Origin of the sequence: Nonomuraea sp. NPDC059194, from assembly GCF_042754765.1 — a bacterium.
Taxonomy (GTDB): domain Bacteria; phylum Actinomycetota; class Actinomycetes; order Streptosporangiales; family Streptosporangiaceae; genus Nonomuraea.
Genome location: NZ_JBHZBH010000055.1, coordinates 1 through 42,257 on the forward strand (window position 1 = coordinate 1; position 42,257 = coordinate 42,257).

The 42,257-nt window shown below is 69.2% G+C and carries 43 protein-coding genes, 3 tRNA genes, 1 pseudogene and 1 riboswitch; of the genes and pseudogenes, 25 read left to right on the forward strand and 22 right to left on the reverse strand.

What is annotated here, in order from left to right; all coding sequences use genetic code 11:
- Nucleotides 1-286: 286 nt before the first annotated feature.
- From ACFXJ8_RS39595 to ACFXJ8_RS39605, 3 genes are all read right to left on the reverse strand, one after another.
- A complete protein-coding gene (locus ACFXJ8_RS39595) occupies nucleotides 287-760 on the reverse strand; it encodes an anthrone oxygenase family protein (protein ID WP_379650032.1) in 474 nt (157 codons plus the stop codon).
- 180 nt (nucleotides 761-940) lie between these two features.
- Nucleotides 941-2,491 carry a D-alanyl-D-alanine carboxypeptidase/D-alanyl-D-alanine-endopeptidase gene (dacB, locus tag ACFXJ8_RS39600; protein ID WP_379650033.1) on the reverse strand — a complete coding sequence of 517 codons (1,551 nt, stop codon included), beginning with the start codon at nucleotides 2,489-2,491 and terminating at the stop codon, nucleotides 941-943.
- Nucleotides 2,492-2,717: 226 nt separating this feature from the next.
- The gene (locus tag ACFXJ8_RS39605) at nucleotides 2,718-3,269 is read right to left on the reverse strand and encodes an FHA domain-containing protein (protein ID WP_379650035.1); all 552 of its coding nucleotides are present in this window, start codon (nucleotides 3,267-3,269) and stop codon (nucleotides 2,718-2,720) included.
- 80 nt (nucleotides 3,270-3,349) lie between these two features.
- Between ACFXJ8_RS39605 and ACFXJ8_RS39610 the strand changes: the two genes are divergently transcribed.
- Genes ACFXJ8_RS39610 through ACFXJ8_RS39620 form a run of 3 tightly spaced genes read left to right on the forward strand, consistent with a single transcriptional unit; the run spans nucleotide 3,350 to nucleotide 7,085 of the window.
- On the forward strand, nucleotides 3,350-3,862 hold the full coding sequence (locus ACFXJ8_RS39610; RefSeq protein WP_379650037.1) for a PadR family transcriptional regulator: 513 nt from the start codon (nucleotides 3,350-3,352) through the stop codon (nucleotides 3,860-3,862).
- Entirely contained in the window at nucleotides 3,859-4,554 is a 696-nt protein-coding gene (locus ACFXJ8_RS39615) for an ABC transporter ATP-binding protein (RefSeq protein ID WP_379650039.1), read from the forward strand. The genes ACFXJ8_RS39610 and ACFXJ8_RS39615 overlap by 4 nt, the downstream gene beginning before the upstream one ends.
- Nucleotides 4,551-7,085, forward strand: a complete 2,535-nt coding sequence (locus tag ACFXJ8_RS39620) for an ABC transporter permease (protein ID WP_379650040.1) — start codon at nucleotides 4,551-4,553, stop codon at nucleotides 7,083-7,085. Before ACFXJ8_RS39615 ends, ACFXJ8_RS39620 begins: the two co-directional genes overlap by 4 nt.
- A gap of 42 nt (nucleotides 7,086-7,127) precedes the next feature.
- Here ACFXJ8_RS39620 and ACFXJ8_RS39625 read toward each other — a convergent pair whose 3' ends face one another.
- From ACFXJ8_RS39625 to ACFXJ8_RS39635, 3 genes are read right to left on the reverse strand one after another with little or no spacing between them, the layout of a single operon-like run.
- The gene (locus ACFXJ8_RS39625) at nucleotides 7,128-7,883 is read right to left on the reverse strand and encodes a class I SAM-dependent methyltransferase (RefSeq protein ID WP_379650042.1); all 756 of its coding nucleotides are present in this window, start codon (nucleotides 7,881-7,883) and stop codon (nucleotides 7,128-7,130) included.
- Complete coding sequence (locus ACFXJ8_RS39630; RefSeq protein ID WP_379650044.1) at nucleotides 7,831-9,201, reverse strand: MFS transporter; 1,371 nt, start codon at nucleotides 9,199-9,201, stop codon at nucleotides 7,831-7,833. The genes ACFXJ8_RS39625 and ACFXJ8_RS39630 overlap by 53 nt, the downstream gene beginning before the upstream one ends.
- Nucleotides 9,202-9,243: 42 nt before the next feature.
- Nucleotides 9,244-10,101 (reverse strand): hypothetical protein, encoded by an 858-nt coding sequence (locus ACFXJ8_RS39635; RefSeq protein ID WP_379650046.1) that lies wholly within the window; start codon nucleotides 10,099-10,101, stop codon nucleotides 9,244-9,246.
- Between the two features lie 228 nt (nucleotides 10,102-10,329).
- Between ACFXJ8_RS39635 and serA the strand changes: the two genes are divergently transcribed.
- Nucleotides 10,330-11,919 (forward strand): phosphoglycerate dehydrogenase, encoded by a 1,590-nt coding sequence (gene serA / locus ACFXJ8_RS39640; protein ID WP_379650048.1) that lies wholly within the window; start codon nucleotides 10,330-10,332, stop codon nucleotides 11,917-11,919.
- 648 nt (nucleotides 11,920-12,567) lie between these two features.
- Here the strand turns inward: serA and ACFXJ8_RS39645 are convergent.
- A complete protein-coding gene (locus ACFXJ8_RS39645; protein ID WP_379650050.1) occupies nucleotides 12,568-13,134 on the reverse strand; it encodes a C40 family peptidase in 567 nt (188 codons plus the stop codon).
- 97 nt (nucleotides 13,135-13,231) lie between these two features.
- Nucleotides 13,232-13,375, reverse strand: a riboswitch (cyclic di-AMP (ydaO/yuaA leader).
- 100 nt (nucleotides 13,376-13,475) lie between these two features.
- Here ACFXJ8_RS39645 and ACFXJ8_RS39650 point away from each other — a divergent pair.
- From ACFXJ8_RS39650 to ACFXJ8_RS39660, 3 genes are all read left to right on the forward strand, one after another.
- Complete coding sequence (locus ACFXJ8_RS39650; RefSeq protein WP_379650052.1) at nucleotides 13,476-14,528, forward strand: 3-isopropylmalate dehydrogenase; 1,053 nt, start codon at nucleotides 13,476-13,478, stop codon at nucleotides 14,526-14,528.
- Nucleotides 14,529-14,737: 209 nt separating this feature from the next.
- Nucleotides 14,738-15,835 carry a branched-chain amino acid aminotransferase gene (locus ACFXJ8_RS39655; RefSeq protein WP_379650054.1) on the forward strand — a complete coding sequence of 366 codons (1,098 nt, stop codon included), beginning with the start codon at nucleotides 14,738-14,740 and terminating at the stop codon, nucleotides 15,833-15,835.
- 103 nt (nucleotides 15,836-15,938) lie between these two features.
- A complete protein-coding gene (locus ACFXJ8_RS39660; protein WP_379650055.1) occupies nucleotides 15,939-16,517 on the forward strand; it encodes a dienelactone hydrolase family protein in 579 nt (192 codons plus the stop codon).
- Nucleotides 16,518-16,520: 3 nt separating this feature from the next.
- Here the strand turns inward: ACFXJ8_RS39660 and ACFXJ8_RS39665 are convergent, their stop codons facing one another.
- From ACFXJ8_RS39665 to ACFXJ8_RS39675, 3 genes are all read right to left on the reverse strand, one after another.
- Entirely contained in the window at nucleotides 16,521-17,468 is a 948-nt protein-coding gene (locus ACFXJ8_RS39665) for a hypothetical protein (RefSeq protein WP_379650057.1), read from the reverse strand.
- 211 nt (nucleotides 17,469-17,679) lie between these two features.
- The gene (locus tag ACFXJ8_RS39670; RefSeq protein ID WP_379650059.1) at nucleotides 17,680-18,249 is read right to left on the reverse strand and encodes a Uma2 family endonuclease; all 570 of its coding nucleotides are present in this window, start codon (nucleotides 18,247-18,249) and stop codon (nucleotides 17,680-17,682) included.
- Between the two features lie 76 nt (nucleotides 18,250-18,325).
- Complete coding sequence (locus ACFXJ8_RS39675) at nucleotides 18,326-18,976, reverse strand: O-methyltransferase (RefSeq protein WP_379650061.1); 651 nt, start codon at nucleotides 18,974-18,976, stop codon at nucleotides 18,326-18,328.
- Between the two features lie 68 nt (nucleotides 18,977-19,044).
- Here ACFXJ8_RS39675 and ACFXJ8_RS39680 point away from each other — a divergent pair, with 68 nt between their 5' ends.
- Both ACFXJ8_RS39680 and cimA read left to right on the forward strand, forming a co-directional pair.
- On the forward strand, nucleotides 19,045-19,695 hold the full coding sequence (locus ACFXJ8_RS39680) for a DsbA family protein (RefSeq protein WP_379650063.1): 651 nt from the start codon (nucleotides 19,045-19,047) through the stop codon (nucleotides 19,693-19,695).
- 175 nt (nucleotides 19,696-19,870) lie between these two features.
- Nucleotides 19,871-21,445, forward strand: coding sequence for a citramalate synthase (gene cimA, locus ACFXJ8_RS39685; protein WP_379650065.1), 1,575 nt, complete (start codon nucleotides 19,871-19,873; stop codon nucleotides 21,443-21,445).
- A 37-nt stretch (nucleotides 21,446-21,482) separates the two neighbouring features.
- On the opposite strand, the gene ACFXJ8_RS39690 is transcribed toward cimA, so the two are convergent.
- Entirely contained in the window at nucleotides 21,483-23,111 is a 1,629-nt protein-coding gene (locus ACFXJ8_RS39690; protein WP_379650066.1) for a heparinase II/III family protein, read from the reverse strand.
- Between the two features lie 96 nt (nucleotides 23,112-23,207).
- Here ACFXJ8_RS39690 and ACFXJ8_RS39695 point away from each other — a divergent pair, with 96 nt between their 5' ends.
- Nucleotides 23,208-23,795, forward strand: coding sequence for an HD domain-containing protein (locus tag ACFXJ8_RS39695; RefSeq protein ID WP_379650068.1), 588 nt, complete (start codon nucleotides 23,208-23,210; stop codon nucleotides 23,793-23,795).
- Between the two features lie 35 nt (nucleotides 23,796-23,830).
- Here ACFXJ8_RS39695 and ACFXJ8_RS39700 read toward each other — a convergent pair whose 3' ends face one another.
- Complete coding sequence (locus tag ACFXJ8_RS39700; protein WP_379650070.1) at nucleotides 23,831-24,187, reverse strand: antibiotic biosynthesis monooxygenase family protein; 357 nt, start codon at nucleotides 24,185-24,187, stop codon at nucleotides 23,831-23,833.
- A 141-nt stretch (nucleotides 24,188-24,328) separates the two neighbouring features.
- On the opposite strand from ACFXJ8_RS39700, the gene ACFXJ8_RS39705 reads away from it, so the two are divergent.
- Nucleotides 24,329-24,532, forward strand: coding sequence for a cold-shock protein (locus ACFXJ8_RS39705; protein ID WP_183656327.1), 204 nt, complete (start codon nucleotides 24,329-24,331; stop codon nucleotides 24,530-24,532).
- Nucleotides 24,533-24,570: 38 nt separating this feature from the next.
- Here ACFXJ8_RS39705 and ACFXJ8_RS39710 read toward each other — a convergent pair whose 3' ends face one another.
- The 6 genes from ACFXJ8_RS39710 to ACFXJ8_RS39735 are packed head-to-tail and all read right to left on the reverse strand — an operon-like array spanning nucleotide 24,571 to nucleotide 27,064.
- A complete protein-coding gene (locus tag ACFXJ8_RS39710) occupies nucleotides 24,571-25,152 on the reverse strand; it encodes a hypothetical protein (protein ID WP_379650106.1) in 582 nt (193 codons plus the stop codon).
- Entirely contained in the window at nucleotides 25,149-25,784 is a 636-nt protein-coding gene (locus ACFXJ8_RS39715) for a DUF6286 domain-containing protein (RefSeq protein ID WP_379650072.1), read from the reverse strand. Before ACFXJ8_RS39715 ends, ACFXJ8_RS39710 begins: the two co-directional genes overlap by 4 nt.
- A complete protein-coding gene (locus tag ACFXJ8_RS39720; RefSeq protein WP_379650074.1) occupies nucleotides 25,781-26,140 on the reverse strand; it encodes an Asp23/Gls24 family envelope stress response protein in 360 nt (119 codons plus the stop codon). The genes ACFXJ8_RS39715 and ACFXJ8_RS39720 overlap by 4 nt, the downstream gene beginning before the upstream one ends.
- Nucleotides 26,137-26,325: a hypothetical protein gene (locus tag ACFXJ8_RS39725; RefSeq protein WP_379650076.1), complete on the reverse strand. Its 189-nt coding sequence runs from the start codon at nucleotides 26,323-26,325 to the stop codon at nucleotides 26,137-26,139. The genes ACFXJ8_RS39720 and ACFXJ8_RS39725 overlap by 4 nt, the downstream gene beginning before the upstream one ends.
- Complete coding sequence (locus ACFXJ8_RS39730; protein WP_379650077.1) at nucleotides 26,322-26,600, reverse strand: hypothetical protein; 279 nt, start codon at nucleotides 26,598-26,600, stop codon at nucleotides 26,322-26,324. Before ACFXJ8_RS39730 ends, ACFXJ8_RS39725 begins: the two co-directional genes overlap by 4 nt.
- Nucleotides 26,597-27,064 (reverse strand): Asp23/Gls24 family envelope stress response protein, encoded by a 468-nt coding sequence (locus ACFXJ8_RS39735; RefSeq protein ID WP_379650104.1) that lies wholly within the window; start codon nucleotides 27,062-27,064, stop codon nucleotides 26,597-26,599. The genes ACFXJ8_RS39730 and ACFXJ8_RS39735 overlap by 4 nt, the downstream gene beginning before the upstream one ends.
- 145 nt (nucleotides 27,065-27,209) lie before the next feature.
- On the opposite strand from ACFXJ8_RS39735, the gene ACFXJ8_RS39740 reads away from it, so the two are divergent.
- A complete protein-coding gene (locus ACFXJ8_RS39740) occupies nucleotides 27,210-27,974 on the forward strand; it encodes a fumarylacetoacetate hydrolase family protein (RefSeq protein ID WP_379650079.1) in 765 nt (254 codons plus the stop codon).
- Nucleotides 27,967-29,343 carry a glutamate--tRNA ligase gene (gene gltX, locus ACFXJ8_RS39745; RefSeq protein WP_379650081.1) on the forward strand — a complete coding sequence of 459 codons (1,377 nt, stop codon included), beginning with the start codon at nucleotides 27,967-27,969 and terminating at the stop codon, nucleotides 29,341-29,343. Before ACFXJ8_RS39740 ends, gltX begins: the two co-directional genes overlap by 8 nt.
- Here the strand turns inward: gltX and ACFXJ8_RS39750 are convergent.
- Nucleotides 29,237-30,499, reverse strand: coding sequence for an MATE family efflux transporter (locus tag ACFXJ8_RS39750; RefSeq protein ID WP_379650083.1), 1,263 nt, complete (start codon nucleotides 30,497-30,499; stop codon nucleotides 29,237-29,239). The two genes, gltX and ACFXJ8_RS39750, sit on opposite strands and share 107 nt — an antisense overlap.
- Before the next feature lie 57 nt (nucleotides 30,500-30,556).
- On the opposite strand from ACFXJ8_RS39750, the gene ACFXJ8_RS39755 reads away from it, so the two are divergent.
- Complete coding sequence (locus tag ACFXJ8_RS39755) at nucleotides 30,557-31,099, forward strand: PadR family transcriptional regulator (RefSeq protein ID WP_379650085.1); 543 nt, start codon at nucleotides 30,557-30,559, stop codon at nucleotides 31,097-31,099.
- Here the strand turns inward: ACFXJ8_RS39755 and ACFXJ8_RS39760 are convergent.
- Nucleotides 31,096-33,066, reverse strand: coding sequence for a M3 family metallopeptidase (locus ACFXJ8_RS39760; RefSeq protein ID WP_379650086.1), 1,971 nt, complete (start codon nucleotides 33,064-33,066; stop codon nucleotides 31,096-31,098). The two genes, ACFXJ8_RS39755 and ACFXJ8_RS39760, sit on opposite strands and share 4 nt — an antisense overlap.
- Nucleotides 33,067-33,224: 158 nt before the next feature.
- Here ACFXJ8_RS39760 and ACFXJ8_RS39765 point away from each other — a divergent pair.
- The 5 genes from ACFXJ8_RS39765 (at nucleotide 33,225) to ACFXJ8_RS39785 (ending at nucleotide 35,546) form a co-directional block, all read left to right on the forward strand.
- Nucleotides 33,225-33,296, forward strand: a tRNA-Gln gene (locus tag ACFXJ8_RS39765).
- 150 nt (nucleotides 33,297-33,446) lie between these two features.
- Nucleotides 33,447-33,522 (forward strand) — tRNA-Glu (locus tag ACFXJ8_RS39770).
- A gap of 17 nt (nucleotides 33,523-33,539) precedes the next feature.
- Nucleotides 33,540-33,612 (forward strand) — tRNA-Glu (locus tag ACFXJ8_RS39775).
- Between the two features lie 195 nt (nucleotides 33,613-33,807).
- Nucleotides 33,808-34,923 (forward strand): sensor histidine kinase, encoded by a 1,116-nt coding sequence (locus tag ACFXJ8_RS39780; protein WP_379650088.1) that lies wholly within the window; start codon nucleotides 33,808-33,810, stop codon nucleotides 34,921-34,923.
- Nucleotides 34,914-35,546, forward strand: a complete 633-nt coding sequence (locus ACFXJ8_RS39785; protein WP_379650090.1) for a response regulator transcription factor — start codon at nucleotides 34,914-34,916, stop codon at nucleotides 35,544-35,546. Before ACFXJ8_RS39780 ends, ACFXJ8_RS39785 begins: the two co-directional genes overlap by 10 nt.
- Here ACFXJ8_RS39785 and ACFXJ8_RS39790 read toward each other — a convergent pair.
- The gene (locus tag ACFXJ8_RS39790; RefSeq protein WP_379650091.1) at nucleotides 35,536-37,104 is read right to left on the reverse strand and encodes a serine hydrolase domain-containing protein; all 1,569 of its coding nucleotides are present in this window, start codon (nucleotides 37,102-37,104) and stop codon (nucleotides 35,536-35,538) included. The genes ACFXJ8_RS39785 and ACFXJ8_RS39790 overlap by 11 nt on opposite strands.
- 139 nt (nucleotides 37,105-37,243) lie before the next feature.
- On the opposite strand from ACFXJ8_RS39790, the gene ACFXJ8_RS39795 reads away from it, so the two are divergent.
- The 6 genes and pseudogenes from ACFXJ8_RS39795 to ACFXJ8_RS39820 all read left to right on the forward strand — a co-directional run bounded on the left by ACFXJ8_RS39795 (nucleotide 37,244) and on the right by ACFXJ8_RS39820 (nucleotide 40,338).
- On the forward strand, nucleotides 37,244-37,624 hold the full coding sequence (locus ACFXJ8_RS39795) for a hypothetical protein (RefSeq protein WP_379650093.1): 381 nt from the start codon (nucleotides 37,244-37,246) through the stop codon (nucleotides 37,622-37,624).
- Nucleotides 37,625-37,678: 54 nt separating this feature from the next.
- Nucleotides 37,679-37,801 carry a hypothetical protein gene (locus ACFXJ8_RS39800; protein ID WP_379650094.1) on the forward strand — a complete coding sequence of 41 codons (123 nt, stop codon included), beginning with the start codon at nucleotides 37,679-37,681 and terminating at the stop codon, nucleotides 37,799-37,801.
- Nucleotides 37,802-37,859: 58 nt separating this feature from the next.
- Nucleotides 37,860-38,036: pseudogene (locus ACFXJ8_RS39805) on the forward strand (DUF4158 domain-containing protein); the annotation flags it as partial.
- Nucleotides 38,037-38,295: 259 nt separating this feature from the next.
- Nucleotides 38,296-38,601 carry a PadR family transcriptional regulator gene (locus ACFXJ8_RS39810; RefSeq protein WP_379650096.1) on the forward strand — a complete coding sequence of 102 codons (306 nt, stop codon included), beginning with the start codon at nucleotides 38,296-38,298 and terminating at the stop codon, nucleotides 38,599-38,601.
- On the forward strand, nucleotides 38,598-39,476 hold the full coding sequence (locus tag ACFXJ8_RS39815) for a hypothetical protein (protein WP_379650098.1): 879 nt from the start codon (nucleotides 38,598-38,600) through the stop codon (nucleotides 39,474-39,476). Before ACFXJ8_RS39810 ends, ACFXJ8_RS39815 begins: the two co-directional genes overlap by 4 nt.
- A gap of 31 nt (nucleotides 39,477-39,507) precedes the next feature.
- Nucleotides 39,508-40,338: a hypothetical protein gene (locus tag ACFXJ8_RS39820; RefSeq protein WP_379650100.1), complete on the forward strand. Its 831-nt coding sequence runs from the start codon at nucleotides 39,508-39,510 to the stop codon at nucleotides 40,336-40,338.
- Between the two features lie 288 nt (nucleotides 40,339-40,626).
- On the opposite strand, the gene ACFXJ8_RS39825 is transcribed toward ACFXJ8_RS39820, so the two are convergent.
- Nucleotides 40,627-41,097, reverse strand: coding sequence for a DUF4265 domain-containing protein (locus ACFXJ8_RS39825; RefSeq protein WP_379650102.1), 471 nt, complete (start codon nucleotides 41,095-41,097; stop codon nucleotides 40,627-40,629).
- Nucleotides 41,098-42,257: the final 1,160 nt, after the last annotated feature.

Consider the following 42,257-nt stretch of genomic DNA (forward strand, 5'->3'; position numbering starts at 1 on the left):
CTGCCTGACTCATACGGCTCTCACTGGCCCTGCCCGATGCCTGCGCGCCGGGGTTCGCTGCCGCCTGCCCACATGATCGTTATTTTCGGGTCAGAGGTGCGGGGATGAGCGTTGCCAGGAGGGTTACGGCAAGCCCGGCCACGCGCCACCCTGGGCGCGGGGCCGGCCTCCATCCAGGGATACGCATCACCGAGCGTCCGTGGCCGGGCGCCGTTACGGAAAGTTCGGCCGAAACCGACCCGCGTCGAGGAAGGGCAGGCGAGACGGCTGACCCTTGGCCGGTTCCCTATCGGCTGGAGGGCCGGGCGGAGATGGCGGCCGCGATGATCAGGGCGAACGCGGCGATGGCAGTCAGGGTGCGAAGGGTGTGGAAGAGCTCCCACCGCTGCACGATCTCGATGTAACCGGCCGGGGCGGAGGTGGCGGCCCACTGCCGGAAGTGCGCGTGCAGCGGGACGTTGCCGAACACCGTCACCAGCAGCGTGCTCACCGCCAGCGAACCCGCCCCGAGGGCCAGCCGCCGGGGCAGGCCGCGCGCGAGGACCGCAAGGGCGAACGAGGACAGGATCGCCAGCGCCATCGCGCTCTGCATGACGGGTTCGTTGACCTGCATCATCGCGGTGTGGAAGGTCAGGCGGACATCCATCGGCACGGCGTTGAACGTGGGGATCACGTTGGCCGCGCCGTACCCGAAAGCGCCCGCGAGCAGGCCGGTGGCCAGCAGCGCCGCCCCGTGGACATACCTGGCTGAGGTTCTCATGGCTGGAGATTCTCGACCGCTCGCCCAGCCCGGTCGTCCCACCTGAGGAGGCTTCCGCCGCTGCTGCCGAGGGACGACAGCGGGCCGATCGATCTACGACGCCGGGAGTACGCGGGCACGGAGAACAGAAGGCCCGCCCGGGTCGAAAGGAACCAGGCGGGCCGATGTGATGTCAGCGGGTCAGCACTGGACCGGCTTCAGCCACGAGCACTCCAGGTCGCCGCCCTCCTGCGCGGCCGGGGTGTCGTCGGTGCGCAGCTGGGCGGTGGTGTCGGGCGTGGTGCGGCTGAACTTCGCCAGCCGTACCGCGATCTTGTCCTCGATGTCCTTGGGCGAGCCGGACAGGTACTGGTTCAGCAGGATGGCGAACACCAGCGGCTCGCCCTCGGCGCTGGTGACGTACCCGGACAGCGACGTGACGCTCGTCAGCGACCCCGTCTTGGCGTGGACGTTGTTCGCGGCGGGCGTGCCGCGCATCCGGCTGCGCAGGGTGCCGCCGGTGAGGCGGTCGGCGTTGCCCGCGATGGGCAGCGCGTCGTACCAGGTCTTGAACCACGGCTTGCCCCGCACCGACAGCAGCAGCTGGGTGATCGACGTCGCGGTGACGCCGTCGCGGCGGGAAAGGCCCGAGCCGTCGCGCAGGTTCAGGATCTGGACCCCGTTGGCCTTGGCGAAGTCGGAGGTGGCCTTGAGCCCGGCCGGCCAGGTGCCCTGGTTCGACACCTTGCGGCCCATGGCCTTGGTGAGGATCTCGGCGTGCATGTTGTTGCTGAGCTTCATGAACGGCACCAGCAGTTCGCTCAGCGGCATCGACTCGTGCTTGGCCAGCTCGCTCGCCCCTTCGGCGGCGGCGCCGCTGACGGTGGGGCCGAGGACCTTGACGCCGTGGGCGGTCAGCGCCTTGCGGAACAGGGAGGCGGCGTAGCGGGTGGGGTTGTCGACGGCCACCCACTCGTCGTACGGCCCGGCCACGGTGCCGGTGATGACGACCGTGTTGGTGGCGTGCTGGCGTTCGATGAGCACGTCGGTAGAGGCGCCCACGGTGGCGTTGTTGACGATCTTCAGGTAGTCGGTCTCGGGGGTGGTGCTGACCTTGACCTTGTCGCCGTCGGCCGCCACCGAGACGACGACCGAGCCCGCGTCGTAGTCCCTGTCGGGAGAGGCGGTCAGCGCGGAGATCTGGGCGGCGTAGTAGGCGGTCTCGTCGTCCCACGCCCAGTCCTGGCCGAGCCGGACGGTGTCGAACCAGGTGTCGTCGGCGACCAGCTTGCCGGTGACGATCTTGACGCCCTTCGCGGCGACGGCGGCGGCCAGCGCGTCGTAGTCGGCGGCGAGCATGGTCGGGTCGCCGGTGCCGCGCAGCACCAGGTCGCCCTTGAGGACCGAGCCGATCGTCCGGCCGGCGGCCAGGGCGCTGGTGGTGAAGCGGTAGTCGAGGCCGAGCACCTCGGCCGCGGCGGCCGAGGTGAACAGTTTGGCGTTGGAGGCGGGGGTCATGAGCTTGCCCGCGTCGGTCGAGTAGAGCTCCTCGCCGGTGTTGGCGCTCTTGACCACGACGCCCGCACGGCCGATGTCGAGGCGGGAGTCGCTGAGGATCTGATTGAGGTCCTGGGTGAGGTCGGCCACGCCGGGCGAGGGGTCGGCGGCGGTGGCGGGGGAGACAGGGCTGGACGCCCACGCGAGGGCGGCGACGAGCGTGCCGGCGACGAGTGAGGCTGGGGTGCGACGCATGGAGGTCTCCAGGGTGCGTAAGGTCTCGGAGGGATCATGGGAGCGCCGGCTTCTCCCCGCAATCCGCAAATTTCCGTATCTTTCGCACTGGTGTCCCGTGCTGGGCCGGGCTCGGACGGCCGACCGCACTACGGTGACACAGGGAACGGGCAACGTCGCGGACCTCAGCCGGAGTCCCGCTGGAGCATGCGTGCTCGACAGACGGCCACCGGTGACGAACGGTGGCTTATCGGGCGCTTGCCGTACTGGAGACCAGGAAACCCACGTCCCCGAACGAGATCTCGTCACCCGAGCGCACCCGCGCCGGGCCCACCAGTCGCCACCCGTTGAGCCGGGTGCCGTTCAGCGACCCCAGGTCGACGAGCATCCACGACCCGTCGTCGCCCTTGCGCAGCTCGGCATGCACTCTCGACACCGTCAGGTCGGCCAGCACCAGATCGCAGGCCGATCCGCGGCCCACCACGTATCTGAGCCTGCTGTCGTCGGGAAGCGCCAGCCGCGGCAGCCGCGGCTTGCGCCAGGCGGACTGCAGACGGGTGGTGAGCTCCGAGACCGAGGCGACCACGTCGGTCAGCCGCTGCCTGAAGGTGTTGGGCGGGGGGAGGTCGGCGACCAGGTCGTCGAGCTCGTGGCGGCTGCGGGCCCGCAGCGCCTGATCGACTCGGCCCACGAACGTGTCGTGGCTCAGGCGCCCTTCGACGGCGCGGTCGCGGAGCTCGTCGATGGCGCGATCACGTTCCCCATCGGATGCGCGAAATGGGGGTTGCGTCGAGCTCATGCCCCGAGTATCGGCCCGAACCGCGTTTCCTGTCCAGAAAACCTTGAACGGGGCATACTGAGTATGCATACTCAGTATTCATGTCCATCAGACACGGGCTGCTGGCGTTGCTCAGCCAGGGCCCCAGGTATGGCTATCAACTGCGCGCGGAGTTCGAGGCGTCGACGGGGGCGACCTGGCCGCTCAACATCGGCCAGGTCTACACGACGCTTTCCCGCATGGAGCGAGACGGCCTGGTCGCCTCCGGAGAGGAGGACGAGCAGGGCCGGGTCGTCTACACGGTCACCGAGGCCGGTCGGGCGGAGATGGAGCGATGGTTCAGCACCCCCGTCGCCCAGTCCGACCGGCCGAGGGACGAGCTGGTCATCAAGCTCGCGATGGCCGTCACCGCGAAGGACGTGGACGTCGGCAAGGTCGTCCAACGCCAGCGAACCGCCACGATGCGCACCCTTCAGGAGCTGACCAGAGCCAAGCGCGCGGGCGCGGTCGGCCCGGCCCAGCGGCTCGTGCTGGATTCGATGATCTTTCAGGCCGAGGCCGAGCAGCGCTGGCTCGACCACTGCGAGGCCGTACTCAAGGAGGCAGGAGCATGACGCGAGTGGTGGCGCTGCGGGACGTGGAGCGCGTGCACGGGGAAGGTGACGCGGCGGTCCACGCACTGAAGGGCGTCAGCCTGGAGGTCGACGCGGGGGAGTTGGTGGCGGTCATGGGCCCTTCGGGGTCCGGCAAGTCGACGCTGCTCAACCTCGCCGGTGGCCTGGACAGGCCGACCGGCGGCACGGTCGCGGTCGAGGGGGTCGACCTGTCGACGGTCAAGGACCTGGCCGCGCTGCGGCGCAGGAGCGTCGGCTACGTCTTCCAGGACCTCAACCTCATCCCCTCGCTGACCGCGGTGGAGAATGTCATGCTCCCCAGAGAGCTCGACGGCGTGCGGGTCCGCGAGGCCAGGCAGGAGGCGCTGGCGGTGCTGGGCGAGGTCGGCCTGGCGCACATGGCCGACAGGTTCCCCGACGAGATCTCGGGCGGGCAGCGTCAGCGCATCGCGATCGCCAGGTCGCTGGTGGGCGAGCGGCGGCTGATCCTGGCCGACGAGCCGACGGGCGCGCTGGACACCCCGACCGGCGACGAGATCCTCGAGTTACTCCGAACGCGCTGCGAGGCGGGCGCGGCGGTGCTGCTGGTCACCCACGAGTCCCGCTACGCGGGGTGGGCGGACCGGGTGGTGTTCCTGCGCGACGGGCAGATCGCCGACGTGACGAGCGCGCCCGCGGTGAGCGTCGGATGAGGGTCGCACTGCGCATCTCGCGCCGGGACGCCGTCAGAGCCAAGGGGCGCACCGCGCTGATCATGGTGATGATCGGGCTGCCGGTCCTGGTGATTACCGGATTGCTCACCTTCGTCGCGACGGCCCAGGTGACGGGCAGTGAGGGGTTGGTCAGGAAGCTGGGCGCGGCCGACCTGCGGATCAAGACGACGCGCTATGACAGGATCAGCGAACAGCACGGTGACAGCGGATACCCCGTCGGCATCTCCGCAGGGCGGAAGCGTGGCCAACCCACGACCATGGCGGAGGTAGCGGCGCGGCTGCGGCCCGGCACCAGGCTGATCGGCTTCGACGAGGGCAGCGTCGACATCTGGGGGGCCGACGGCTACGAGCACGTCAGCGCCGCGGAGATCGACCTGCGCGATCCCCTGACCAAGGGCATGCGGCCGCTGGTCGAGGGCCGCTACCCGGCGAGTCCCGACGAGGTCGTCGTCGCGAATGGGCTTCCGTTCCGCCCGGGCGACACGATCAAGGTCACCCGCGCGAACCGCCAGGTGCGGGTGGTGGGCGTGGTGGCGTACCCGTTCAGCTCCAAGCACGCCGAGGTCATCGGTTTCAGAGGGGCGTTGCTGCTGGACAAGCGCGACGGCCAGGGCACCGGCTGGCTGGCCGACACCCCGTCCCCCGCGACGCTCGCCGACACCCGCCGCCTCAACGAGGTCGGCCTCGTGGGTCTCTCGGCTCTCACCGCCGAACAGAACAGGCCGATGCTCCCTCTTGCGTCGATCACGCAAGTGATGACGGTCGCTCTGGCGGTCTTCATGGTGACGGCGGAGACGGTCCTGCTGGCGGGGCCCGCGTTCGCGATCGGGCTGCGACGGCGCAGGACCGAGCTGGCCGTGATCGCCGCCCAGGGGGCTTCGAAGGCGCACCTGCGCGCGATCGTGCTGGCCGACGGCCTGGTCATGGGCGGCGTCTCCGCCGTGGCAGCCGCCGTCGTCGGCACGGCGGGCGGGCTGCTGCTCGTCCCGTTGTTCTCGAACACCGTGGGCCCGGCCGAGGTGCCCTGGCAGCTTGTGGCCGGGGTCGCGATGATCGGGCTGCTCAGCGGCGCGGTGGCGGCCCTGGTCCCCGCGCTGCAGGCAGCGCGGCAGGACACCGCCGCCGTGCTGGCCGGGCGCTCGGGAGCGACCCGCGACAGGGCGGGCAAGCCCGCTCTCGGGCTGGTGCTCCTGGCGGCGAGCGTCGTCGCGGTCGTGCTGGCGGCCAGGACCGAGGAGGTCTGGATCTTCGTGGCGGCCATGATCGGGATGCTCGGGATGGTGGCGCTGATGCCCTGGCTGGTGAGGCTCACGGGGCGGCTCGCCGTACGGCTGCCGCTGGCGCTGCGGCTGAGCGTCCGCGACGCCGTCCGCCATCGCGTGCGTACGGCATCGGCGGTCGCGGCCGTGATGACGGCGACGGCCGGAGCCGTCACCATGGGCATCGGCATCAACAGCCAGCACCTCGACGCCGCGGAGTCCTACCGCTCCTACCTCCCGGCCGGCACGCTGTCGATCAGGGCGGGCAACGCGGACGACGCGGCGTGGGCGAAGGTGCGCACGGCCGCGATGGAGCGGCTGCCCGGTGTCACGCCGGTCGGGGCGTACCAGGCGATGAACGGCAAGGGCCAGAGACTCTCCCTGGTCGCGCAGGGGCCGTTCACGTGCAGGTGCGATCCGGCCCTCTTCGACTTCGCCATCGGCGACCAGCGGCTGCTCGACCTCCTGCAGGGCGGGCACGTACCGCGTACGGCCGCCGCGTTCGCGGAGGGGAAGGCGGTGGTCTTCGACCCCTCGTACCTGCGGAAGGGCAGGCTGTTCGTCGCGGCCACCACCTACGAGGACTCCGACCACGTCGAGACCTTCGAGATGCCCGCCGTCGTGGCGAAGGCGGCCGATCGATCGGTCGGCGTCGTGCTGCTCCCGCCGTCGGCGGCCAAGGCCAAGGGCTGGGAGCTCAAGGAGCGAGAACTGGTCGCACGCCACCTGCCGAAGGACGTGAAGAGGTTGCAGGGGGATCTGTCGGCGGTCGAGGCGGACACCTATGTCCACGTGGAGAGGGGCTACCACCGCGACATCGGCGCCGAGCTGCTCGTGCTGATGGGCGGCGCGCTGATCCTGATGCTCGGTGGCACGTTGGTGGCGACCGCGCTGGCGGCGGCCGACATGCGGCCCGATCTCGCGACCGTCTCGGCGGTGGGCGCGCCCGCCAGGACAGGCCGGCTGGTGGTCGCGGGGCAGGCCGGTTACATCGCGGGCCTGGGTGCGCTGGTGGGCGCCGTCGCCGGCGTCGTCCCCGGCATCGCGCTGGCCTGGTCGATGACCACGAGTGGCGGCAGAACCCTGGGCTTCGGCCCTTTCCGGGTCCAGACCGACCCCGGTCCCGCGACGATCGACGTGCCGTGGTCACTGGTCGGCGTCCTCGTGCTCGGGCTGCCGCTGCTGGCCGCGCTGGTCGCGGGCGCGTTCACCCGAGCGCACAAGCTGACCGTGACCCGCCGCCTCACCTGAACCTGTCCCGCCGCCTCGCCCGAGGCGGCGGGACACCGATGCTCAGCTGATGCGACGCACGCGGATCTTGGACTGCTTGTGCGGGAGCTGCTCCCAGTCGTCCATGAACGTCGCCGACAGGCCGTACCGCCCGGCCAGCTCCACGAGCGTCTCGGTGCGGTAGTAGAAGTCTTCGCGCAGGACGTGGTGCTCCTTGCCCTGCGTCCTGTCGAAGGTGAAGTCGAACCAGCCGTCGGGCTTCATGACGCGCCCCACGTTCGCGAAGCACTCCTCGATCACGTGCAGCGGGGAGTGGGAGAAGACGCTGTGGGCGTGGACGACGTCGAAGTACTCGTTGGGCAGGAAGTCGAAGCGCAGGTCGTGGACGGGGGTCAGGCGGGGAAGCTTGTCCTGCAGGCCGTAGTCGGCCAGCGTCCGCTGGGCGGCGAAGAGGATGTCGGGGGAGATGTCGAGGCCGTAGTAGTGGCCGGGGGACAGGTAGTCGATGAACAGGCGGCCCGCGCGCAGGTTGCCGCAGCCGATCTCCAGCATGCGGTGCTCGGGCTTCAGGCCGTGCTCGACGAGGTAGTCGAACTGCGTCCGGCCGAGCTTCAGCCAGCGCTCCCTGCTCTTGGAGCCGACGGCGCGGTCGGGGTTGCGCTCGGTGTCGGAGCGCATCACCGCCCGGTAGTAGTCGACGTGGTCGCGGCTCTGGAGCCGGAACCACAGGTCCCTGGTGAGCCGCCGCGCGTGGGGGATGACTCGGTCAGGGTGCCGCAGGGCGTATCTCGCCTGATGGAGAAGACTGGAGCGCGTCATGGAGAACATGTTCCGCTGTCAATCGGTAACGGAACGTCATGAGAACGGCAAGAATAATAATGAAGGCTGGCACGGCTGTTTGACCGAGGAGCACCGCGGTGATCGCGGAATCGGGCTGCGCCACGGGCGTTCCCGGATCAGATGACACGAATCCGCCCAACGACAGCACCGCCCCGAAGATCAGCGCGCCGAAGGCGCTCACCGCGCTCTCGATCGCCGTCCAGAGCCCGGTGAAGACCCCCGCACGACGCTTTCCGGTCGTGGCGGCGTCGAAGGCGATCACGTCGGCCAGCATCGAGAACTGCAGCAGTTGGGCGCCGGAGAATCCGATGCCCACCACCAGCAGCATGAAGTGCGCGAACACGTCGCCGAGCAGCGGGGTGGCGGTGGCCGCCGCCGTACCACCGGCGAAGATCAGTCCGGCGATGAGCATCGCGCCGCGCTTGTCGTAGCGCTTGGACAGCTTCACCCACAGCGGCATCGTGAGCAGGATCGGCCCGACGAGCGCGGCGAACAGCGTGCTGGTGGCCTTGGGGTCGCCGAGGACGTAGGTCGCGAAGTACGGCGCCGCCGCCAGCATCACCCCGACGGCCAGGAACTGCGTGCAGCTCAACGCCAGCAGCCACAGATACGACGGGTTGCCGCGCACGACGGCGAACTGCGACCACAGCGAGCCGCCGTCGGGTTCGGGGGCGCCGGTCATCGGGGCGCGGGCCGTACCGAAGAAGGAGCCGAGCATGGCGGCCAGCATCACGATCGCGATGGTCACGCCCATCAGCCGGTAGCTGGACAGGGTGCCGCTGTCGCCCTGGCTGTTGACGATCGCGGGGGCGACGATGCCGCTGATCACGGTGGCCGCGCCGATGAAGACCATCCGCCACTGCAGCAGCGCGGTCCGCTCGTGGTAGTCGCCGGTCATCTCGGCGGGCATCGCCTTGTACGGCACCTCGAACAGCGCGTATGCGGTGGCGGCGACCAGGAACACGACGGCCACGTAGACGGCGGCGGGCGTGCCGGTGAGCGGAGGGCCCGCGAACAGCGCGGCGAAGGCGAGCGGCAGCGTGCACGCGCCCGCCAGCATCCACGGCCTGCGCGGGCCAAGCCTCGACACCGTCCGGTCGGACCACCGGCCCACCAGCGGGTTGACGAGCAGGTCCCATGCCTTGGGCGCGGCCACGACCAGCCCCGCCAGCCACGCGGGCACGGCGAGGAAGTTGGTCATGTAGTACAGCAGGAGCAGTCCTGGCACCGCGGCGAAGGTGGCCGTGCAGAACGAGCCCACGCCGTAGCCGAGCCGTACCCGCGTGGAGACGATCATGGGCTCATTCAAACCGAGCGAGCCCTTGGTCGGTAGGCCCAATCAGTCCGTGACGTCGGCGCACACCACGTGCGCGCCCAACTCCACCATCCTGCGCTCGCTGCGCGCGTCGGCCACCCGTGCCATGAGGATCGGCGCCTCGCTGGCCGCCAGCTGCGGCAGCCTGGCGCGCACCCCGCGGTGCAGGTCGCGAACCACGTCCTCGGCGGCCGACATGTGGACCTTGACGTGCAGCATGATCCCCGGGGCGCCCGACGCGGTGCGCGCCTCGGAGATCCACACGTGGTGGACCAGCGGATAGTCGGCCAGCAGCAGGGCGATCGCCTGCCGCAGCGCGGGCATGATCGGGTGCGTGCAGCGGCGGTAGCCGGGATCCACCTGCTGCATCGGCCCCGACAGGTGGGGCCGCGGCGCGGGGATCCACGACGGCGGCGCTGGGGCGACCTGCACGGGCGGCGCGCTCTGCAGCACCGACCCGCCGTGCGAGATCGCGGCCATGGCGCCCGTCGCGTACGCGGTGGGCATCGCGCCGGACAGCACCGGCTGCGGCCCCGTCCGCGTCGAGGCCAGGTACCGCTGGAGATCCTCGATCGGTACGGCTGCCGCGGCCGGGCCTGCGGCGTCGATCACGATCTCCCGCACGCCGGTGACGCGCTGGATGTCGAGGATGGTGTCGGCGTCGCAGGCCGACAGCGAATGGCCGCCCCGGTGCCGTGCGTAGGTCTGCGGCCCGGTATAACCGAGCAGGACGCGATCACCGACCTGGGTCGTGCCCAGGACGACGGAACGGTCAGGGCGCACGGCGACCAGGATTCCCTTATCGGCGAGTGCGGCCAGCAGCAGGTGCGGACTGCCGTGCTGGACGAGCACGTCGGCGAGAGAGGGGTTCCCGATGCTCATATGGTGAACGATAGGTAGTTGCCCACGGCTTATCAGGCTAATAGCGAAGAAATCCCCAGATCAAGACAAAGTTGGCTCCGGTTGGGATGAGTTCTCGGCTCGTGGGTACGGCAGCGCCCAGATCCTGAGACCCTCGTGAATGCGTTCACAAGCACCGATAGACTCAGAGGGATCCGAGGGGCCCGCCGACGTGTCCCTCAGCCCGTCGCTCGCCCAAAGGATCCACCAGTGAACAAGCCCGTCGTTCTGGTCGCCGAGGAGCTGTCGGAAGCAGGTCTCGCCGTGCTCGGCGCGGACTTCGAAGTCCGTCACACCGACGGCGCCGACCGCTCCCAGTTCCTGCCCGCGCTCGCCGGCGTGGACGCGCTCATCGTCCGTTCCGCCACCCAGGTGGACGCCGAGGCCATCGCCGCGGCGCCGAAACTGCGTGTCGTCGCCCGCGCGGGTGTCGGCCTCGACAACGTCGACGTCGAGGCGGCGACGAAGGCCGGGGTCATGGTCGTGAACGCCCCGACCTCCAACATCACCAGCGCCGCCGAGCAGACGATCGCGCTCATCCTGGCCAGCGCCCGCAACACCGCGCAGGCCCACGCCGCGCTCAAGAACGGCGAGTGGAAGCGGTCCAAGTACACCGGTGTCGAGCTCGACGAGAAGATCGTCGGCATCCTCGGTCTCGGCAAGATCGGCCAGCTCGTGGCGCAGCGGCTGCAGCCGTTCGGCGTCGAGCTGATCGCCTACGACCCCTACCTGCCCCCGGCCCGCGCCGCGGCGATGGGCGTCAGGCTGGCCGGTCTCGACGAGGTCATCAGGACCGCCGACTTCATCACCGTGCACCTGCCGAAGTCGAAGGAGACCCTCGGGCTCATCGGCGACAAGGAGCTGCACGAGGTCAAGCCGTCGGTGCGGATCATCAACGTGGCCCGCGGCGGCATCGTCGACGAGGCCGCGCTCTACTCCGCGATCAAGGAGGGCCGCGTGGCGGGCGCGGGCCTCGACGTGTTCGCCAAGGAGCCCTGCACCGACAGCCCGCTGTTCGAGCTGGACGAGGTCGTCGCCACCCCGCACCTCGGCGCCTCCACCCACGAGGCGCAGGAGAAGGCGGGCACCCAGGTCGCGCGCAGCGTCAAGCTCGCCCTCGCCGGTGAGTTCGTGCCCGACGCGGTCAACGTCCAGGGCGGCGCGGTGGCCGAGGAGGTCAAGCCTGGCCTGCCGCTGGCCGAGAAGCTGGGCCGTGTCTTCACCGCGCTGGCCGGTGAGACGGCCACCAAGCTCGACGTCGAGGTGCGCGGCGAGATCGCCGCGCAGGACGTGCGGGTGCTGGAGCTGGCCGCGCTCAAGGGCGTCTTCACCGACGTCATCGAGGACGCGGTCACCTACGTGAACGCGCCGCTGCTGGCCAAGGAGCGCGGGCTGACCGTCGAGCTGGTTACCAGCTCGGAGAGCCCCGACTGGCGCAACGTCGTCAGCGTCCGCGGCGTGCTGGCCGACGGCCGGACCGTCTCGGTGTCGGGCACGCTCTCGGGGCCGCGCCAGATCACCAAGATCGTCGAGGTCAACGGCTACGAGATGGAGATCGAGCCGACCGACCACCTGGCCTTCTTCACCTACACCGACCGGCCCGGCATCGTCGGCGTCGTGGGCCACCTGCTGGGCGAGAAGGGCATCAACATCGCCTCCATGCAGGTCGCGCGGGACGTCAAGGGCGGCAAGGCGCTGATCGCGCTGACCGTCGACTCGGCGATCCCGGCGGACGTGGTGGACCAGATCGTCGCCGAGATCGGCGCCGACAGCGGGCGCTCGGTGGACCTCACCGACTGACCGGCTCCGCCTTCGGAACGCCTCCGCACCTGTGGTGCGGAGGCGTTTTTTCTGCGTCTGTACGGCAAGCCGTACCACGCGCCTGCGTGGTCACCGGGCGGTGCCCGTCCAGGGGACGCTCCTCGGGGAGCTCCCGCGCGCCGCCGCAACGGCGTCTCAAATAGTGAGATGTTCGGACGCCCAACGAGACAGCCCGGAATGTGCCAGGTACTTTGGAATGGATGCGCTGGGTGCTCGTAATTCTTACCTGCCGCGACGGGGCCTGTTAGGGCAGGTCGACTACCCGTCGCGGTGAGCGGCGTTGCGTCGGCCTTAAGTCCCCATTCGTCTGGTCCGTGATCCGGACCCACGAGTTCAGGCCCGGTCGGATTCGCGACCGGGATCCGACGTCCGATCCACTCGCGTCCGCGAAACGAGTTGAGTCACGTGTACGACATGTATCCATGGAACCGCGCCGAAGACCATGACGAGGAGGCGGCGGAGGCCGTCCAGACCGCGCTGGATCGCAGGGACAACGGCGGCTCCCCCTTTCCCCGCTGAACGGGACCACCCGGTGGAGTTCCCCCTGCTCCACCGGGCCGTCCCTGCGCGCACGCGTCAGCCCGGGAACCCCTGGGGACGGTGGCTCCCGGGCTGATGAATGGGAATCTAAAGAGTGGCCCGTAGTGACAGCGGGGCCGACTCGGCCTCGCTCTCGGCCTCGGCCAGCTCCCGCGCCTGCGCCACGCCCTTCGGGTCGGGCCGTACCGCGCCGACGAACGCCTGCCGGCGCCACGCGCTGAGCTTCTCCTCCTTCACCACGTCACCGGTGCGCGGCGCGTGCACCATGTAGCCGTCCTTGGAGATCATTCCGACGTGCCCGAGGTTGCTGAAGAACACCAGGTCGCCGGGCTTCAGGTCCTTCCACTCGATCTTCTTGTCGAAGGCCCGGTACTGGTCGCGGGCCACACGGGGAAGCTGGATCCCCGCCTTCTGGTAGGCCCTCAGCATCAGCCCCGAGCAGTCGTAGCCGCTGGGGCTGGTGCCGCCCCAGACGTACGGCGTGCCCTGCTTGGACATCGCGAACTTCAACGCGATCTGCCATGCGGGCTTGGGGGTCTGCTTGAGCTGGGCCTTCTTGATGTCCGCTCCGGTGAGGGTCACCGTACGGGCGGGGTCGGCCTGAGCGGGCCTGGTGTCGCCAGGTTGGACCGGCTGGCTCTTGGGGGGCTTCACCTGGATGGGGGCGGCCGTCGCGGGGGAGGCGGCGGCGGTTGATCCTACGGCGAGGAGGCCGCCGACAACGGCGGCCGTGATGATCCGAGACAGGGGAATGTCCTTCCACGGGGCCGACCGGGTTAGCTGACGGGCTCGGGCGTGGAAGTCGCCCTACGACATGGGGATGCCGATTCGCCCCAGGGGGGAATGGGTCCCCGGCTCCGTGCGGACGTCGCAGCGGATTAGGCTGGCAGGGACTCTAACGAAAGGGTCAAAAGACCGCAATCCAGACAAAACGGAATGTCCGGACCTTGAGATGCGGTGTTCGCCAGCCGAGACGAGCAGGTAAGGTACCGGCCATGGAGTCGCGCAACATTCGTCTGGCCGTCATCCCCGGGGACGGGATCGGCACCGAGGTCGTCGCCGAAGGGCTCAAGGTCCTGGAGGCGGTCGGCGCCAAGATCGAGACCACCCACTACGATCTGGGCGCCACCCGCTACAACGCCACCGGTGAGACCCTCACCGACGAAACCCTGCAGGAGCTGCGCGGTTACGACGCCATCCTGCTCGGCGCGATCGGCGACCCGAGCGTCCCGCCGGGGGTGCTCGAGCGCGACCTGCTGCTGCGACTCCGCTTCGAGCTCGACCACTACGTCAACCTGCGCCCGGTGAAGCTCTTCCCCGGCGTGGAGACCCCGCTGGCCGACACCACCGCCGAAGACATCGACATGGTCGTCGTCCGCGAGGGCACCGAGAGCCTCTACGCGGGAGCAGGCGGCGTCCTGCGGCGCGGCACGCCCCACGAGATCGCCACCCAGGAGTCGCTCAACACCGCCTACGGCGTCGAGCGCGTGGTCCGCTACGCCTTCGCCAAGGCCGCCGAGCGCCCCCGCAAGAAGCTCACGCTGGTCCACAAGACCAACGTGCTGACCTACGCGGGCGACCTCTGGATGCGCACGTTCAACCGGGTCGCCGCCGACTTCCCCGACGTCACGACCGACTACCAGCACATCGACGCCGCCTCGATGTTCTTCGTCAGCCAGCCTGAGCGCTTCGACGTGATCGTGACCGACAACCTGTTCGGCGACATCATCACCGACATCGGCGCCGCCATCGCCGGCGGCATCGGGCTGGCCGCCAGCGGCAACATCAACCCCGACAGGACCGCGCCCAGCATGTTCGAGCCGGTCCACGGCAGCGCGCCCGACATCGCCGGCCAGGGCAAGGCCGACCCGACCGCCACCATCCTGTCCGTCGCCATGATGCTCGACCACCTCGGCCTGACCGAGGAGGCGGCCCGCGTCGAGCAGGCCGTCGCCGACGACATCGTCGAGCGCCTCGCCGGGTGGGCCGGCCGTACGACGCACGAGATCGGCGACGACATCACCGCACGAGTATCCGGCGGCGCCTGACCGCCTGCCACTCCAGCACCAAAGGCGGCCTGGCGCCCTTCGGCCGGGTCCAAACTGTCCGGGATCCGGCGAGCGTGTAGCCGCCTGGATACCACAACCAACGCCTGGCGGCTCGCGAGAACGCCAGGCGTTTGCTGTAAGTTCCCGTTACCCGGTTCATCGCAAAATGGACTCAGGGCAAATCTCGCGAAAAGAGAAGGATTTCCGTCATGACCACCGCTCAGAAGCTCAGCTTCGATGTGCAGCTCTCCGACCACGCTCGCACCGCGGCGGAGCGTGAGCAGGTACTGGCGAACCCGGGGTTCGGGCAGACCTTCACCGATCACATGATCTCGATCGACTACACCGAGGGCAGGGGCTGGCACGACGCGCGGCTCATGCCGTACGGGCCGCTCGTCCTGGACCCCGCGACCTCCGTCTTCCACTACGCGCAGGAGCTGTTCGAGGGCCTCAAGGCCTACCGCCAGGCCAACGGGTCGATCGCCACGTTCAGGCCGTACGCGAACGCCGGCCGCTTCAACGCCTCGTGCCTGCGCATGGCCATGCCCGAACTGCCGGAGGAGACCTTCGTCGAGTCTCTCGAGCTGCTCGTCCAGGCCGACCGCGAGTGGGTGCCCACCAGCGAGGGACACAGCCTCTACCTGCGGCCCTTCATCATCGCGACGCAGGTCGGGCTGGGTGTCAACTACCCCTCCAAGACCTACAAGTACATGGTGATCGCCTCGCCCGCCGCCTCCTACTTCACCGGCGGCGTGCAGCCGGTGTCGGTGTGGCTGTCCACCGACTACACCCGCGCCGCCCCCGGCGGCACCGGCGCCGCCAAGTGCGGCGGCAACTACGCCGGCGCCTTCGTCGCCCAGCGCGAGGCCGTCGAGCGCGGCTGCGACCAGGTGGTCTGGCTCGACTCCCACGAGCACAGGTACGTCGAGGAGATGGGCGGGATGAACCTGTTCTTCGTCTTCGGCGAGAAGCTCTTCACCCCCGCGCTGACCGGCACCCTGCTGCCCGGCATCACCCGCGACTCCATCCTCTCCCTGGCCGCCGACCTGGGGCTGGAGGCCGAGGAGGGGCGCATCTCCATCGAGGAGTGGCAGGCCGGGTGCGAGTCAGGCGAGCTCACCGAGGTGTTCGCGTGCGGGACGGCGGCGGTCGTGACGCCGGTCGGATCGGTCAAGGGCGCCGACCGCGCCTGGACGATCGGCGACGGCACGCCCGGCCCGGTGACCCTGAAGGTGCGGGAGGAACTGCTGGGCATCCAGTACGGCACGCGCCCCGACACCCACCACTGGATCCACAAGCTGTCGTAGCAGGACCCGCCTGGGCTCCGGGCCGGTTTCCGGGCCGGAGCCTCCGCGACGGAAAATGTCGGGGGCACCGGCGATACTCGCTTTCTCGACGAAGGGAAACGATATGGCTGACGTGCTGCTGTTCCACCACGCGCATGGGCTGACGTCCGGCGTGCGCGAGTTCGCCGAGGTGCTCAGGCGGGCCGGTCACACCGTCCACGTCCCGGACCTGTACGAGGGACGCGTCTTCGATCAGCTCGAGGACGGCGCCGCCTACGCTCAGGAGACCGGGTTCGGCACGATCATCGAGCGCGGGCGGGTCGCCGCCGAAGGACTTCCCGGCGAGCTCGTCTACGCCGGATTCTCCCTTGGTGTCCTGCCTGCGCAGTTGTTGGCCCAGACGCGAGCAGGGGCGAAGGGCGCGCTGCTGATGCATGCCTGTGTCCCGGTCTCCGAGTTCGGCGACGCATGGCCGGAGGGCGTCCCGGTCCAGATCCACGGCATGGACGCCGACGAGTTCTTCGCGGGGGAGGGCGACCTCGACGCGGCCCGCACGCTCGTCGAGACGACCACGGCCGCCGAACTGTTCCTCTACCCCGGCGACCAGCACCTGTTCGCCGACAGCAGCCTGCCTTCCTACGACGAGCAGGCCGCCACGCTGCTCACTGAGCGGGTGCTCGGCTTCCTCGACGGCGTCAAGTAGCCGTCACTTTCCCTCCGGCTGCCACTTCAGCCGGGCGATGCCGGGCTTGGTGGGCAGGGTGCTCCTGCCCACCGGACGGCCGAACGCGTACTCGACCCGGTGCATCTTCCACTCACCATGACCGGTCTCCAGCACCTCCGAGTAGACGGGCAGCCGGGTCACGGGGTCGATGTAGCGGACGATGTCCATGCCGGACCGGCCGCTGGCCAGCAGACCGTACGGGTGCGCGAGCGAGTCGAGCCCGGTGTGCTTGAAAGCGTCGTGGAACAGGCCCGCCCCCACCGGGCTGCCGCCGCCGAACGCCAGCGGTTCCACCCTGACCTCAAGACGCACGTACCGCTTGCCGCCCCGGTTGACCAAGCGCATCCCTCGGGCCCTGATCAGCCCCTTCCACTCGTCGAGCTTGCCAACGAAGATTCCGGCCTGCTCCTCGGTCAGCCCGCCGACGCCGAGACCGTCGTTGAGCCACGCCTGCGAGGGCAGGCTCGGGCACTGGCCGGACCTCTTCGTCCAGTCGCCCAGGCTCCAGAGCCATTCCTCCGACCCGTTGAGGCACCAGACCGCGTACGACGTCCTGGTCTTTCTGCCCGTCACGATCACCTGCGACTTCTCCAGCCGCACGTCCTTGGTCCGGTAGTCGAACCCCGCGACCACGACCATGCGGCTGCCGCCGGGATAGAACTTCTCCTGCCGGTAGTACTCCTGCACCGTGGTGATGGTCGGCTGCAACGCCTGCCGGCGGAGCGACTCCAGGTAGAGGTCGCGCGCGTCGGTGGGCTTCTTGGCGTCCGTGGCGTCTTTGGTGGCCTGGGCGTCCTCGGTTTCCTCGGGGGAGGGAGCGGCCGTCGTGGTGGTCTCGGCCGCCTGCGGGCGCTCGCCCCAGCCGGTCACCGCGCAACCACACGCCGCCATCAGCAGAGCCGCCGCCAGACCGCCTCGCAACCACCGCACCGCATCCACCTCACCGGACTCTCCCGCCACTTCCGGCCCAAACCTACGCCCGCGTGGCATGCCCACCCTCGGGGCGGTCCGCACACTGACGCCGCGGCCCCGCCTTTTCGACCAATCCCGCGATCAGCCGGATCGGTGGTTACGTTCGCTGCGCGCCCGGTTGGGTCCGTTGTTCGGGTGGGTCAGGTCGATGGTTCAGCCCGCGGCGAAGTCACTCCGATGAACTGGTTTTCCCCTCGTCGGAGTCGATGAGCCGGCCGGTGTCGATGGTGATCTTCCACGGCTCGGACAGGTCGAGGGGTGCGCCAAGGCCCACCTCGGTTCGATGCTGATAGCCGGTCGCGGTCGGCAGGCTGAACAGGATGACGATGCCCTGCGCGGGATCGATGAGGAGGTATAGCGGGACGCCTACCTTGGCGTACTCGCGAGGCTTGGTGACGTGGTCGTCGTGAACGCTGGAAGGCGAGGCGACCTCCACGACAAGAGCCGTGTCCTGCGCGTGGACTTCATCGTCACCCCGCGTGCGTGGTTCGCCCAGGACCACGGTCAGATCAGGAACGTAACGGTCGGCCTGCGGGCCGAGGAAGAGCTTGACCCGCTCGCCGACCTCCCAATCGTGTTCGGCGATGACACCGAAAATCATCTTGAGTAGCCGAGAAGTGATCTTGCTGTGTTCCCAGGTCGGCACATCGCTCACCACGATCCGGCCGTTGACGACCTCGGCCCGGTGGTCAGGGAACGCCTTACAGACGCGTCTGTAGGTCTCCAGAACCTTGGCCATACAATCATCATCCCCTCCGGGAGGTCGAGCGCAACGTGTTCGGCGCGCGACTGATCGTAGTCAAGGCTCGGTCAGGTTATGGCTCATTCTTTCGAATCATGGTCAGCCCGTCCGCGATAGGCAAGATCACCGACGTCACGCGGGGATCGTTCATCACCAGGTCGTTGAACTCGCGCATCCCGCGCGTCGTCGCGTCCTCGTAGGAGGGGTCGGCGACGTACCCGCTCCACAGCGTGTTGTCCACCATGATCACGCCGCCGGGCCGCAGCCGTTCCATCACCAGCTCGTAGTACGCCGGGTAGTGCGCCTTGTCCGCGTCGATGAAGGCCAGGCCGATCTCCTCGTCGAGCTCGCGCAGCGCGTCGGCCGCCGGGCCGATGGTGAGCGTGATCCGGGACGCGACGCCCGCCTTCTCCCAGTACCGCCGGGCGATCGAGGTCCATTCCTCGCTCACGTCGAAGCAGCGCAGCCGCCCGCCGGACAGCCCGCGGGCGATGCACAGCGACGAGTAGCCGGTGAAGGTGCCGACCTCGACGGCCAGAGCGGGCCGGATCAGCTGGGTGATCATCGTGAGGAACCGGCCCTGGTCGGGCGAGATCTGCATGCCGGCGTGGGTGCCGGTGGCTTCGCGGGTCTCGGCGGCGAGCTGGTCGAGCAGGTCGTCGGGCCGGGTGGAGTGGGCCATGATGTACTGCCCGACGGCAGGTGAGAGGTAGGACGCCTTCATGAGCTGCATCCTTCCCAGGAGATAGGCTGGCACGCGATCAACAGCGGATCTTATGGGTGGAGCCATACGTGGAGTCGACGGGTGAGGGTCGGGGTCGTTCCCGGCTGGTGGGTGCTTTCGTGGCGCTGGCCGTACTGGCGGGGATGCTGATCATCGCCGGGCTGCCGAAGGGGAGTGCCGCGCAGGAGGTGCGGCTGGTACGGCAGGCCGACGGGTCGATGCTGCTGGCCAAGCCGGGGGTGAGTGCGCCGGTGCTCGACGTGTTCGAGGACTTCGACTGCCCCTTTTGCAAGCAACTGCACGACACCTCGGAGGCCAAGCTCGAGCAGATGGTCGACGAGGGCAGGCTCAAGGTCGTCTTCCACACCGTGACGATCTTCGCGGAGGAGCCGTCGCGCTCCAACTCCATCAGGGCCGCGGCCGCCGCGCGCTGCGTCCCGTCGGCCGACTGGTTGGCCTTCCGCTCCCAGCTGTACGCCATGCAGCCCGCCCCGCACGGCCAGGCGTCGGGCTACACGGTGGAGGAGCTGGTCGCTGCGGGCAGGAAGGTGGGTGTGACCGACACGGCGTTCGCCGAGTGCGTGACCTCCCAGCGCCACGCCGACAAGCACCTCGAGGACAACGCCAAAATCCGGATCGACGGCACCCCGACGCTGCTGCTCGACGGGCGGCTCATCCCTGACATCTCGGTCCTCGACCAGCAGGGCACCACGGTATGACGTCCCGGCATGTGAGATCGATGTGCCAAATGGTGAATCCGTATGGCACACTCGCAAGCACCATGTACTTCGGTCTGCTCATTATCCGCAGGCGCGCTGGCTGACAAAGGACAAAGCCAGCGCGCAGACCTCTCACGTCCGTGAGGGGTCTTTTTCTTTTCCTCAGGAGATCTCGATGACCGACGACCGGTTCCACGTCTACGACACCACGCTGCGAGACGGCGCACAGCAGGAGGGCCTGAACCTCAGCGTCGCCGACAAACTCGCTGTCGCGCGGCACCTGGACGGCCTGGGCGTCGGCTTCATCGAGGGGGGCTGGCCCGGCGCCAACCCCAAGGACACAGAGTTCTTCAGGCGCGCTCGAACAGAGCTCGACCTGAAGCACGCGCAGCTAGCCGCGTTCGGCGCGACCCGCCGGGCCGGTGTGAAGGCAGCCGACGACCCATTGGTGGCCGCTCTGCGCGAATCCGGCGCGCCGGTCGTGACCCTTGTCGCCAAGAGTCACGACCGGCACGTGGAGCTGGCCCTCCGTACGAGTCTCCAGGAGAACCTCGCGATGATCCGCGACACGGTTTCTCACCTTCGTGCGGAGGGACAGCGGGTCTTCCTCGACGCCGAACACTTCTTCGACGGCTACATCTCCAACCCAGCGTACGCGCTGGAGGTGCTCAGGACCGCCGCCGAGGCGGGCGCCGACGTCATCGCCCTGTGCGACACCAACGGCGGCATGCTGCCCGACGAGCTGGCCGACGTCGTCCACGCGGCTGTGCAGACCAGCGCCCGTGTCGGCATCCACTGCCACGACGACACCGGCTGCGCGGTGGCCAACACGCTCGCCGCCGTCAAGGCGGGCGCCACCCACGTGCAGGGCTGCGCCAACGGGTACGGCGAGCGCTCGGGCAACGCCAACCTCTTCACCGTCGTCGCCAACCTTCAGCTCAAGCGCGGATTCGACCTCGTGCCGCCGGAGGCGCTGGCCGACATGACCCGCATCGCGCACGCGATCACCGAGGTCACCAACGTCACGCCCAACTCCCACGCCCCTTACGTGGGCATGTCGGCCTTCGCGCACAAGGCGGGACTGCACGCCAGCGCCATCAAGGTCGACCCGAACCTCTACCAGCACATCGACCCCGCGATGGTCGGCAACGACATGCGCATGCTGGTCTCCGACATGGCCGGCCGCGCCTCGGTCGAGCTCAAGGGCCGCGAGCTGGGCTACGAGCTGACCCCCGAGTCCACCAAGACGCTGGTCGGCAGGGTGAAGGACCTGGAGTCCAAGGGCTACACGTTCGAGGCCGCCGACGCCTCCTTCGAGCTGCTGCTGCGCGACACCGTCCACGGCACGCGCAAGCGCCACTTCGAGGTCGAGTCGTGGCGGGTGATCGTGGAGCGCACCAAGGGCGGCGAGGTGGTCAGCGAGGCCACGGTCAAGGTCCACGCCAAGGGCGAGCGCATCGTCGCCACCGGCGAAGGCAACGGCCCCGTCAACGCGCTCGACAAGGCGGTCAGGCTGGCGCTGGAGAAGCTCTACCCTGAGCTGGCCAAGCTGGAGCTGGTCGACTACAAGGTCCGCATCCTGGAAGGCTCCCACGGCACCGGCGCCATCACCCGCGTCCTCATCACCTCCAGCGACGAGAGCGGCGAGTGGGCGACCGTGGGCGTCGACGAGAACATCATCGAGGCCAGCTGGCAGGCCCTGGAGCAGGCCGTCACCTTCGGCCTGCTGCGCTCGGGCCGGGAGCTGTAGCCGCGGGGCGAACCCCCGGGTGGCGCGCCACCCGGGGCTAGAAGATCGAGGCCTTGAAGGTCACCGGGCCGTCGGCCGCCTGTACGGTCACCTTCCCGCCACCGCACGACACCTTGGGCTGGTCGGTCCCCGGCACGATCACGGTCAGCAGCGAACGCTCGGCGGGTGAGACGACCGCCACCGCGGGGTTCTTGGACATGTAGGTGGGCGACACCCAGCCGAGCTCGCCGCCCCGCTCCACCTTCTGCCCGCCTACCGGGCTGCAGCCCTTCAGCTGCACCAGGCTGACCTTGAACTTGCCGTCGCCCAGCACGATCTTGCCGCCGGAGTTGGACACCACCTTGAGCGTGGGGTCGAAGCGCCAGATGTTGCGGACCTTCTTGCCGCCGCCCGCCGTGTCGAGGACGGCCATCACGTCCTGGTCGTGGTTGACGAGCACCGACCTGGTACGGCTCACGCCGTACGCCTTGTCGGTGAGCCGGTAGCGCTGGCGGCCCTTGTCGTAGGCGGTCCGCTCCAGCCTGGTCGCGGTCCTGGGCCTGAAGCGCGCGCCGACCACGGTCGGCACGTTGTGCGCCTCGGGGGACATGGTCCAGTACCGGTAGCGGGTGGACTCGTAGGAGTGGAAGCCGGTGTCGACGAGCAGGTCCCTGCCCTGGGCGTAGTAGGTGACGCCGAGGTGGTCCTCGTGGCCGTGATACTTGGTGCCGGGACCGAACCTGATGGAGTAGAACGCGGCCTCGGGCTTCCAGGCGGTCCTGCCGTACACGTATCCGGCCTTGAAGACCTTGACCTTGTCGGAGGGGTTGGGGAAGCCGGTGGGCTCGTGGTCGGCGCCGCCGTCGCCGATGGGCACCATGTAGCCGTTGGGCCTGGTGGAGTGCATGATGAAGCCGCCGAGCCTGCCCCATCGAGTGGAGATCTCGCCGGGCACCTTGCGGCCGCAGTCCTTGAGGTTGTCCATCGCGACCTTGAGCCGGTCGTGGACGTAGATCGCGTAGCGGGGCGCCTGTTCCATCAGCGCGCCCTGCGAGTCGATGTCGAGCCGCACGGTCTTGGTGAGCCGCTTGATCGCGTGGTCCTGCCAGCGCCGGTCACCGAGGCGGCAGCCGATGCCGAGCAGCGCGATGTCCTGGTCGATGCCGTGGTTGTGGCCCCACTCGTACAGGCGGTCGTCGGCGAGGACCCTGGCGTGCTCGGCCAGGCTGTCCTTCAGCCATGAGGCCTTGACGTGCTTGCTGAGGCAGACCAGCGCGGGGGCGCGCAGCGCGATCGGGTGCTCGGCCCAGGCGTACGGGCTGGCGGCGCCGCGCCTGGGGTTGTCCTTGACCCAGTCCTTGGCGATCTCGGTGGCCCTGGCGAGGTAGCGTTCCTCGCCGTTGCCCTCGTACTCGGCGACCAGGCGGCCCATCCATCGGAGTGAGTGGAAGACCATGCCCCACGAGCGGTTGTTGTAGGGGTTGGTCCGCCAGTTGACGTCCTGGCCGATCTTGACGGGCGGCAGGTCGAGGAAGGAGATCTCGCCCTTCATCACCTCCGCGGCCGTCGGGGTGGCCGGCAGCCAGTCGCCCTGACACTCGGGGGTGCGTTTCACGGCCGCGCTCGCGGGGTGGATCAGCCCTCCAAGGGCGAGCAGGAGGGCAAGGGGGAGAGCGAGGCGGCGCACGCCAGATCCTTCCGGGCAGAACCGAGGGGGTGGAACATGGTGTCCGGAATAAGATCACCTGGTCAAGCTGGGATGGGACATCGTTATCGTGACGGCATGAACCTCGTGATTCCCGACACAACGGCCTGCCGTGCCTCGCTCGACGTGGCGACCGCCTTCCACACGCCCGCGCTGCTCAACCACTCGGTCCGCGCCTACCTCTGGGCCGCCGCCTACGCGCAGGAGCACGGCATCGCCTTCGACGCCGAACTGCTCTACGTGTCGGCGATGCTGCACGATCTGGGGCTCGCCCCGGCCTTCGACAACCACGCGGTCCCGTTCGAGGAGGCGGGCGGGCACGTGGCGTGGGTGTTCGGCGCGGGCGCGGGCTGGCCGGTGGAGCGGCGGCAGCGAGCGGCCGAGGTGATCGTGCGCCACATGTGGGCCGAGGTGGACGTCGAGCAGGATCCCGAGGGCCACCTGCTCGAACTGTCGACCGCCATGGACATCTCAGGGCGCGACACCGAGGCCATCCCCGTGGAGCTGCGCGAAGAGGTGCTGTCCCGCTACCCGCGCCTCGGCCTCGCCAAGGAGTTCGTCGCCTGCTTCGAGAGCCAGGCCGAGCGCAAGCCGGACAGCCTGGCGGGCACGTTCGTGCGCGGCGGGTTCGCCGCCCGCGTGGCCGCCAACCCGCTGGACCGCTGAGCCGCCCGGGTAGCCGCCGACCCGCTGGACCGCCGCTAAGCCTTCGGCCCCGTGCTCTGGACGACCTCGAAGGACCAGAGCTCGGAGCCGGTGGCCGCCGGGCCCTGGCCGTGCCCGTGACCCTGAGATGCGCCCTCGGCCTGGGCCTCGGCCTGCGCCTGGGCGTGCCCGGCCTGGAACGCCCTGCTGGACTGCCAGCGCTGGAAGTCCTCCTCGCTGCGCCAGCGGGTGTAGACGAGGTAGCTGTCGGTGCCCTCGACGGGACGCAGCAACTCGAACCACTCGAAGCCGTCGGAGGACTCCACCATCCCCGCGCGCCCGGAGAAACGTCGTTCGAGCTCCTCGCGCATCTCGGCGGGGACGGACAGCACGTTGATCTTCACTACGGACATGGCTTCCAGCCTCCCATACGTCATCTTTTTGCCCGCCATTGGCGCTCGGCTTCACACTTTGGTCTGCCGCATCGCGGAATGCGGGGTAGGGTCCGCAACGCAGCCTCGCGTCAGTAGCGAGGCAGTCAGAAGGAGAAGCAGTTGTCTGAAGGCACCGTGAAGTGGTTCAACGCCGAGAAGGGCTTCGGGTTCATCGCGCCCGACGACGGTAGCGCGGACGTGTTCGTGCACTACTCGGCCATCACCACCAACGGCTACCGTTCGCTCGAGGAGAACCAGCGGGTCTCGTTCGAGACCACTCGCGGCCCGAAGGGCCTGCAGGCCGAGCAGGTCGTCCCGCTGTAACCAACGATGAAGCGGGGTCCCGCCAGGGCCCCGCTTCGTCATTGCAGCACCCGCTTCGGCGGGGCCGCCCGCTCCAGGTCGACCTGCGCGACCGTCGGCAGCCGGTCGGCGCCCAGGGTCTGCTGCAGGTGCGGCACCGTCACCGTGGTCAGCTCGTGCCGCAGCACGCTGATCGGCACCCTGTCGTCGGCCGCCACCCGCAGCCGCAGCCACAGCAGGTCCTTGTCTCCCGCCAGCCTCGCGCTGGCCGCCCGCACCGAGGGCAGCGCGGACAGCTCGGCCGACACGGCGCTCGCCGCCGCCCGAGCGGCGACCGTGGTCCGCCCGTCCGCCCCGCCGTCCACGTTGACGTCCCTCGTCGATTCAGTACGGCCCTGCGCCACCAGCCAGCGCAGCCCCGCCAGCGCCACGATCACCGCGAGTACGGCGAGCGCCCACCAGATCCACGGCGAGAACGTGCCGAAGAAGCCGGTGACGGTCGGGTCGAGCAGTGGTTCGTCCGCGGGCGCCCAGCTCTGCGGCAGCACCCGCAGCCCCCTGGCCAGCGTCAGGCCGCCGACGACCAGAAGGATCAGGCCGAGGATTGCCAGGCCCACGCGGTTGGCGCGCCCCGTTCTCATCGCCGCTCCTTCATCGAGACCGACACCCGGTAGTCGGCGATGGGGGCGAGCGCCTCGATCCGCTCGGTCACGGCGTGCCGTACCGCCTCGGACAGCCTGGCGTCGTCCCAGCCCGAGGCGTGGGCGACCACGTTGACCCGGCCCCGCCGTACCGTGGCTCTGGCCGCGTGGACGCCGGGCACGTCTTCCGCCGCGTGTGCGAGCGCCGTGGCGAAGCCCTTCGGGCGCAGCCCGATGACCAGGTCGGGGTCGCCGGTGCGCACGGGCACCGTGCGCGGGTGCCCCCCGCGCAGAGCCAGCGCCAGCAGCACCAGCCCGGCCAGCACGAGCACGCCCGCGCCGACGAGCACCGCGCGGTCGTCCCATTGGGTCGTCTGAGCCCACGACATCACCGGGTCGCGGGGCAGCCAGTGCGCCGGCCTGCTCGTGAGCGCCGTGACGATCTCGACGGCCGCCACGAACCCGATCCCCACGAGTGCCAGCGCCGCCAGCGACGCGGAGATCGTCCTGCGCGGCCTGAACTCCCTGCGCGCGGCCCTGTCGGCGGTGGGGTAGAGCGGCGCGGCGGGCGCGCCCGCCTGACCCTCCGCCGCCTGGTGCCTGCCCTCCTCCGGTACGGCCGGCGCCGTCATGACCTCACCTCCAGGCTCGTCACGCGCACGTCCACCTGGGCCACTTCGAGGCCGGTCAGCTCCATCACCCTGCGCGCGACGTGTCCCCTGATCTCCGCCGCGACGGAGTGGACGGGCAGGGGGTACTCGAGCGCCACCTCCAGCCTGATCGTGGTCAGGTCGCCCTCGACCCTGGCGACCGGCGGGTGCCCGGCCACCGCGCGCACCCTGCCCACCTCGCCCGCGGCCTGCAGGGCGATGCCGGAGACGACCCTGTCCTCGATGCGGGTGCGGCCCCTCTGCTCGGCGGGCACGCGCTGGGTGGGGATGACGACGGCGGCCGTTGTTGTCGCCGTCGTGGTCGCCGTCGTGGTCATCGTCGCCTCGGCGTGAAGCCCGACAGGTCGATCTGGCCCGTCTCGGCGACGCGCCCGATCAGCAGGCCGAGCGCGCCCAGCACCAGGACCAGCAGGAACGCGCCCAGCCCGCCGAAGGCGGCGACCAGGCCCAGGATGATGCCGACGGTCATGCCGATGATCGGCATCCAGGAGACGGTGTTCATGAGTCCTCCAGATCGTCGATCGCCACGTTGACGGGGCGCCCGCCGACCATCGGCGCGACGGCCGCGCGCACCTCGTCGGCGGTGATGAAGACGGGTTGCCCGCCGCGGGCGACGATGGCGATCTCCACCTCGTCGTCGCGGACGGCCACCCCGGGCAGCCGCCGGCCCGGCAGGTAGGTCGCCACGGCGCCGAACGGGCCGCCCGACAGCGCCACCACATGCGGGCAGCCACGCACCCGTTCGGCGATGGCCTGGGCCAGCCCGTCGTCGGTCATTGAACTCTCGACTCCTTCTGGCCTCCGGTGTCCTCGGGACTCCTGGGCGACTCGGGCAGGTGCACGTCGTTGACGGCGACGTTCACCTCGGTCACCTCGAGTCCCGTCATGCGCTCGATGGCCGCGATCACGTTCCTGCGCACCGCGCCCGCCAGGTCGGGGATGGCCGCGCCGTACTCCACGACGAGGTCGAGGTCGACGGCGGCCTGCCGCTCGCCCACCTCCACCTGCACGCCCTGGGTGACGCTCTTGTCACCGCCGACCATGCCGCGCACGGCGCCGATCGCGCGGGCCGTGCCCCCGCCCATGTCGTACACCCCCGACACCTCGCGCGCGGCGAGCCCAGCGATCTTGGCGACCACGCCGTCGGCGATGGTCGTCCTTCCCTGCTCGGTGACGAGAGAGCCGCCCTGTGTCCTCGCCCGCGGAACCGTTGTCGCCGTGTTGCCACTGTCTCTGGCCATCGTCTCCGACACGATCATCACCCCCGTTGTCGAATGACTCACCTGACCTCTTGCCCTGCGATTAGGGGGCATTCGCGGCTTAAAGCGGGTTTTGAGGATTAATGGAGCCGCCGAGGCATGGGGTGGACGGCACTAGCCTTGTCATGTGCGTATAGCGAGGTTCTCCACAGGCGACGAGGTCTCCTTCGGCGTGGTCGAAGGCGATGTCGTCTCGGCGATCGCCGGGCATCCGTTCAACCAGGTCCAGTTCACCGGCGAGCGTTATCCGCTGGCCGAGGTGCGGCTGCTGGCCCCGATGCTGCCCAGCAAGATCATCGCCATTGGCAGAAACTACGCCGAGCACGCCAAGGAGCTCGGCAACGAGGTGCCCGAAGAGCCGCTCATCTTCATCAAACCGTCCACCTCCATCGTCGGCCCCGGCGACGCGATCGCCTACCCGACCACGCAGTCGCAACGCGTCGACTTCGAGGGCGAGCTGGCCGTGGTGATCGGCAGGCTCTGCCGCGAGGTGCCCGTCGAACGGGTCAAGGACGTCATCTTCGGCTACACCTGCGCCAACGACGTCACCGCTCGCGACCTGCAGAAGAAGGACGTGCAGTTCACCAGGGCGAAGGGCTTCGACACCTTCTGTCCCATCGGGCCGTGGATCCAGACCGACATCGACGCCTCCGACCTGGCGCTGACCACCACGGTCAACGGCGAGATCAGGCAGAGCGGTCGCACCTCCCAGCTCATCAACGACATCCCCGCGCTGGTGGCCTATGTCAGCGCGGTCATGACGCTGATCCCCGGCGATGTCATCCTGACCGGCACCCCGGCGGGCGTAGGCCCACTGGAGATCGGTGACGAGGTCAGCGTCGGCATCGAGGGTATTGGCACATTGACGAACAAGGTGGTCTCTCGTGACTGATGTGCGGGTGCGTTTCGCTCCGTCTCCCACTGGCATGTTCCACGTCGGCGGCGCTCGCACGGCGCTGTTCAACTGGGCGCTGGCCGAGCAGTCCGGCGGCAGGTTCGTGCTGCGCATCGAGGACACCGATGCCACGCGCAACCGTCCCGAGTGGACCGAGGGCATCATCTCGGCGCTCGACTGGATCGGCGTCAACGGCACCAACCCGGCCTTCGAGGGCCCCTACTTCCAGTCGGCGTTCGAGCCGCAGCACCGGGAGGCCGTCGCCAAGCTGCTGGCCGACGGCAAGGCCTACTACTGCGACTGCACCCGCGAGGCCCTGGTCGCGCGCACGGGCTCGGAGCACAAGGGCTACGACGGCCACTGCCGCGAGCGCGGCCTGACCTCGGGCGCCGTCCGTTTCCGCACGCCCGACGAGGGCGTCACCGTCGTCGACGACGTCATCCGCGGCCGGGTGGAGTTCCCCAACAACGCGCAGGAAGACTTCGTCATCGCGCGCACCGACGGCTCGCCGCTCTACGTGATCGCCAACGCGGTCGACGACATCACCCAGAACATCACCCACGTCGTACGGGGCGAGGAGCACCTGGGCAACGCGGCCAAGCAGATGCTGCTGTGGCCCGCGCTCGGGGCCAGGCCGCCGGTGTGGGCGCACCTGCCGGTGATCGTCAACGAGCAGCGCAAGAAGCTGTCCAAGCGCCGCGACAAGGTGGCGCTGGAGTCCTACCGCGACGAGGGCTACCTCGCCGAGGCGATGGTCAACTACCTCATGCTGCTCGGCTGGGGCACCGGCGAGGACCGCGAGATCATGCCGTGGGCCGAGATGATGCCCAGGTTCCGGCTGGAGGACGTCAACTCCGCCAGCGCCTTCTTCGACGAGAAGAAGCTGCGCGCCTTCAACGGCGAGTACATCAGGGCCCTGCCGCTGGAGACCTTCGAGGAGCGCTGCCTGCCGTACCTCGACCCGTCGTGGGACGCGGAGCTGTTCAGCAAGGTCGCCGTGCTGGCCCAGACCCGCGTCGGGGTGCTGTCGGAGATCACGCAGAACGTCGACTTCCTGTTCAACGAGGAGCCGGTCTTCGACCAGGCCTCGTGGGACAAGGCGATGAAGGCGAACGCCGCCGAGATCATCGAGGGCTACCTGGAGCGGCTGGAGACGGTCAGCTGGGACCCCGAGTCGCTCAAGGAGGCACTGGAGGACGTTGGCATCGCCCTCGGCGGGCTCAAGCTCAGCAAGACCCAGGCGCCGGTGCGGGTGGCGATCACCGGCCGGACGGTGGGTCTGCCGCTGTTCGAGTCGATCGAGGTGCTGGGGCGGGAGCGCTCGCGCGAGCGCCTGCGCGCCGCACTGGAGCGACTGCGAGGCTGAGCGTGGTCCCGGCCGCCATGGCGAGCCAGACCCCCGTGACGCCGAGCCACGCGCTCAGCAGATAGGCAAGGGGCAGCTGTACGGCGAAGCCCGCCAACGTGGCGGCGAGCAGTCGGCTGCCCCTTCCGCTTGCCTGGGCCACCCCGCCCGCGGCGATGAGGCCACCGAACGGGATCAGGTAGAGCGTCATCCACCGCAGGAAGCTCACGGCCGCGCCGGGATCGTCGGTGAACAGGGCCGCGGCGGGCTCGGCGACGAGGTTGAGCGCGAGCGCCACCAGCGCGCCGGTGACCAGGCCGGTCCTGAGCGGTGAGCCCGTCTCCTCTGAGCGGGCGGTGCGGATCATGGCGGCCTGCCTGAGCGCGTAGAACGCCATCGTGCCCGCCAGCATGATCTTCAGGCCGATGCCGTACCCGGCCTGGGCGGCCACGCCGTACCTGGCGACGATCTCGATGAGCAGCAGGCCGACCAGGGCGCGCGCCAGGAAGTCCCCTGACATCGGCAGGCCGGTCCTGACGATCGCCCACGCACTCTCGCGGCCGTCGGCGTCGCGGGGCGCCAGCCGCGCCAGCGTTCTCAGGGAGACGGCCAGCGTGATGGCGCGGGCCAGGACGGTGGCCAGCGCGGCGCCCTGCACGCCCAGGCCCAGGCCGTAGATGAACACCGGGTCCAGCACGATGACCAGGGCGTTGCAGATCAGCGCGTTGCGCATCGGGATCCTGGTGTTGCCCAGCCCCTTGACCACGCCGTCGGCCAGGGACTGCGCGAAGAAGACCGGCAGGCCCGCCATCGAGATCAGGAAGAAGTCGGCGGCAAGCGCGGCCGAGGCGGCGTCGGCGGTGAGGAGCGCGGCCAGCGGCTCGCGCAGCAGCAGGCCAGGGATCGCGATCGCGGCCGAGCCCGCCAGCCACAGCCGCCAGCCCGACCTGATCAGCGGGGAGATGGGAGCGCTGCCGTCCCTGCGGCCGACCAGGACGGTGACGCCGGTGACGGGGGCCAGGATCAGCCCGTAGGCGAAGTACTCGGTGGTGGTGGCCACGGTCACGGCCGCGATGGCGGCGTCGCCGAGGCCGGAGACCCAGAGCAGGTCGATGACGCCCACCGCGACGACGGCGGTGAGCAGTTCCACGTAGATGGGGAGGGCGAGACGGATCATGAATGCGTGCCTCGATTCGCTATATCTCGATTAGAGGTATAGCGATACGATGCGTCCATGGCAAGTGGCGGGGATCTGGCGCTGATGATCCTGGGGTTCCTCAACCAGCGGCCCATGCACGGCTACGAGCTCAAGGCGCGGCTGGCCGAGTTGAGCGGGCACCTGCGTCCCGTCAGCGACGGCGCGCTCTATCCGGCCATCGCCCGGATGGAGGCCAAGGGGCTGCTCGAACGGCACGAGGAGGAAGGCGCGGCGGCGGCGCGCAGGCAGGTGCTCACCATCACCGCCCAGGGGCGGGAGGAACTGCTGCGGCGGCTGCGGGAGCCGTCCGCGCTGGACATCAGCGACCAGACGCGTTTCTTCGCGCTGCTGACGTTCCTGTCGGCGCTGGACGAGCCGTCACTTCAGGCGGAGGTGCTGCGCAGGCGCCTGGCCTTCCTGGAGGCGCCCACGAGCTTCTTCTACGAGGGGGGCAGGCCGCTACGGGCCGAGGAGACCCCCGACCCGTTCCATCGCGGCATGCTGCTGATCGCCCGAGCCACCGGTGAGGCGGAGCGGGAGTGGCTCAGGCGGACCATCGAGGAGCTTGCCGCGATCTAGTCGAGGCCGCGGCGCTTGAGCAGGGGCTCGATGCGCGGGTCACGGCCGCGGAAGTTGCGGAAGGCGGTCAGCGGGTCCATCCCGCCGCCGCGCGACAGCAGCTCCTTGCGGAAGTGGTCGCCGTTCTCGCGCCTGAGCCCGCCGTTCTCCTTGAACCACTCCACGCTCTCGGCGTCGAGCACCTCGCTCCAGATGTAGGAGTAGTAGCCGGCGCTGTAGCCGCCCGCGAAGATGTGGGCGAAATAGTTCGTCCGGTAGCGCGGCCTGACCAGCGGGACGGCGATCCGGGCCGCCTCCAGCGCCCGCGCCTCGAACGCCTCGGCGTCCTCGACGCTCTCGCCCGCCGCCAGCTTGTGCCAGGCCCAGTCGAGCAGCGTCGCCGCGAGGTACTCCACCGTCATGAAGCCCTGGTTGAACTTCTCCGCGGCCTTCATCTTCTCCACCAGCTCGGCGGGCATGGGCTCGCCCGTCTCGTGGTGCTTGGCGTAGTTGGCCAGGATCTCGGGCCAGGTCGTCCACATCTCGTTGACCTGCGAGGGATACTCCACGAAGTCGCGCGGCACGTTGGTGCCCGACACCCGCGGGTAGCGCGCCTCGGAGAACAGGCCGTGCAGCGCGTGGCCGAACTCGTGGAAGGCGGTGTTGACCTCGTCGTAGGTGAGCAGCGTCGGGCCGCTCGACGGCTTGGTGATGTTGAGGTTGTTCATCACCACCGGCTTGTCGCCGAACAGGTAGGACTGGTCGACGAGGTTGTTCATCCACGCGCCGCCGCGCTTGGTCGGCCTGGCGTAGGGGTCGAGCAGGAACAGCCCGAGCGCCGAGCCGTCCTCGTTGAACACCTCGTACACCGTCACATCGCCGTGGTAGCCGTTGAGGTCGGGCCGCTCGGTGAAGGTCACACCGTACAGCTCGGTCGCGGCGTGGAAGACGCCGTCCTTGAAGACCCTGTTGAGCTCGAAGTAGGGGCGCATCGCGTCGGCGTCGAAGTCGTAACGCGCCGCGCGCACCTTCTCGGCGTAGAACGACCAGTCCCACGGCTCGATGGCGAACCCGGCCTGCTCGGCGAGCGCCTCCGCCTCCTTCTCGGCATTGCGTACGGCCGGCCCGACGAGCTGCCCCAGCATCTCCTCGACCGCTTCGACCGTCTTGGCCGTCTGGTCGGCCACGGTGTAGGCGGCGTGGTTGGGGAAGCCGAGCAGGGCGGCGCGCTCGGCCCGCAGCGTCGCCATCCGGACGGCCAGCTCCAGGTTGGGCCTGGCCCGCTCCACGCTCAGCGTGTAGAGCCTGCGCCTGGTCTCCTTGTTGGTCAGCTGGGCCAGGCCCGGCTGGTTGGTGAAGTTGAGCAGCGGCAGGACGTACGTGCCGTCGTCCTGGCGGATCGACTCGATCTTGGCCTCGTCGAAGCCGTCGAGCTCCTTGGCGTCCTCGACGACCAGCGCCTCCTCGGTGGAGGCCTTGAGCAGGTTCTGCGAGAACTCGGTGGAGAGCTTCGACAGCTCCTCGTTGAGCTCCCTCAGCCTGGCCTGCTCCTGCTCACCGAGGTCGGCGCCGGCGCGGATGAAGTCTTCACGGTACTTCTCCAGCAGCCACGCCTGCTCGGCGTCCTCGGTCGTGACCCGCTTGACCCGCTCCCACAGGGCACGGTTGAGCCTGACCTCGTCGCTGTGCTTGGTCAGCTTGTGGGACACCTCGGTCTCGATCGCCATGATGCCGTCGGTCGAGTCGGACGAGGCGATGCTGAAGAAGACGTTCGCCGTCCTGGACAGGATCTGGCCGGAGCGCTCGAGGGCCGCGATCGTGTTGTCGAAGGTGGGGTCGTCGGCGCTGTTCGCGATCGCCTCGACCTCGGCCAGGTGCTCGGCCATGCCTCGCTCGAACGCGGGCAGGTAGTGCTCCTCGCGGATCTCCTCGAACGGGGGCAGCTGGTAGGGCAGGCTGCTGGGTGCGAAGAACGGGTTCTCGGCCAACGCTGGGGCTCCTCCACGTGGTGTTTTGTCCCCTTCAGCTTGGCATGTACGGCGCCCCGACGCGCTGGTTGAGTATTCGTTTTGGCCTTGTCCCCCTACCTGGGCTATTCTTTCGGAGTCGCCAGCGAGCGGAACCCGCAAGGGGGACGTGAGCGCGGTGGGGTATGGTGTAATTGGCAACACGACTGATTCTGGTTCAGTTATTCTAGGTTCGAGTCCTGGTACCCCAGCTTTTGGAACGGATGTCCGAAGAGGGCATCCGTTTTTGCGTTTCTGCGCCCCTGTGGGTGGGTAGGCATTTGAGTTTGGTTGTGCTCCGCGACGTGCGGTAGAGTTACATCCGTTGCCGGGGAGGCCCCCGGCACATCGCTTGTGGACAGGGTCCCGTCGTCTAGTGGCCCAGGACGCCGCCCTCTCAAGGCGGTAGCGCCGGTTCGAATCCGGTCGGGACTACCACTGTCACAAGCTGCTTCGGTCCCGTCGTCTAGTGGCCCAGGACGCCGCCCTCTCAAGGCGGTAGCGCCGGTTCGAATCCGGTCGGGACTACGCTGACAGAGCCCGGATGTCCACAGACATCCGGGCTTTCTGCTGTCTCCGCTGCCTCGCCCCGCGCCCTCGGGTCAGCCCCCGCATCCCGCCCCGGCATGGCCACTCGCGCCCGACCCGGCCCGGCGGTTTGCCCTCACCCCGGTCCGGGGCGCTGGCGGTTCGGGTTGCGGGGGCCTGGTTAGACTCCGGACCATGCGACGAGCGGCCACGACGCCCCTGCGGCAGATGATCGGCCTGCTCGCCGGGATCCCGACCGGGTTGATCGCGCTCGGCTGGGCCTGCGTCGCCTGGGCGGCAGCCGACGCCCGCGCCCGCAAGGTCACCGCGTCGCTCGTGCGGCTGGAGCGGGCGCGCCTGGCTGCCTGGTACGACCACCGCCCCGGCGGCGGCCGCGGCGGCCGTACCTACCTCGTCCTGCGGGGGCTGGTCGGCCTGCTGGGCGGCTACCTCGCCGGCACCGGCCTGTTCGTCGCCGCCCTCCTCCTGTACGGCGGAGCCGTCCAACTGCTCTCCGGCGACGCCGACCTGGTCCCGCTGGCGTTCCCCGGCGTCCGGCTGACCGGCAGCAGCTGGGCCTACGGCCTCGTTCTCGGGGCGATCGCGCTGGCGTTGTCCTCCGGCTGGTGCGCCACGCTGATCGCCGCGGAACGCCGCCTCGCCGACCGCTTCCTCGGCACCGACCCGAACGAGGCCATGGCCCGCAGGATCGCCGAGCTGACCGCCACCCGCTCCGGCATCGTCCGCGCCGTCGACGAGGAGCGCAGGCGGATCGAGCGTGACCTGCACGACGGGGTCCAGCAGCGCGGCGTGGCCCTGGCGATGCTGCTCGGCCGCGCGCGGCACACCGGCGATCCCGCGCTGGTCGACGAGGCCTACGCCGAGGCCAGGCTGCTGCTCGACGAGCTGCGCGGGGTGGCGTGGCAGATCTATCCCACCGCGCTCGACACACTGGGCCTGCGGGCGGCGCTGACGGAGGTGGCCGACCGCTCCGCCGTACCGGTGCGCGTGGAGTACACGGTCGCCGAGCGGCTGGCGCCGGAGATCGAGACCGCCGTCTACTTCGTGGCCAGGGAGGCCATCACCAACGCGAACAAACACGCCGAAGCAGGCATGATCGTGGTCGAGGTGCGCGAGGAGGAAGGGGAGGTGGCCGTGACGATCGCCGACGACGGCAGGGGCGGCGCCGTACCAGGAAGAGGGGGGTTGTCTGGGCTGGAACGGCGAGTGCGGGCGCTCGACGGAAGCCTCGCCGTGGAAAGCCCGGAAGGCGGCCCGACCAGGGTGTCGGCGAGGCTGCCGTGCGGCTGATCGTCGCCGACGACTCCGTGCTCCTGCGCGAAGGGTTGGCCAGGCTGCTCCAGGAGGCAGGACACGAGGTGGCCGCCGCGGTCGGCGACGCCGACGCGCTCATGTCCGCGGTGGCCGAGCGCCGGCCGGACGTGGCGGTCATCGACGTGCGCATGCCGCCCTCGCACACCGACGAGGGTCTGCGCGCCGCGCTGGCGATCCGCGACAGGTGGCCGGAGGTCGGGGTGCTCGTGCTGTCGCAGTACGTGGAGCAGACCTCCGCCGCCAAGCTGCTGGCCGGGCCTTCGGAGGGGCTCGGGTACCTGCTCAAGGACAGGGTGTCGGAGGTGGCCGAGTTCCTCGACGCGATCGAGCGGATCGGCGCGGGCGGCACGGTGTTCGATCCCGACGTCGTCAGGCGGCTGCTGGCCCGCGCCCCGCTGAGCACGCTGTCCGAGCGCGAGCGGGCCGTGCTCGAACACCTGGCCACCGGCCTGGTCAACACGGCGATCGCCGAACGGCTGCACGTGTCACAGAGCACGGTCGAAAAGCACGTCAACGCCATCTTCGACAAGCTCGGCCTGGACCCCACGCCCGGCTACAGCCGCAGGGTCCTGGCGATCCTGACCTATCTCAACGGCTGAGCCGCACGGCCGTCACGATCACGCCCGCCGCGGCGGCCGTCACCAGCCACAGCATGAAGGACGGGTAGAGATAGGCCACCTGGATCCACATGATGTCGCTCCCGCGGGCCAGCACTCTGAAGATCGGCACAACCGCCGCGCACAGCGCCAGCGGCGCCAGGGACGGCAGCACCCACAACCGCCCCCATCCGGTACGGCGGGCCGCCCACCGCCGCGACCGGACCACCCCGCGAACCGCCAGCCCCACGGTCGCCAGCGTCAGCAGCGCGAACACCACATCGGTGGCGAGATACGGCGAGGAAGGGTCTTCGGGAGTGCCGCCCTCGATCATGGCGACGAGCCCGTCCAGCAGGGTGGAGCTGTCGTCGAAGGCCATGCCGGTGTTGGCCGTAACCGCGATGCCGTACCCGGACCCGGGTATGAGCAGCTGCTCGGCGGTCGAGGTGAACAGGTCGCCGCCGTGCCCGATCACCGGCGTCCCCCGCTTGGTCGTGCCGAGCGACCAGCCGAGGGCGTAGGAGTCGTTCTGCTTGGACGGCGTGCGCAGCTCCTTGACGCTGGCGGGGGACAGGATCCCGCCGTTCTGCGCGATCAACCACCTGGCCATGTCGCTCGCGCTGCTGAGCACGCCGCCGGAGCCGTTGCCGAAGCCTGCCGGTTCCGGCATGGCGAACGCGTGGCCGAGGAAGACCAGGTGGCCGCGCGCGCTGTCCGGAAGGTCGCGTTCGGTGTCGATCGTGGTGCTGTGCCGCATGCCGAGCGGGCCGAACACGTGCCGCTTCAGATAGGCGGCGAACGGCTCGCCGCTCACCACCTCGACCAGCCGCGCGGCGACCTGGTAGTTGGTGTTGTGGTAGCTGAAGGCGGTGCCGGGAGCGGCGGCGAGCTTGGCGTCCCTGAGCCGTGCCACCGCGCCCTTGAGCGAGTCGGGCTGGGGGAGGCTCTTCTCATGGAAGGTGGTGTCGTCCATGCCCGAGGTCTGGTGGAGCAGCTGCCGTACGGTGATCGCGGCGGCCCTCGGATCCGCCATCGCGAACTCCGGCAGATAGCCGCGCACCGGACGATCGAGCTCGACCACCCCCTTCTCCACCAGCTGCATGACGGCGAGCGAGGTGAACGACTTGCTGACCGAGGCGACGGCCATCGGCGTGTCCGCGGTCACGGGCGCGCCCGAGGCGGTCGTGCCGTATCCCCTGGCGTGGATCACCCGCGTCCCCTTGGTGATCGCCACCGCCACCCCCGGCAGGCCCGTCTTCTCCTGGTAGTCCGCGACGTAGGCGTCGACCTGTGCGGGCGTGATCTCCGCTGCGGGCGGGAGAGCTCTGAAGGTGACGCCGGGCGCTGACGTTAGCGCTCTGGAGGTGATTCCGGGCGCGGACGGTAGGGCTCCAGAAGAGATTCCGGGCGCGGGGGCACGGGCTCCGGGGGTGACGTCGGTCGCCGGGGAAGGAGCTCCAAGGGTGCTGCCCGCCGCGGGAGAGGGGAAGGCTGCGGGGATGGCACTGGCCGCGGGCGGGAGGACGGCAAGGCAGAGCGCGGCAAGGGTCGTGGTGAGCATGCGCCGACGCTAGTGACGCGCCCTCGGCCCGGACCATTGCGAGATTCCTCCCCGTTTCTTACGGAGAACCGCTCTTGACTGGATAGCATCACTATCCAATAATGGAGAGCACAACTATCCAATAGGAACGAGGTGCACGATGCCGATCACCACCCCCTGGGTCCCCGGGCCCGACGCCGCCCACGAGCAGCCCGTACAGGTCATGGCGTCCCGTTTCGAGCTGCGCAGCGTCCTTCACGTGCCGGGCTTCCTCATCCAGGCGATGCGCATCCTGCTGCAGGCCAGGCGCAGCCCGGGCGCGGTCGGAGCCACACTGAAGGCCGCACCGCTGCGCCGTACGTTCTGGACCCTGTCGGCATGGACGTCCGACGAGGCGCTGTCCACCTTCGCCCGCAGCCAGCCGCATCGCAGCATCATCGGCGCATACCGGACGCGCATGGCCGGCTCCACCTTCGAGTTCTGGACCGCCGACCGGCCCGCGGGCTGGGACGAGGCCCACTCCCGCCTGAAGGACACCTGATCGTAGGAAATTTCGCCCTCGACCAGGAAGGCCTAAGCACCTGAACGGAGCCCGATGACCACCGCAGAGACGGTCCGCGCCTACCGCGAGGCCAGGTTCCGGGGCGACGTGGCCGCGGCCGCCACCCACCTGGCGCGGGTGCCACCGGAATACGGCAGAAACGGGCCGCGGGCTTGATCATGAGCGTTAGGATCTGAGAGTTCGCGCTGGTTGATGACGGCTTGCGGGAGTTCGGGTGGCGCCGATCGATCGGACGGCTTACCCGAGATTCGCGCGGGCGGTGTCCGCTCGAGAGCTGGCGGAGGTGTTCACCCCATCGCTCGCCGAGGTGGAGTGGGCGCGGGGCAAGACGCAAGATGATCAGCATGTACTGGCGCTGGTGGTGTGGTTGAAGGCCTACCAGCGGCTTGGGTACCTTCCGAAGCTTAGCGGCCGAGGCGATCCGCAAGCGGCACAGGCCAAGGACAACCCGGCCGATCTGATCAACGTGGCGTTGGAGGAGTCGGTCCGCGCGCAGTGCGAGCTGCCGGGTTACACGACGCTGGACGAGCTGACCAAGAAGATCCGCACCGACGTCACGGGCACCACAGCGCGTCGGCGGCCCAGCCGGTCGGTTGCAATACTCTGTTCAACAGAGTATTTTGCCGGTCGTGCCGAGAAGATCATCAGAAGTGAGCGAGCCGATGTACTTCGTGCTCACCGCGCTGCTCGACGGTCCGCTGCACGGCCACGCGATCCTCAAGCGGATCGGCGAGCTGTCGGCAGGCCGGGTCCGGCCGACGGTCGGCACCCTCTACGCCATCCTCGAACGCCTCGCCGCCCGCGGGGTGCTCGCCGTCGACCGTGAGGAGACGGTCAACGGCCGGGTCCGCCGCTACTTCCGGGTCACCGACGAAGGGACGGCGATCGTCAGGAGCGAGGCCAAGCGCATGAACGAGGCGGCGGCCCTGGTCCTCGACCGCGAGGCCCTCGCGTGACGCGGCTCGAGCGGCGTTACCGCAGGTTCCTCCTGGCCTATCCCGCGGGCTACCGCAAGGCGCACGGCGACGAGCTCATCGACATCCTGCTCGACACGGCCGAGCCGGGGCGGCGCACGCCCGAGATCAGGGAGGCCGCGGGGCTGCTGATGGGCGGGCTGCGCACCCGCGTCGAGCACGCGGCGGCAGGGCCCGCCTGGCGCGACGGCCTGCACCTGGGGGTCGCCGCGCTGACCGTCGCCAACCTGGCAGCGTTGCTCCCCTTCGTCACCGCGATCCCGCTGTGGACCGCCCTGTCCGCCCTCACCGTGCTGGCCGTCCTGCGGGGGCGGGTACGGCTGGCGCTGCCTCTCCTGCTGCTCACCGGGGCGAAGGCCACGGCGATCGCGGCAGGGGTGCCGCTGTTCGACCACGTGCTGATGCCGATCACCTCAGGCCCCCGGTCGGTCGAGGGGCTGTTCGCCACCACCGGCCCCCAAGTCGTCGCCCTCTCCTACGCGCTCGCCTTCGCCGGATCGCTCGTGCTGGCGGCGGGCGCCCACCCGCTGAAGGCGCGCTCCTGGTGGTGGCTCGCGGTCGCGCCCGCCCTCTGCGCGGGTCCCGCCCTGATGGATGAGTCGGCTTTCCCTGTCGGCGTGGTCCGGACAGTCACCGAGCTGGGGCTGCTGGCAGCGGCGGTCTGCGCGGCCCGTATGGCGAGAGACCCGCGCTGGGGCGTGGCGGCGCTGGTCTACCTGCTGTCGGTCACCGTCGCGATTGCCGAGCACGGACCGTATCTCACCGTGCGGCATCTGGCCTACTGGGCACTGCTCGCCCTTCCCGCCGTCACCGCGGTCCTGGTGGCGCGCGAGCACCGCAGAACCGTCCTGCGCTGATCCCTCGGCGCGTCAATTCTTTGGAGATCTCATGAGAGCGTTCATGGCCGCCCTGGCGCTTGCCGTACTGACCGGGTGTGCCACCGATATGCCCGAGCCTGCCGCTCCGAGCGCCACCGGCGCGGGACAGGAGGCGAAGTGGAAGATGGAGCGGCTCAAGGCCGACTGCATGAAGCAGAAGGGCTTCAAGTACACCCCGTTCGTCATGTCCGGGCCCAAGGAGACGGAGGCGCAGAAGAAGATGGCGGCCGGTGACTACGCCGCGACCAAGGAGGTCAGGGCGAAGTACGGCTACCGGATCTTCTCCCAGTTCGTCTACCCCAACGACTCCGCCTCGGGCGCGCTGGTCGTCGAGGAGTACGGGGAGGACCCCAACCCGGGGGTCCGGATGAACAAGACGCAGTTCAACGCCTACAAGAAGGCGGAGGACGCCTGCATGTCGAAGGCATTCAAGGCGGTCCTGAACAAGGACGTGAAGAACCGGATGGACGTGTTCAAGATGCAGGCTGAACTCAAGAAGCAGCTCACCACCCGGCGGCTCGACGGCGACGCCGAACTGGTGCGCCTGGCCGCGACGTTCGGCGACTGCCTCAAGGGCAAGGGCTACGCGATCACCTCGCTCAAGCCGAGCGACCTGGCCGGCAGAGGAGAGAAAGCCATGTTGGCGCAGGTCACAAAGATAGGGAAGGAACAGGGAGACGAGTCCTGGCCAGACATCATGGCCGCGCAGGCCAGACCGTACCTCGCCAAGGAGATCAAGGACGCCCTCGAAGACCTCGAGTGCGGCAAGGAGTTCTACGTGCGCTACTCACCCATGAGCACGGCCGTCGACCAGGAGGTGGAGGCGCAGTTCCCGTTGTGAGCCTGTTCCTCTGCTCACCCGCCGCCACAATGGCCCCTGGCCATCCGCCTACCAACTACCCCGAACAGCGATCACGCAGAGCTACTTTGCCCCTGGTGACGCCGACCCGAGTGGGGGCTTAACAGGCACCGAGGCTGCATTGACTTTCTGGATAGAGGTTTCCGGACGGCATCGCGCCTGGTCGCCGAGGCGTCCGGAAAGGGAGACTTTCCCGGACGCCGCACCGCCGACGACGCCGGCACACCCTGGAGCCGCTACGCACCCGGAGACCACCACAGAAGGTGACGGCTAGAAGGCTGCAGCATCGCCCCATTCCCAGTAGGCCCGCTGGCCAGCGACCTCATCATGCAGGGTGGCGAACAGGCCATCTGGGCTGACCTCGGGGGGAACATCGATGGCGACGTGGCGATCCCCGCTCCACTCACACACCAAGCCAGCAGACACAACCTCGCCGGTGACACGCTCCATGAACTGGACCTGATCGGGGCGGGGCATGATCAGCGCTCTGAGAACACGGTGCCCAGAACGTTCAATCACCTCAACGATCGTCGACCCATCCGCGGACAACCGCACCCGATCGCCCAGAGCAAGCCCATAGACCCGGAACGGAAGACAAGCAACCACATAGTCGCCCTCCTCGCACGGGCAGAGCCACAGCTGCTCCTTCTGGCCGGCAAGCCCAAACCGATCCAGATCAACGTGAGCGATGTAGTTCCGCGACGAACGGCCTACCGGATTGTCGTGAACGATGAACTGCACTCGAAAGGCTCCTGCACCCGGCAACCACCACAGACAGTAACGACCGCCAGAGAATACAGACCGCTTAACACCAGTCCATACCAGGGTGGCACCCCTGGCGGAGCCGCGAGTAAGCCGCTCTCCGTACGCAGTTCGAGGCTGGCTCCTCCTTGGTTGTTGTGTGGATTCCAGTGATGGAGAGGCAGCGACGGCGAGTCGGGTGGGGCGGCCCTTCAGCCAATTTCGGATCCGTCTTCACTAAGCGCAGGAGACGATGCGCCTGGTCCGGCGAAAGCCTGTCCACCAGGAGATGAAGCTCCTCGTGCGCATCTCCAGCGCTTATACCGAGGAGCTTACGCAAGCGGTCCGCAAGCGACAGCGAAGCCTGGGCACTCGATCAGTTCGGTGGCAGATCGACAGCCCGCGATGGAGAGACCACGTGCGCGGGTTCGATTCCCGTCACCCGCTCCACGCAATGTCACCTTGCTGAATGTCCTCATGTTCATAAGCGTTGTCCTCACCCCTCCGTACTCTCTAGAGACGGGGAGAGGAGCCGACCATGACAGCCCAGCCGCAGGACTACACGCCCATCGGTGCGCCCATGCCCGCGCCGAGCAAGCCCTGGCTGGCGAAGAGGTGCCCCGAGGCAAGCCTTGGCGTGAGGTCCTAGCGGCACGCGGAATCGACGTGTAGGTGTACAAGCTCACCCTCGAGCCGATCGCCGAACAGCAGATAGCGGCCCTCCCTGATGAAGCTCTCGCGGAGTTGTTCACGCTCCTGGAGACCGCTCCGTGGAGCGGAGACCCGTACAACTCGGCCAATCCAAGGCGAACATGCTCACCCACACCTTCGGTGAACGTGGTCTCGCAACCTATGTCGTCCTGGAGCAGCAGCGCGAAACCTACCTTGTCCGCGTCGAATGGCCATAACTGCCATACGCGGGCATGCCGGTCCTGGCCTTCAACCGAATCAGCCGAAGCGGCCAGGAAAGCCCCTGTGCGATCAGGCCAACGTCGCGGGGGGTGGGGGCAGGCAAGCCCCCACCCGGGGGTGGGGGGGGGGGGGGCCCCCCCCGCCCCCCCCCCCCCCCCCCCCCCCCGCGGAACCCTGTAGCTAATAAAAAAATGAAGCAGCCGGCGATAAGGGGGGGGTATATTAAGGTGGTGGCCCGAAAATTAAAA

What these genes read in the sequence shown, in the direction of transcription:
- ACFXJ8_RS39595 (WP_379650032.1), bottom strand. Translation starts at nt 760, where the DNA reads ATGAGAACCTCAGCCAGGTATGTCCACGGGGCGGCGCTGCTGGCCACC.
- dacB (WP_379650033.1), bottom strand. Translation starts at nt 2,491, where the DNA reads ATGCGTCGCACCCCAGCCTCACTCGTCGCCGGCACGCTCGTCGCCGCC.
- ACFXJ8_RS39605 (WP_379650035.1), bottom strand. Translation starts at nt 3,269, where the DNA reads ATGAGCTCGACGCAACCCCCATTTCGCGCATCCGATGGGGAACGTGAT.
- ACFXJ8_RS39610 (WP_379650037.1), top strand. Translation starts at nt 3,350, where the DNA reads ATGTCCATCAGACACGGGCTGCTGGCGTTGCTCAGCCAGGGCCCCAGG.
- ACFXJ8_RS39615 (WP_379650039.1), top strand. Translation starts at nt 3,859, where the DNA reads ATGACGCGAGTGGTGGCGCTGCGGGACGTGGAGCGCGTGCACGGGGAA.
- ACFXJ8_RS39620 (WP_379650040.1), top strand. Translation starts at nt 4,551, where the DNA reads ATGAGGGTCGCACTGCGCATCTCGCGCCGGGACGCCGTCAGAGCCAAG.
- ACFXJ8_RS39625 (WP_379650042.1), bottom strand. Translation starts at nt 7,883, where the DNA reads ATGACGCGCTCCAGTCTTCTCCATCAGGCGAGATACGCCCTGCGGCAC.
- ACFXJ8_RS39630 (WP_379650044.1), bottom strand. Translation starts at nt 9,201, where the DNA reads ATGATCGTCTCCACGCGGGTACGGCTCGGCTACGGCGTGGGCTCGTTC.
- ACFXJ8_RS39635 (WP_379650046.1), bottom strand. Translation starts at nt 10,101, where the DNA reads ATGAGCATCGGGAACCCCTCTCTCGCCGACGTGCTCGTCCAGCACGGC.
- ACFXJ8_RS39650 (WP_379650052.1), top strand. Translation starts at nt 13,476, where the DNA reads ATGGAGTCGCGCAACATTCGTCTGGCCGTCATCCCCGGGGACGGGATC.
- ACFXJ8_RS39655 (WP_379650054.1), top strand. Translation starts at nt 14,738, where the DNA reads ATGACCACCGCTCAGAAGCTCAGCTTCGATGTGCAGCTCTCCGACCAC.
- ACFXJ8_RS39660 (WP_379650055.1), top strand. Translation starts at nt 15,939, where the DNA reads ATGGCTGACGTGCTGCTGTTCCACCACGCGCATGGGCTGACGTCCGGC.
- ACFXJ8_RS39670 (WP_379650059.1), bottom strand. Translation starts at nt 18,249, where the DNA reads ATGGCCAAGGTTCTGGAGACCTACAGACGCGTCTGTAAGGCGTTCCCT.
- ACFXJ8_RS39675 (WP_379650061.1), bottom strand. Translation starts at nt 18,976, where the DNA reads ATGAAGGCGTCCTACCTCTCACCTGCCGTCGGGCAGTACATCATGGCC.
- cimA (WP_379650065.1), top strand. Translation starts at nt 19,871, where the DNA reads ATGACCGACGACCGGTTCCACGTCTACGACACCACGCTGCGAGACGGC.
- ACFXJ8_RS39695 (WP_379650068.1), top strand. Translation starts at nt 23,208, where the DNA reads ATGAACCTCGTGATTCCCGACACAACGGCCTGCCGTGCCTCGCTCGAC.
- ACFXJ8_RS39700 (WP_379650070.1), bottom strand. Translation starts at nt 24,187, where the DNA reads ATGTCCGTAGTGAAGATCAACGTGCTGTCCGTCCCCGCCGAGATGCGC.
- ACFXJ8_RS39710 (WP_379650106.1), bottom strand. Translation starts at nt 25,152, where the DNA reads ATGAGAACGGGGCGCGCCAACCGCGTGGGCCTGGCAATCCTCGGCCTG.
- ACFXJ8_RS39715 (WP_379650072.1), bottom strand. Translation starts at nt 25,784, where the DNA reads ATGACGGCGCCGGCCGTACCGGAGGAGGGCAGGCACCAGGCGGCGGAG.
- ACFXJ8_RS39720 (WP_379650074.1), bottom strand. Translation starts at nt 26,140, where the DNA reads ATGACCACGACGGCGACCACGACGGCGACAACAACGGCCGCCGTCGTC.
- ACFXJ8_RS39725 (WP_379650076.1), bottom strand. Translation starts at nt 26,325, where the DNA reads ATGAACACCGTCTCCTGGATGCCGATCATCGGCATGACCGTCGGCATC.
- ACFXJ8_RS39730 (WP_379650077.1), bottom strand. Translation starts at nt 26,600, where the DNA reads ATGACCGACGACGGGCTGGCCCAGGCCATCGCCGAACGGGTGCGTGGC.
- ACFXJ8_RS39735 (WP_379650104.1), bottom strand. Translation starts at nt 27,064, where the DNA reads ATGGCCAGAGACAGTGGCAACACGGCGACAACGGTTCCGCGGGCGAGG.
- ACFXJ8_RS39750 (WP_379650083.1), bottom strand. Translation starts at nt 30,499, where the DNA reads ATGATCCGTCTCGCCCTCCCCATCTACGTGGAACTGCTCACCGCCGTC.
- ACFXJ8_RS39755 (WP_379650085.1), top strand. Translation starts at nt 30,557, where the DNA reads ATGGCAAGTGGCGGGGATCTGGCGCTGATGATCCTGGGGTTCCTCAAC.
- ACFXJ8_RS39780 (WP_379650088.1), top strand. Translation starts at nt 33,808, where the DNA reads ATGCGACGAGCGGCCACGACGCCCCTGCGGCAGATGATCGGCCTGCTC.
- ACFXJ8_RS39790 (WP_379650091.1), bottom strand. Translation starts at nt 37,104, where the DNA reads ATGCTCACCACGACCCTTGCCGCGCTCTGCCTTGCCGTCCTCCCGCCC.
- ACFXJ8_RS39795 (WP_379650093.1), top strand. Translation starts at nt 37,244, where the DNA reads ATGCCGATCACCACCCCCTGGGTCCCCGGGCCCGACGCCGCCCACGAG.
- ACFXJ8_RS39800 (WP_379650094.1), top strand. Translation starts at nt 37,679, where the DNA reads ATGACCACCGCAGAGACGGTCCGCGCCTACCGCGAGGCCAGGTTCCGG.
- ACFXJ8_RS39820 (WP_379650100.1), top strand. Translation starts at nt 39,508, where the DNA reads ATGAGAGCGTTCATGGCCGCCCTGGCGCTTGCCGTACTGACCGGGTGT.